The 57,671-nt window shown below is 42.5% G+C and carries 53 protein-coding genes, 1 rRNA gene, 1 pseudogene and 1 riboswitch (1 of these 56 running past the window's edge); of the genes and pseudogenes, 28 read left to right on the top strand and 27 right to left on the bottom strand.

The features are described 5' to 3' along the window. From sstT to GVV58_RS00270, 4 genes are all read left to right on the top strand, one after another. Positions 1–269, top strand: the final stretch of a protein-coding gene (gene sstT / locus GVV58_RS00285; RefSeq protein WP_159515738.1) for a serine/threonine transporter SstT. 928 nt of this gene lie to the left of the window's left edge; only the last 269 of its 1,197 coding nucleotides appear in the window; its start codon lies beyond the left edge, outside the window; the stop codon is at positions 267–269. Positions 270–311: 42 nt separating this feature from the next. Further along, positions 312–986, top strand: a complete 675-nt coding sequence (locus GVV58_RS00280; protein ID WP_159515737.1) for a YoaK family protein — start codon at positions 312–314, stop codon at positions 984–986. 15 nt (positions 987–1,001) lie between these two features. Beyond that, complete coding sequence (locus GVV58_RS00275) at positions 1,002–1,538, top strand: DUF2058 domain-containing protein (protein WP_005096992.1); 537 nt, start codon at positions 1,002–1,004, stop codon at positions 1,536–1,538. Positions 1,539–1,725: 187 nt separating this feature from the next. Further along, positions 1,726–2,964 (top strand): mechanosensitive ion channel domain-containing protein, encoded by a 1,239-nt coding sequence (locus tag GVV58_RS00270; RefSeq protein ID WP_074382743.1) that lies wholly within the window; start codon positions 1,726–1,728, stop codon positions 2,962–2,964. A 133-nt stretch (positions 2,965–3,097) separates the two neighbouring features. Here the strand turns inward: GVV58_RS00270 and GVV58_RS00265 are convergent, their stop codons facing one another. Further along, positions 3,098–3,754, bottom strand: a complete 657-nt coding sequence (locus tag GVV58_RS00265; protein ID WP_159515736.1) for a hypothetical protein — start codon at positions 3,752–3,754, stop codon at positions 3,098–3,100. Between the two features lie 205 nt (positions 3,755–3,959). On the opposite strand from GVV58_RS00265, the gene GVV58_RS00260 reads away from it, so the two are divergent. From GVV58_RS00260 to GVV58_RS00240, 5 genes are all read left to right on the top strand, one after another. After that, a complete protein-coding gene (locus GVV58_RS00260) occupies positions 3,960–5,813 on the top strand; it encodes an ABC transporter ATP-binding protein (RefSeq protein WP_005096995.1) in 1,854 nt (617 codons plus the stop codon). Then, entirely contained in the window at positions 5,813–6,262 is a 450-nt protein-coding gene (locus GVV58_RS00255; protein WP_005096996.1) for a MaoC/PaaZ C-terminal domain-containing protein, read from the top strand. The genes GVV58_RS00260 and GVV58_RS00255 overlap by 1 nt, the downstream gene beginning before the upstream one ends. Positions 6,263–6,413: 151 nt before the next feature. Further along, positions 6,414–7,442: an AraC family transcriptional regulator gene (locus GVV58_RS00250; RefSeq protein ID WP_005096998.1), complete on the top strand. Its 1,029-nt coding sequence runs from the start codon at positions 6,414–6,416 to the stop codon at positions 7,440–7,442. Positions 7,443–7,524: 82 nt separating this feature from the next. Then, positions 7,525–7,899 carry a glycine cleavage system protein GcvH gene (gene gcvH, locus GVV58_RS00245; RefSeq protein ID WP_005097000.1) on the top strand — a complete coding sequence of 125 codons (375 nt, stop codon included), beginning with the start codon at positions 7,525–7,527 and terminating at the stop codon, positions 7,897–7,899. Positions 7,900–8,141: 242 nt separating this feature from the next. Next, complete coding sequence (locus GVV58_RS00240; protein ID WP_100328583.1) at positions 8,142–9,326, top strand: MFS transporter; 1,185 nt, start codon at positions 8,142–8,144, stop codon at positions 9,324–9,326. A 55-nt stretch (positions 9,327–9,381) separates the two neighbouring features. On the opposite strand, the gene GVV58_RS00235 is transcribed toward GVV58_RS00240, so the two are convergent. From GVV58_RS00235 to GVV58_RS00220, 4 genes are all read right to left on the bottom strand, one after another. Beyond that, positions 9,382–10,578 (bottom strand): PilT/PilU family type 4a pilus ATPase, encoded by a 1,197-nt coding sequence (locus GVV58_RS00235; RefSeq protein ID WP_074382739.1) that lies wholly within the window; start codon positions 10,576–10,578, stop codon positions 9,382–9,384. 251 nt (positions 10,579–10,829) lie between these two features. Then, entirely contained in the window at positions 10,830–11,879 is a 1,050-nt protein-coding gene (locus tag GVV58_RS00230; RefSeq protein WP_100535139.1) for a 3-deoxy-7-phosphoheptulonate synthase, read from the bottom strand. A gap of 514 nt (positions 11,880–12,393) precedes the next feature. After that, entirely contained in the window at positions 12,394–12,924 is a 531-nt protein-coding gene (locus tag GVV58_RS00225; RefSeq protein ID WP_005097004.1) for a hypothetical protein, read from the bottom strand. 210 nt (positions 12,925–13,134) lie between these two features. Beyond that, complete coding sequence (locus tag GVV58_RS00220; RefSeq protein ID WP_159515735.1) at positions 13,135–14,247, bottom strand: S-(hydroxymethyl)glutathione dehydrogenase/class III alcohol dehydrogenase; 1,113 nt, start codon at positions 14,245–14,247, stop codon at positions 13,135–13,137. 120 nt (positions 14,248–14,367) lie between these two features. Between GVV58_RS00220 and GVV58_RS00215 the strand changes: the two genes are divergently transcribed. Together GVV58_RS00215 and GVV58_RS00210 are read left to right on the top strand one after the other, a co-directional pair. Continuing rightward, positions 14,368–15,924, top strand: coding sequence for a phospholipase D family protein (locus tag GVV58_RS00215; protein WP_159515734.1), 1,557 nt, complete (start codon positions 14,368–14,370; stop codon positions 15,922–15,924). Between the two features lie 168 nt (positions 15,925–16,092). Then, a complete protein-coding gene (locus GVV58_RS00210; protein ID WP_005170745.1) occupies positions 16,093–16,530 on the top strand; it encodes a hypothetical protein in 438 nt (145 codons plus the stop codon). 275 nt (positions 16,531–16,805) lie between these two features. Here the strand turns inward: GVV58_RS00210 and GVV58_RS00205 are convergent, their stop codons facing one another. Together GVV58_RS00205 and GVV58_RS00200 are read right to left on the bottom strand one after the other, a co-directional pair. Further along, positions 16,806–17,390 (bottom strand): uracil-DNA glycosylase family protein, encoded by a 585-nt coding sequence (locus GVV58_RS00205; RefSeq protein WP_005170739.1) that lies wholly within the window; start codon positions 17,388–17,390, stop codon positions 16,806–16,808. Between the two features lie 32 nt (positions 17,391–17,422). Beyond that, a complete protein-coding gene (locus GVV58_RS00200; protein ID WP_005097011.1) occupies positions 17,423–18,133 on the bottom strand; it encodes an SGNH/GDSL hydrolase family protein in 711 nt (236 codons plus the stop codon). Between the two features lie 183 nt (positions 18,134–18,316). Here GVV58_RS00200 and GVV58_RS00195 point away from each other — a divergent pair, with 183 nt between their 5' ends. Next, complete coding sequence (locus tag GVV58_RS00195; RefSeq protein WP_252721243.1) at positions 18,317–19,687, top strand: alpha/beta hydrolase-fold protein; 1,371 nt, start codon at positions 18,317–18,319, stop codon at positions 19,685–19,687. Positions 19,688–19,728: 41 nt separating this feature from the next. Here GVV58_RS00195 and GVV58_RS00190 read toward each other — a convergent pair whose 3' ends face one another. From GVV58_RS00190 to GVV58_RS00170, 5 genes are all read right to left on the bottom strand, one after another. After that, complete coding sequence (locus tag GVV58_RS00190) at positions 19,729–20,790, bottom strand: fatty acid desaturase (protein WP_100354798.1); 1,062 nt, start codon at positions 20,788–20,790, stop codon at positions 19,729–19,731. Between the two features lie 481 nt (positions 20,791–21,271). Then, positions 21,272–22,015, bottom strand: coding sequence for an SDR family oxidoreductase (locus GVV58_RS00185; RefSeq protein WP_005097014.1), 744 nt, complete (start codon positions 22,013–22,015; stop codon positions 21,272–21,274). A 53-nt stretch (positions 22,016–22,068) separates the two neighbouring features. Next, the gene (locus GVV58_RS00180; protein WP_074382732.1) at positions 22,069–22,767 is read right to left on the bottom strand and encodes a histidine phosphatase family protein; all 699 of its coding nucleotides are present in this window, start codon (positions 22,765–22,767) and stop codon (positions 22,069–22,071) included. Further along, entirely contained in the window at positions 22,764–23,885 is a 1,122-nt protein-coding gene (locus tag GVV58_RS00175; RefSeq protein ID WP_159515733.1) for a phosphotransferase family protein, read from the bottom strand. Before GVV58_RS00175 ends, GVV58_RS00180 begins: the two co-directional genes overlap by 4 nt. Positions 23,886–23,940: 55 nt before the next feature. Further along, positions 23,941–25,182 (bottom strand): acyl-CoA dehydrogenase family protein, encoded by a 1,242-nt coding sequence (locus tag GVV58_RS00170; protein ID WP_159515732.1) that lies wholly within the window; start codon positions 25,180–25,182, stop codon positions 23,941–23,943. Positions 25,183–25,274: 92 nt separating this feature from the next. On the opposite strand from GVV58_RS00170, the gene GVV58_RS00165 reads away from it, so the two are divergent. After that, positions 25,275–26,192, top strand: a complete 918-nt coding sequence (locus GVV58_RS00165; RefSeq protein ID WP_074382731.1) for a LysR family transcriptional regulator — start codon at positions 25,275–25,277, stop codon at positions 26,190–26,192. A 221-nt stretch (positions 26,193–26,413) separates the two neighbouring features. Continuing rightward, on the top strand, positions 26,414–26,968 hold the full coding sequence (locus GVV58_RS00160; RefSeq protein ID WP_159515731.1) for a thermonuclease family protein: 555 nt from the start codon (positions 26,414–26,416) through the stop codon (positions 26,966–26,968). A 67-nt stretch (positions 26,969–27,035) separates the two neighbouring features. Here the strand turns inward: GVV58_RS00160 and GVV58_RS15565 are convergent, their stop codons facing one another. The 3 genes from GVV58_RS15565 to GVV58_RS00145 are packed head-to-tail and all read right to left on the bottom strand — an operon-like array spanning position 27,036 to position 29,599. Then, the gene (locus tag GVV58_RS15565) at positions 27,036–27,143 is read right to left on the bottom strand and encodes a DUF2474 domain-containing protein (RefSeq protein WP_100328576.1); all 108 of its coding nucleotides are present in this window, start codon (positions 27,141–27,143) and stop codon (positions 27,036–27,038) included. Between the two features lie 9 nt (positions 27,144–27,152). Further along, positions 27,153–28,157, bottom strand: coding sequence for a cytochrome d ubiquinol oxidase subunit II (gene cydB, locus GVV58_RS00150; protein WP_005097023.1), 1,005 nt, complete (start codon positions 28,155–28,157; stop codon positions 27,153–27,155). Then, the gene (locus tag GVV58_RS00145; RefSeq protein WP_074382730.1) at positions 28,154–29,599 is read right to left on the bottom strand and encodes a cytochrome ubiquinol oxidase subunit I; all 1,446 of its coding nucleotides are present in this window, start codon (positions 29,597–29,599) and stop codon (positions 28,154–28,156) included. The genes cydB and GVV58_RS00145 overlap by 4 nt, the downstream gene beginning before the upstream one ends. A gap of 256 nt (positions 29,600–29,855) precedes the next feature. Here GVV58_RS00145 and GVV58_RS00140 point away from each other — a divergent pair, with 256 nt between their 5' ends. Both GVV58_RS00140 and GVV58_RS00135 read left to right on the top strand, forming a co-directional pair. Continuing rightward, positions 29,856–30,296: a winged helix DNA-binding protein gene (locus GVV58_RS00140; RefSeq protein WP_159138084.1), complete on the top strand. Its 441-nt coding sequence runs from the start codon at positions 29,856–29,858 to the stop codon at positions 30,294–30,296. After that, positions 30,296–31,495 (top strand): MFS transporter, encoded by a 1,200-nt coding sequence (locus GVV58_RS00135; protein WP_159515730.1) that lies wholly within the window; start codon positions 30,296–30,298, stop codon positions 31,493–31,495. Before GVV58_RS00140 ends, GVV58_RS00135 begins: the two co-directional genes overlap by 1 nt. Positions 31,496–31,501: 6 nt before the next feature. Here GVV58_RS00135 and GVV58_RS00130 read toward each other — a convergent pair whose 3' ends face one another. After that, on the bottom strand, positions 31,502–32,482 hold the full coding sequence (locus GVV58_RS00130) for a helix-turn-helix domain-containing protein (RefSeq protein ID WP_159515729.1): 981 nt from the start codon (positions 32,480–32,482) through the stop codon (positions 31,502–31,504). A gap of 114 nt (positions 32,483–32,596) precedes the next feature. On the opposite strand from GVV58_RS00130, the gene GVV58_RS00125 reads away from it, so the two are divergent. After that, entirely contained in the window at positions 32,597–34,384 is a 1,788-nt protein-coding gene (locus tag GVV58_RS00125; protein ID WP_159515728.1) for an acyl-CoA dehydrogenase, read from the top strand. A 404-nt stretch (positions 34,385–34,788) separates the two neighbouring features. On the opposite strand, the gene GVV58_RS00120 is transcribed toward GVV58_RS00125, so the two are convergent. Continuing rightward, positions 34,789–36,006, bottom strand: coding sequence for an alkane 1-monooxygenase (locus GVV58_RS00120; RefSeq protein ID WP_005170714.1), 1,218 nt, complete (start codon positions 36,004–36,006; stop codon positions 34,789–34,791). A 187-nt stretch (positions 36,007–36,193) separates the two neighbouring features. Here GVV58_RS00120 and GVV58_RS00115 point away from each other — a divergent pair, with 187 nt between their 5' ends. Beyond that, entirely contained in the window at positions 36,194–37,144 is a 951-nt protein-coding gene (locus GVV58_RS00115) for an AraC family transcriptional regulator (protein ID WP_159515727.1), read from the top strand. On the opposite strand, the gene lpxB is transcribed toward GVV58_RS00115, so the two are convergent. Beyond that, a complete protein-coding gene (gene lpxB, locus GVV58_RS00110; protein WP_159515726.1) occupies positions 37,133–38,305 on the bottom strand; it encodes a lipid-A-disaccharide synthase in 1,173 nt (390 codons plus the stop codon). The two genes, GVV58_RS00115 and lpxB, sit on opposite strands and share 12 nt — an antisense overlap. A 388-nt stretch (positions 38,306–38,693) precedes the next feature. Between lpxB and GVV58_RS00105 the strand changes: the two genes are divergently transcribed. The 3 genes from GVV58_RS00105 to GVV58_RS00095 all read left to right on the top strand — a co-directional run bounded on the left by GVV58_RS00105 (position 38,694) and on the right by GVV58_RS00095 (position 41,391). Beyond that, a complete protein-coding gene (locus GVV58_RS00105) occupies positions 38,694–39,584 on the top strand; it encodes a sulfite exporter TauE/SafE family protein (RefSeq protein ID WP_005097034.1) in 891 nt (296 codons plus the stop codon). Positions 39,585–39,711: 127 nt separating this feature from the next. Continuing rightward, positions 39,712–40,803 carry a 3-deoxy-7-phosphoheptulonate synthase gene (locus GVV58_RS00100; protein ID WP_180001437.1) on the top strand — a complete coding sequence of 364 codons (1,092 nt, stop codon included), beginning with the start codon at positions 39,712–39,714 and terminating at the stop codon, positions 40,801–40,803. Between the two features lie 63 nt (positions 40,804–40,866). Then, entirely contained in the window at positions 40,867–41,391 is a 525-nt protein-coding gene (locus GVV58_RS00095; protein WP_100535153.1) for a protein tyrosine phosphatase family protein, read from the top strand. Positions 41,392–41,393: 2 nt separating this feature from the next. Here GVV58_RS00095 and ispF read toward each other — a convergent pair whose 3' ends face one another. Beyond that, positions 41,394–41,882 carry a 2-C-methyl-D-erythritol 2,4-cyclodiphosphate synthase gene (gene ispF, locus GVV58_RS00090; protein ID WP_005170695.1) on the bottom strand — a complete coding sequence of 163 codons (489 nt, stop codon included), beginning with the start codon at positions 41,880–41,882 and terminating at the stop codon, positions 41,394–41,396. 100 nt (positions 41,883–41,982) lie between these two features. Here ispF and GVV58_RS00085 point away from each other — a divergent pair, with 100 nt between their 5' ends. Continuing rightward, the gene (locus GVV58_RS00085) at positions 41,983–42,636 is read left to right on the top strand and encodes a hypothetical protein (RefSeq protein WP_005097039.1); all 654 of its coding nucleotides are present in this window, start codon (positions 41,983–41,985) and stop codon (positions 42,634–42,636) included. 84 nt (positions 42,637–42,720) lie between these two features. On the opposite strand, the gene GVV58_RS00080 is transcribed toward GVV58_RS00085, so the two are convergent. The 6 genes from GVV58_RS00080 to GVV58_RS00055 form a co-directional block, all read right to left on the bottom strand. Then, a complete protein-coding gene (locus tag GVV58_RS00080; protein WP_159515725.1) occupies positions 42,721–43,965 on the bottom strand; it encodes a D-amino acid dehydrogenase in 1,245 nt (414 codons plus the stop codon). Positions 43,966–44,100: 135 nt separating this feature from the next. Beyond that, positions 44,101–44,188: riboswitch (glycine riboswitch) on the bottom strand. A gap of 330 nt (positions 44,189–44,518) precedes the next feature. After that, a complete protein-coding gene (locus tag GVV58_RS00075; protein ID WP_159515724.1) occupies positions 44,519–45,427 on the bottom strand; it encodes an AEC family transporter in 909 nt (302 codons plus the stop codon). A 127-nt stretch (positions 45,428–45,554) separates the two neighbouring features. Next, positions 45,555–46,073, bottom strand: a complete 519-nt coding sequence (locus tag GVV58_RS00070; protein ID WP_074382719.1) for a GNAT family N-acetyltransferase — start codon at positions 46,071–46,073, stop codon at positions 45,555–45,557. A 68-nt stretch (positions 46,074–46,141) separates the two neighbouring features. Further along, positions 46,142–47,236: a chorismate synthase gene (aroC, locus tag GVV58_RS00065; RefSeq protein ID WP_074382718.1), complete on the bottom strand. Its 1,095-nt coding sequence runs from the start codon at positions 47,234–47,236 to the stop codon at positions 46,142–46,144. Positions 47,237–47,249: 13 nt separating this feature from the next. Beyond that, complete coding sequence (prmB, locus tag GVV58_RS00060) at positions 47,250–48,260, bottom strand: 50S ribosomal protein L3 N(5)-glutamine methyltransferase (RefSeq protein WP_034609000.1); 1,011 nt, start codon at positions 48,258–48,260, stop codon at positions 47,250–47,252. A 204-nt stretch (positions 48,261–48,464) separates the two neighbouring features. Continuing rightward, positions 48,465–48,851 carry a hypothetical protein gene (locus GVV58_RS00055; RefSeq protein ID WP_005097047.1) on the bottom strand — a complete coding sequence of 129 codons (387 nt, stop codon included), beginning with the start codon at positions 48,849–48,851 and terminating at the stop codon, positions 48,465–48,467. A 199-nt stretch (positions 48,852–49,050) separates the two neighbouring features. Between GVV58_RS00055 and GVV58_RS00050 the strand changes: the two genes are divergently transcribed. The 6 genes from GVV58_RS00050 (at position 49,051) to GVV58_RS00025 (ending at position 55,018) form a co-directional block, all read left to right on the top strand. Next, positions 49,051–49,359 (top strand): hypothetical protein, encoded by a 309-nt coding sequence (locus GVV58_RS00050; RefSeq protein ID WP_005097049.1) that lies wholly within the window; start codon positions 49,051–49,053, stop codon positions 49,357–49,359. A gap of 160 nt (positions 49,360–49,519) precedes the next feature. Further along, positions 49,520–50,893: an AarF/ABC1/UbiB kinase family protein gene (locus GVV58_RS00045; RefSeq protein ID WP_005097050.1), complete on the top strand. Its 1,374-nt coding sequence runs from the start codon at positions 49,520–49,522 to the stop codon at positions 50,891–50,893. Between the two features lie 239 nt (positions 50,894–51,132). Next, positions 51,133–52,428 carry an acyl-CoA dehydrogenase family protein gene (locus GVV58_RS00040; protein WP_100535156.1) on the top strand — a complete coding sequence of 432 codons (1,296 nt, stop codon included), beginning with the start codon at positions 51,133–51,135 and terminating at the stop codon, positions 52,426–52,428. A 22-nt stretch (positions 52,429–52,450) separates the two neighbouring features. Continuing rightward, positions 52,451–53,650, top strand: coding sequence for an acyl-CoA dehydrogenase family protein (locus GVV58_RS00035; protein ID WP_159515723.1), 1,200 nt, complete (start codon positions 52,451–52,453; stop codon positions 53,648–53,650). Between the two features lie 89 nt (positions 53,651–53,739). Further along, positions 53,740–54,228 carry a GNAT family N-acetyltransferase gene (locus GVV58_RS00030; protein WP_100535157.1) on the top strand — a complete coding sequence of 163 codons (489 nt, stop codon included), beginning with the start codon at positions 53,740–53,742 and terminating at the stop codon, positions 54,226–54,228. 268 nt (positions 54,229–54,496) lie between these two features. After that, positions 54,497–55,018 (top strand): transglycosylase SLT domain-containing protein, encoded by a 522-nt coding sequence (locus GVV58_RS00025; protein WP_225554207.1) that lies wholly within the window; start codon positions 54,497–54,499, stop codon positions 55,016–55,018. Positions 55,019–55,259: 241 nt separating this feature from the next. Here GVV58_RS00025 and GVV58_RS00020 read toward each other — a convergent pair. Together GVV58_RS00020 and rrf are read right to left on the bottom strand one after the other, a co-directional pair. Next, a pseudogene (locus tag GVV58_RS00020) lies at positions 55,260–56,200 on the bottom strand (IS5 family transposase). 1,102 nt (positions 56,201–57,302) lie between these two features. Further along, positions 57,303–57,417, bottom strand: a 5S ribosomal RNA gene (gene rrf, locus GVV58_RS00010). Positions 57,418–57,671 lie beyond the last annotated feature (254 nt).

Here is a 57,671-nt window from a genome sequence, read left to right as displayed (position 1 = left end):
ATACCTTGGGCATTAGCGTAGATTTCACCACCATGCTGATTCTTTCCGTAGTAGCAAGCATCTCGGCATGTGGTGCTTCAGGTGTGGCCGGTGGTTCATTATTGTTAATTCCTGTGGCCTGTGGTCTGTTCGGTATTTCTTCGGATATCGCTATGCAAGTGGTCGCGATTGGTATGGTAATCAGTGTATTGCAGGATTCTACTGAAACTGCTTTAAACTCGTCTACGGATGTTTTATTTACCACAGCAGTAGACCGCGCATCAAATTGATTTTATATTGAATAATCAATATTTTTTGCCAATGATGTTGTTATGCCATTACAGCGCTTACCTACCTGGATACAATTAGGAGCGTTCTTTCTTGCGGTGAATGCCGGCATGATTAACGTCCTGGGTCTGGTGACGGTATTACACCAGTCTGTTTCACATATGACCGGTAATGTCAGTATGCTGGCCATGGCGCTGCTGGACTGGCAGCCAGACATGATGCTATATCTGCTTCTGGTCACAATCTGCTATGTCATTGGTTCTCTGTATAGCGGGCTGATTCTAGGAAATAGTCACTTTCGCTTGGGGCGACTTTATGGTTACCCTTTAAGCCTGGTGGCTTTTTTTATTCTGATCTGCTGGTTATTATTGCCCTATTTCCCGCGTTATGCCCTGTTATGGGCCTGTGTCGCGATGGGTCTGCAGAATGCCATGGTCAGCCATTATAAAGGTGCCATTATTCGCACCACGCATTTATCTGGTGTACTGACCGACCTTGGCTTGGCCATGGGTTACCGTTTACGCGGCTTAGATGTAGAACCACGCCGAGTCGTTTTACATATACTTATTTTGCTCGGTTTTTTAAGCGGTGGTATTCTTGCCAGCTGGCTTTATCCTTATTTAAAATTAAATGCATTCCTGATCCCGGCAGGGCTGAGCCTGATGCTCAGTCTGATTTACTGGGTGATTTATTTACGTTATCGACATCAACACGATTAATTTCTGGACATTCTCATGGTTAAAAATGCATTGCAGGCACAATTGTTAAAGGCAGGTTTGGTCGATAATAAAAAAGCCAAAAAACTGTCTAAACAGGCTGTGCATGAAAAACGCACCGGTGATAGCACCGAGGCTGAAATCAAGGCGAAGATTGAGCAAGACAAGCAGCAGAAACTGGCCAAAGACCAAGCCATCGAGTTAGAGAAAAAAGCGGCCTTACAGGAAAAAGAACTGAAAGCCGCGATCATCCAGATGATTAACCAGCACAAAATCCGCGATACGGATGGTGATGCGGTGTATCAGTTTATTGATGACAGCAAGATCAAGAAGGTTTACCTGAACCAGCAGATCTATAATGCACTGGTGGCAGGCAGTCTGGTGATTGCACGTGAAAATGACAGTTATGTGTTCTTGCCTAAGGCTTTGGGAGATCGTATTAATGCCAAGATGCAAGGCTTTATCATTGTGAATAATTCAGAGAAAAATGAACAAATTACCGATGAAGAAGATCCGTATGCAGCCTATGTCATTCCGGATGACCTGATGTGGTAAGTTATTATTAGTATTTGATATCATACTAAACCGGCTTAGGCCGGTTTTTTTATATCAGATCACAGTCTAAAAGCTATTTCAGGTAAACACTTTCCAAAGATATGTATTAAAAGTTTAATTAAAATTAAAAAACTCAGCTTAAAGCTATAAACTCTTTCACAATTTTAACAGTGTGAGAAAAGATAAGTTGGAACAGTTTAAGCTTGTCCAGAATATACAAGTGTGGGCAGATCAATATCCCTGGCTAGAAATGCTCTCTTCATTGAGCATTGTGATTTTACTGGCAATTATTGCAAATTTATTTGCCAAACAAGTCGTTGTTCGCGGAATTCGTAAACTGATTTCCAAAATGCCTTTTGCACATAATGAAATCATTGCTGAGCATAGCGTGATCCGCCGTATTGCCAATATTGTGCCGGCCATTGTGATTATGAACGGAATTACTACCGTTCCGCATTTATCAGACAAGGTCGAGACCTTTATCCAGATGGGTGCGCAGGCCTTTATCTTCCTGACCATTGCCCTGGCGATTGGCGAATTGCTGAATATCTTTAATCTGATTTATCAGCGCAATCCGAAATCGCGTAACAAGCCGATTAAGGGCTATTTGCAACTGGTCAAGCTGATCATCTTCATCGTTTGTGGTTTGATGATTCTGGGGACTTTCCTCAAGAAAGATGTCTTTACCTTGCTGGCCGGTTTTGGTGCCATGGCTGCGGTACTGATGCTGGTGTTCCAAAATACCATCCTATCGCTGGTGGCTTCGGTACAGATTTCCTCTTATGACATGGTGCGTATTGGTGACTGGATTGAAATGCCATCTTTAAATGCGGACGGCGATGTCATTGATATGTCATTACACACCATTACCGTGCAGAACTTTGATAAAACAGTCACCACCATTCCGACCAATAAACTGGTGACGGATACCTTTAAAAACTGGCGTGGCATGCAGGAAGCCGGTGCGCGCCGGATTAAACGTTCCATTCATATCGATCAGAGTAGCGTGCATTTCATGTCAGCTGAGGAACAGAACAAGCTGAAAGAATTTATTCTGCTGGATCAATATCTAAATACCAAAACTGAAGAACTGCAGCAATTTAACTTGCAGCTCAGCCATCATTCGCAATATAACCAGCGCCGTCTGACCAATCTGGGGACTTTCCGTGCCTATGTGGAATTTTATCTGCAACAGCATCCGGGAATTAGTAAAAATCACTCCCTGATGGTTCGTCAGTTACAACCGACCAGTGAAGGTTTGCCTCTGGAAATTTATGCATTTACCAATACCACGGTCTGGGTCGAGTATGAAAATATCCAGTCGGATATTCTGGATCACCTGTTGGCGATTATTCCTGAATTTGGCCTAAAAGTGTATCAGGCACCTTCAGGTTTCGACCTCAAGGAATCTTTTAGCGTTTCCTGAAGAGCTGCGACAATCTTCAAATAAAATAAAATCCTGAAACTGGCTACAGTTTCAGGATTTTTAATTGGTCTAATTAAATAAAAATATAAAAAAACGACAACTTAAACAAATATTAGATTGGATATTGAGATGCTCAGGCTGAGATTGCAGACGCTTGCGGCTGTATCAGTTCTTGTAGCATTTTATAAAAATCATGTTCTGAGTCGAACTGCTCTTCACAGATCCTTTCGCCGTTTAATAATAAATGATGATAGCTTTGATGCTCATAAATCACCGTGTTCAGAAACTGTGTACCGAGCATATTCTTGAGCAGGTGCTGTGTCTGTTTCATTTCTGCAAGTTGCTGCTGTTCAGGAATCTTATTCAATACCGTATAAATTTTTAATTGAGTATTATATTGTGCGATCCCAATCGCCAATTGCACCAGTTCGGTTTCAAGTTGAATATCTTCTGGATTGATGGAACTGGGAATAATCAGCTTATCTGCATGTTTCAGGACTGAACGCAAGGCAGATGTATCCTGCCCGTCAATATCAACAATAATATAGGCGAACTGCTGTTTCAGTCTTTCCAGACGATGATCCAGACTACGACCATCTTGTTTTAAGATATCCAGATGCTCGAAAGAAAATTGTTTATTTTTCAGATTTGCCCATTCATAACCATAGGGTTCCAGATTGGCATCAATGAGCAAGGTCGCGCCTTGCCCACGTAATAACTCAGTGATATACATCGCAATTGTGGTTTTTCCTGAGCCTCGTTTACGGCTGGCCACTACCCAAATACTCATCTTTAAGCTCTCTCGTTTTTGATTCTTTTCATGAGGAAAAATGGTTTAAACCTTAATATAATTATGGATTTAGAATTACGTATCTGGCATGAAAAGTAAAGTCTGATTTGGATAATAATTTTGTGGCTATTTCATCTAATCCTAGGCTTAAAAAAATTCAATCCTTTATAATCACCAAAGCAAAATACATGATAAGAGTACGATAATGTTTCGATGGCTTGAAAGACTGGTTGATCCCTATCCCACCAAAAACCTGAATCAACCTTTACCGACCAAGTTTTTTCCATTTGTCTGGCAGGCAGCCTACGGTGTGCGTCGTTATTTGCTGATTCTGGTGCTGTGTACGGCCGGTGCTGCCAGCTTTGAAGCCTTACTCTACTCAAAAATTGGCGATTTGGTAAATTGGCTCAGCAAAAGCCAGCCAGATACTTTTCTGGAGCAACATGCCAGCAACCTAACCTTGCTGAGCATTATCCTGCTGGCCAATATTTTCTTTGCCAGTGCCCAATCCCTGATCAAGCACCAGATCTTGTATAGCAACTTTCCGATGCGGTTACGCTGGCGCTTTCATAATTTACTGATGAAACAAAGTCTGGATTTTTTCCATAATGATTTTGCCGGACGTCTATCTGCCAAAGTCATGCAAACGGCGCTGGCCATCCGGGAATTCTGGGTCATTTTGGGAGATATGCTGGCCTATGTGCTGATTTATTTCGTCACCATCAATATCGTTTTAGGCAATATTTCTCCCTATTTAGTTATCCCTTTGATGGTGTGGCTACTACTATTTATCTGTGCGGCCTGGTACTTTATTCCGCGTTTAAGCAAGATTTCCAAGTCACAGGCCGATGCGCGTGCCGTCATGACCGGCCGTGTCACCGATGCCTATACCAATATCCAGACTGTCAAGCTGTTTGCCCATGCTGGCCGGGAAAGCCAGTATGCTAAAACCTCCATGCAGGAATTTATGGTCACGGTTTACAAACAGATGCGTCTGGGGGCTCAGTATGAAATCAGTATTTTATTTCTGAGCATTATTCTCTATGGCGGTGTGTTGGGTACGGCTATCTGGCTATGGATGGAAGGACAGGCCGAATTGGGCATTATTGCAGCCACCACGGCCATGATACTCAAACTGAACAGTATTGCCGAGTTTATGATGTGGCAGACCTCTGCCCTGTTTGAAAATGTCGGGACCATTCAGGATGGTATGAAAACTTTAGGCCGCAAGATTGCCATTGAAGATAAACCCAATGCCAAAGAGCTACAGCTTCAGCATGGTGAAATTAAATTCGACAATGTCAGCTTTGCCTATAATGATAAAAATGTCATTGACCAGTTTAACCTGACCATTCGCCCGGGTGAAAAAATCGGGATTGTGGGACGTTCAGGTGCAGGTAAATCGACCCTGATTCAGTTATTGCTGCATTTTTATCATCTTGACCAAGGTCGTATTTTAATCGATGGGCAGAACATTGAAGATGTGACGCAGGACAGTTTGCGTAAAAATATTGCTTTAGTGACTCAAGACACTTCGTTGCTGCATCGTACCGTTGCAGAGAACATCAAATATGGTCGTCCTGATGCAACCGATCAAGAGATGTATGAAGCGGTACGTAAAGCCAAAGCAGAAGAGTTTATTCCTCATCTGACCGACTTACGCGGCAAAAGAGGCTATGAGGCTTATGTCGGTGAGCGTGGTGTAAAACTTTCTGGTGGTCAACGTCAACGTGTTGCAATCGCACGGGTATTTCTAAAAGATGCACCCATTCTGATTCTGGATGAAGCCACCAGTGCGCTGGATTCTGAAGTCGAAGCGGCCATTCAAAACAGCCTCGATGATCTGATGCAAGGCAAAACCGTAATTGCCATTGCGCATCGTTTATCGACAATTGCCCAGATGGATCGCCTGATTGTAATGGATCAAGGTAAAATTGCCGAGCAAGGTACCCATGATGAACTGGTAGCATTAAATGGAATCTACGCCCAGCTCTGGCAGCGTCAAACGGGCGGATTACTGATACAACAACAGATTAAAGCAACGAAGGATCGTGAATAATGCTGTATTTGGAAGATTTGAACATCGCTGACCGCTTTAGCAGCCGTAAATATCATATGGGACTGGAAGAAATTCAAAATTTTGCCCGGGCTTATGACCCACAAGTCTTTCATACTGATGAACAGCAAGCTGCAGCCCATCCGGTATTTCAGGGAATTGCCGCCAGTGGTTGGCATACTGCGGCAGTGGTTATGCGCTTGTGGACTGAATGTTTTCCTGTGGCTTATGGGCTCATTGGTTCAGAGTCGCATCTGCGTTGGCCTTGTCCGACCCGCCCCGGGGATGAGATTCACGTCGAAGTCGAAATCATGGATATTCAGCCCTCCAGAAGCAAAACTGACCGTGGGATCGTTAGCTACCAGACGCAGGCATTTGACCAGCATCATAAAATGATTTTTAGTTCAACCACTAAAATTGTGGTATTTAAACGAGGATTTTCTCCGGTTTAAATTGATTTTTAGGCAAAATTCAGGCTAATCTGCCACAATGATTGTGGCAATAGCCAAAACTTTGTCCAACAATTTTAATGAAAAAAATGGCAGTTTCATGCCAATATCAGACCATAAATAAAAAAATTTAAGTGAGTGCAACGGATCGCGCATGAAAACAATTGCTCCACGCCAAGATCAGGGAATTCCAGGTGTATACGCTCTTTTGCTGCTCGATGTCATTTCCCGCTGGGGATATAATGACGAATCGTTGTTCAAGTCCTTTGGCCTGAGTACGGAGCAGCTGGCGGATCCTGATTTTCGCATCCCGACACCTGTGGCCAATGAACTGGTCAAACATGCCCTCAAGCTGAGCGGTGAACCGACACTTGGTTATCATCTGGGTACCCAGATGCGGATTTCTATTCATGGTTTTATTGGCTATGCAATCATGACGGCCAAGGATATTACCGATGCATTAGTACTGGCCAACCGTTTCATCCAGCTGCGTATGCCCTTTTTACAGCTATTCTTTTCGACCTTTGGTGCCAAGGCTACAGTCCAGTTGCAAACCGATATTCAGCTGGAACCCTTACGCACCGAAATCTCGATTGCACTGATTTTTGGCATGATCAGTATGGCCAAGGCCATTACCGGAATTGATTATGCCGCTGGAGAAATCGATTTTGATTTCAAAAAACCGGAAGGCTTTGAACGCTTTATGGCCAAATTTCCACATCATCAGTTTCGCTTTGAACAGCCGCATTTGATCTTGAGTTTTGATAAGAGCTACCTGATGAACAAGCTGGTGCATGCCGATCCGATTGCCAGCCAGATTGCAATTAACCAGTGTGAAACTGAACTCTCGGCCTTGGGCGAGCGACACCGGATTGCGATGCGGGTTCGTGATATTCTAACCCATTCCGAGCAGCATTATCTGAGTATTGAAAGTGTGGCAGATCGTCTGCATATGTCCGACCGCACCCTAAAACGCCAGCTGGCGGCTGAAGGTACCTCTTTTTCTACGCTGGTCGATGAAGTACGCTACCGGCATGCGACGTCGTTATTGTCCCGGACCGACTTTAGCTTGGAACAGATTGCTGATGAACTTGGTTATAGTGATGTCGCCAATTTTAGCCGGGCATTTAAACGCTGGAGTGGTCGCAGCCCGAGCAACTGGCGCAAAGATCCTTATTTATAAAGGGTCATAAGCCTTTTGTTTTGGCCAAAAAGAATGTATAAAACATGTCAAAAATGATCTAAAGATTTTTAAGGAGTTATCAATGAATCATCCTTCAGAATTAAAGTACGCAAGTACGCATGAATGGGTACGCATTGAGGGTGATCTTGTTGTGACCGGTATTTCCGACCATGCACAGGATGCATTAGGTGATTTGGTCTATGTAGAGGCACCAGATCTTGATTCACACATCACTGCGGGTCAGCAAGCCGGTGTAGTTGAATCGGTCAAAACTGCGTCTGATATTCATGCACCTGTTTCTGGTATTGTCGTTGAAATCAATCCTGATCTTGAAGATGATCCTGATTTTATTAATGATGATCCCTATGGCAAAGGCTGGATCTATAAAATCAAACCAGACAATATGTCAGATGTTGAACACCTGCTCTCCAATACAGCATATGAAGCTGGCCTATAAACCCGCTTATATTTAGAAAATCAGCCTGCGGGCTGATTTTTTTTATGCCATAGATATTGTTCAGCTTTCCCAATCGGCTTCAATTACATATATTCATATTAAAATATTATTGTATTTTTCACGTATATTTCCTAAAGTACTGAACAGGACGCGCTGCACTCCTGAATATGCCACACTTATTTATAACAATAATTCCCCCATTCTAAGACCAGCGTCTCATCACCCATCATTTTAGGATAATCATGAATGCCATTGTAGCGCCGTTATGGACCAAGTCATTTGTACTGTGTCTGGCCAACAACCTGTTTTTATTTATTTTCTATTTTGCGCAAACCACAATTTTGCCGATTTATATCTTAAAAGAATTAGGTGGTAATCTGACCCAAGCTGGTCTGGCCATGACCTTATTTATGGTCTCTGCCATTGCAGTACGTCCTTTTAGTGGCTTAATTATCGAAAAATTTGGCATACGCAAAACTTTAATTGTCTCAGAAATATTTTTCAGTCTTTTTTCCTTAGCTTACCTGCTCGCTGATCAGCTCACGATTCTGTTTATCATCCGTTTCTTGCATGGCATCTGGTTTAGTATTCTGACCACAGCCTGTGTGCCGGTGGTCAACCAGTTTATTCCAGAACAGCGTAAAGGCGAAGGCATGGGTTATTTTGTCATGTCTGTCAATCTGGGAATTGTCCTGGGGCCTTTAATTGGTCTGAGTTTAATTGAATACTGGTCTTATTTTCAGGTCAGCACCTTGTTGATCGCTTTGGTTTTTATCGGCTTTATCTTCTGTTTACTGATTCCGGTCAAAGAGCCTGAAAAAATGATCGACAACACCGACAAGAAAACATCACTAGGGCTGACTGATTTTGTCGAAAAGAAAGCACTGCCTGTGGCAGGACTTGCCATGCTGATTTCCTTTTCTTATGCCAGCATCATGTCTTTTATCGCGCCATTTGCAGCCAGTAAGGATTTAATGGCCTATGCCGGTTTATTCTTTGTGATATTTGCAATTTCCATGATGAGCCTGCGTCCGATCACTGGAAAAATTTATGACCGCAAAGGTCCACAATACGTGATTTATCCGGCACTGCTGGCTTTTAGTCTGGGTCTGTTTTTACTGAGCCAGATTCAGACTTTATGGGGATTTATGCTGGCTGCGGTTCTGGTCGGAGTCGGTTTTGGTAGTGTGCAACCGTGCATTCAAACCTTAGCCATTCAACGTGCACCAAAACACCGGATTGGCTACGCAACTTCGACTTTTTATACCTGCTATGATCTGGGTATTGCCATTGGCTCAGTCCTGATCGGTGCTATCATTGCCGCTTATAGTTATCAAACTGCTTTTGTGATTTGTGCTGTCTTGACCCTAAGTAGTATGGGATATTTTCATCTGGTGGTTCAGGCTAAAGCAGTCAAAAATAGCTAACCCAAAACAGGCAGAATTCAAATCTACCTGTTTTGATTGTTTCCCAAGACAGTCTTTATTCAGCTACAGCTTGATTTTCTGCTGATTTTTCTTCAGGTTTTGGTTTTTGTAGCATAGAAAACTGCGTACTTTCTCCGACTGCTGCATTATCCTGACGATTACTTTTTAGCTTGATCTGTAAGCGTAATTCATTGGTGGAGTCGGCATTGCGTAACGCTTCCTCATAAGAAATTTCGCCCTGGTTATACAATTCAAATAAGGCCTGGTCAAAGGTCTGCATGCCCAATTCACGGGATTTTGCCATAATCGCTTTCAGCTCATGAAACTCACCTTTCAAAATCAGGTCGGAAATCAATGGCGTATTTAACATGATTTCAATCGCTGCACGACGGCCTTTACCATCCTGCGTCCGAATCAGACGCTGGGAAATAATCGCCTTCATATTCGAGGATAAATCCATCAATAACTGATTGCGGCGCTCTTCCGGGAAGAAGTTAATAATCCGGTCTAAAGTCTGATTGGCATTATTGGAGTGCAAAGTTCCAAGACAAAGATGCCCGGTTTCGGCAAAAGCAATCGCATGTTCCATGGTTTCAGTATCACGAATTTCCCCGATCAGAATCACATCGGGTGCCTGACGCAAGGTATTTTTCAGCGCATTGTGCCAGGAATGACAGTCCACGCCGACTTCACGATGCGTAATCATGGATTTTTTATGTTTATGTACATACTCCACCGGATCTTCCACGGTAATAATATGCCCGGCTGAATTTTCATTGCGGTAGTCAATCATCGCAGCGAGCGAGGTTGACTTTCCTGAGCCGGTTCCCCCGACCACCAGCACCAGACCACGTTTCTCCATAATCACATGTTTAAGTGAATCAGGAAGTTTGAGCTTCTGGAAATTTGGAATTTCTGCGGTAATAGTACGAATCACCATGCCAACATTGAGTTGTTGCTGGAACACGTTGACCCGAAAACGCGAAACACCCGGCACAGTGATAGCAAAGTTGCACTCCAGTTCCGTTTCAAATTCCTTGCGCTGCTTTTCATTCATCAGGCTATAGGCAAACAGCTTGGTTTTTTCAGCCGTCAGTTCTTGCTGTCCAAAAGGCTTCATTAAACCCTGATGTTTAATACTCGGTGGAAAGTCGGCGGTAATAAATAAATCTGAACCACCATATTCGACCACTTTGGTCAGCATGTGGTGCATGAATTTTCGTGCTTCTTCTAAGAGCTCTGTTGCAAACATCAAGATCCCCAAACAACCTGCCATGACATTAAATTATTGAAAAAAAGGTTATATATTCAAATGGATATATTGTCTTTTAATTGTGTAGGGATTTATAAGAGGACACAAACAGATTTTATTTATTTTATAAAATTTATCATCTTATTTGTGTGATGTATTTCATGTTAAGTCAATTTACTGGGAAGCACTTTAAGCTTCTAAAATAAAATGCACTTTCACCAAACCTATTCAGAGAAAGTGCTTTTAAAGCTTTATGCACTGCGTTTTAGACAGCGAAGCGATAAATGCTGAGCAATGCCAAGCAACAACTGTTCAGTTTTTGCCCAGCCCAGACATCCATCAGTAACTGACTGACCATACACCATCTCTGCAGAAATTTTCTGGTTGCCATCCACCAGATGACTTTCCAGCATCACGCCGCGAACATTGGTCTGCAGGCGTTCTGCGACGATTTGCTCCAGCACTTTAGCTTGCAGCATTGGATTTTTCGCACTGTTGCCATGACTACAGTCAATCACCAGTGCTGGCAATTCTGCTGAGTATTTCGCTTTGATTTTCTCGATTTCTGAGCACTGGTAATTCGGCCCACTGTTTGAGCCACGTAAAATCAAATGTGCTTTAGGATTGCCCTGAGAGTTTAAAATACAGGGTAAACCGGACTGACTCATGCCCAGGAATTGATGCGGATGAGAGGCAGACTGGATTGCATCCAGAGCAATCTGGATTGAACCGTCAGTGCCGTTTTTGAAACCGATGCTGTAGGGCATGTGACTTGAGATTTCACGGTGAATTTGCGATTCACTGGTGCGTGCACCAATGGCACCCCACGCCAGTAGATCATCAAAATAAGCAGTTGCCATCGGGCTTAAAATTTCAGATGCAATTGGCAAGCCCATTTCAATAATTTTAAGGTATAAAGCACGGGATTTTTCCAGGCCCAATTGCATATTGGAAGAACCATCGAGGTTCGGATCGTAAAGAAAACCTTTCCAGCCCACGGTCGTGCGTGGTTTTTCGATATAAGCACGCATGACCAGAAAAATTTGATCAGACACCTGAGCTTGTAGCTGTTTTAATTTTTCTGCATATTCTAAAGCCGAGGCTTCGTCATGAATGGAACACGGGCCTGTAACCACCATTAATCGATGATCCTTGCCTTCTAATATATTTTGAATGGTTTGACGTTGTTCAGCGACTTGATGAGCCAATTGCGCAGACAGGGGCAATTGCTGTTTCAGTTGCTGAGGTAAAGTTAAAATGGTTTCAGCGTGATGTTGTTGTGATGTATTTAAGGTATTCATGACTTTAATCCTGGGACTGGCAATCAGTCCAAACTTTTATTTGAGCGTTATGGGTCTAATTAACGAGGTCGAGAGTGTCATGAGCTGACTAAAGTAAGACCAATAAAAGTTGTTAAAATATGAATAGTTAAAGTTTGTCATGGCTGTCTCCAAAGTTTTGTAAAAATGATAAGCATAAAAAAACCTGATCAGGGTTGCCGATCAGGTATAAACTGGTGGGCAACCTGTTCATTGCCCAAACGCATTCAGGCAATTATCTAAACTGCCAGAAATAAAAATATGCGTTTGAAATGATAGGTTGCTTTAACATGTTATGTCTTTCATAAAATGTGAATCTAAAATTAAAATACGCGGTCTCTGCGCATTTGACAAGCATTAAATATAAAAAAATATTTATTAACTTTTCTACTTTTATTTATCAATTTACTGAATAGTGTTGAATATCGATAAAATTGGCAAAACCTGTAAATTTAATATAGGTCTTGCCAATCAAATTCAATACACAGATTAAAAATTAGTGTGTAACGCGATTCCAGGCATCACGTACCGCATATTTCGCCTGTTCCCAGTTTAAACGCGATTGGCCCTTCATCTGTTCCCATTTTACTCTAAGCTCAGGTTCAACATCTTCAAAACGGGTATTGGCATCATAGCTGCCGCGGTTTTCATAACCGACCCGATACGCCGTATCATAATCACGGTCATAATCCAGATCGCTATAGGTGGTACGAGCCTCTGAATAGTATGGTGTATTAATGGAATTATCACGCCAATAAGCTTGTTCTTCTGTTGGGTTCATCGCTTCGCCGACACCCTTACCTGCCAGACCGCCGACCACTGCACCAACAACCCCACCCACAGCTGCACCTACAGGGCCACCTGCTGCACCAATGGCTACACCTGCTGCTGCGCCACCTGCAGCGCCTACACCTGTACCAACAGGGTGTGCGCCCGGTTCACCGGTAATTGGATCGGCATTTAAATCATCACGCACATCTTTAGGAGAGTTTTTTATTACGTCACGATCAAAATTATCATTCGACATAGCGCTTATCCTTATTTTTTAAAATGGTTTAATCACGTATTTTGATACGCTCTATTTAATATAAGCATCTCGAATGTAATGACATTAGCAGGCTTGTGTTGTTTAAGTGATTCTCTGTGACGCTTTCATGCACTAATGTATCCTGAATTAAGTGAAACGCGCATAAAAAAGACCGGTATTAAACCAGTCTTTTCAAAATCAAACGCTCACTTATTCAAAATGAATAACGGTACGAATTGATTTGCCTTCATGCATCAGGTCAAAAGCATCATTGATCTGTTCAAGCGGCATGGTATGCGTCACAAAAGGTTCAAGTTGAATTTCACCTTTCATGGATTGTTCTACCATGCCTGGTAATTGTGAACGACCCTTCACTCCACCAAATGCAGTCCCCATCCATTTACGGCCTGTGACTAACTGGAATGGACGGGTGGAAATTTCTTTACCTGCTCCAGCGACTCCAATAATCACCGACTGACCCCAGCCACGGTGCGCACATTCAAGCGCTGAACGCATTACATCAACATTACCGATACATTCAAATGAATGGTCTACGCCCCAACCCGTCATTTCTACAATTACCTGCTGGATTGGCTGATCAAATTCTTTTGGATTTAAGAAATCTGTGGCACCAAACTGTTTTGCCAGTTCAAATTTATCCGGATTGGTATCTACCACAATAATACGACCTGCTTTGGCCTGACGTGCACCTTGTACCACAGCCAGACCGATACCGCCTAAACCGAATACTGCAACACTATCGCCTTCTTGGACTTTAGCCGTATTATGCACCGCACCAATACCGGTAGTCACACCACAGCCCAGCAGGCAAACATGCTCATGATTGGCTTCAGGATTGATTTTTGCCAGGGAAACTTCAGCAACCACGGTATATTCAGAAAAGGTTGAGCAGCCCATATAATGATAAATCGGCTCACCATTATAAGAAAAACGTGTGGTTCCATCCGGCATGACACCCTTACCTTGAGTTGCACGCACAGCCACACACAAGTTGGTTTTGCCAGATTGACAGAACAAGCATTCGCCACATTCAGCAGTATAAAGCGGAATTACGTGATCGCCCGGTTTCAGACTGGTGACACCTTCACCAACTTCGACCACCACACCTGCGCCTTCATGGCCTAAAATCGCCGGAAATACGCCTTCAGGATCTTCACCAGACAACGTGAATGCATCGGTATGACACACTCCGGTATGGCTAATTTTTACCAATACTTCACCTGCTTTGGGTGGAGCAACATCTACTTCCACGATCTTTAAGGGCTGACCTGGACCAAACGCAACCGCTGCACGTGATTTCATGTAAAACTATCCTTTTTTGCTGATTTACAGATGACTAACAGTAACCTCTTTCTATTCGGAGATTCAACTATTAACATCAGAAGATAAGGAATAAAAAATCCTATAATCAATGGAACATCAATGACTAACCCTTCACCTTTTGTTTGTTTGAACATTTTAACTTTGAGCATGATTCTTTCTGGCTGCGAACTGGCTGCAAATACTGCTGAACAAGCAGAAATCACGCCGGTTCGACCTGCGCACTGGATTGATAATCAAATTTCAAAACAGCAGATGAATGAAGGAAAAACTGCTTTTTTACCACTCTATGATGGTTTTATGAGTATGGCCGCACGTTTGCACCTGATCAATAAAGCCCAATATCATCTGGATCTGCAATATTACATCTGGAAGGATGATTATATTGGCAATATGATCTTATCCCAGCTCTTAAAAGCCGCCGATCGCGGTGTCAAAGTGCGGGTTCAGATTGACGATCAAAATGGCACCCAGCTTGATGACAAGCTTCTTGCTCTAAGCCAACATCCAAATTTTGAAGTCCGGATTTTTAATCCCTATAAATTTCGTCATTTACGTGCGCTGGATTATGGCTTCCGGATGAAAAAGGTCAATCATCGTATGCACAATAAACTGATCATTGCAGACGGAACTGCAGCCGTGACCGGCGGCCGCAATATCAGCAGTGAATACTTTGATGCCAGTGAAGATTTTCAATTCACCGATGTGGATATATTCTTCGCGGGTCAAAGCGTAACAGATGCCAATCAAACTTTTATTAACTTCTGGAATGATGATCTGAGTTATGACGTTCGACAGGTGCTGAATGATTCAGGTCATCCGGAAATGTTAAAAATGCTAAGAGCTGATTTTGCGCGCGAAGAAGTGGATGAAACTGAATTAAAACGCCGAGTAGGCATTGCCGAAAAACAAGTTGCAGAGCACTTAAAGAAACAACCCATTTACTGGGCACAGGCTTATTTTGTCGCGGATACACCCGCAAAAGCACGTCCTCATGCAAAAAATGGCGATTATATTTACACCCATATGCTTGAACTGATGGGCGAGCCGAAAAATCATCTGGAACTGGTCTCCTCGTATTTTATTCCCACACAAAAAGGCACAGATTATTTAAGTATGCGTGCACAACAGGGTGTCAAAATTAGAATCCTGACCAATTCTTTTCAGGCCAATGATGTAGCTGTGGTACATGCTTATTATCAGCAATATCGTCAGCAGCTCTTGAAAAATGGCATCGAACTCTGGGAGTTTAAACCGTATATAGTCCGGCCAGAACGGACTTGGTATGAAATTATGACTGGTGACATCATCCCGGCCAAAAATAAAAACAGTTCGAGTCTACATGCCAAATTTTTTGATCTGGATGGTATGGTGTTTGTGGGTTCATTTAATTTTGATCCGCGTTCAGCTTATCTGAACACCGAAGTCGGTTTGGTGGTTAAATCGGAAGATTTTCAAAAGGAAATCTCTAATGCGATGAATCAATTTTTAACGCGCGTGGCCTATCAGCTCAAACTAAATGAAAAAGATGAAATAATCTGGTTAGAACATCAAAAAGATGGCCGTACTATTCAGCATGTACATGACCCTGAAACCACAAAATTTCAGCGTTTTATGATGAATCTGGTGACAAAATTCCCCGGGGAATGGCTAATGTAATGACATTGTAATGACCTTGGTATTACACAACGTACAGAATCTATTTTCCGGGCATGGTAGCGTCAAGTCATCTGGTGCTATCATCGCTTAAAGGGTTTTACAGGCGATTAGCCTTGCTTTAAAATTCAACTTTTCCAATATTTTGCGATTTTTTCGCCCTCTACTCCCATGCAATTTTTTGATTTAAGCCGTCAGTTTAAATTCAGTGATATTCTGACGCCTGTAAAAACTCTCCATGATTTATCTCAGCAAGAATGGTATTTGGCCAAAATTCGGGTAGAACATGATTGTCTGTCTGAATCCGATATTATTCAGGGTCAAGTTGTTCTAAAATCCAGTGAAAATATACAGCTCGAGTTAGAGTGGTTGATTCACGATAGCGGTCATGATTTACAGGTATTATTCAAAGGTGTCGAAACTGAAGCGCTTGAAGAAACCTGCGTGATCTTAAAAGGCGCACAACTAGTCGATGAACAACAGCAATTGCTCTCTGCACAGGCGCTCAGTTTATGGATTGATGGGACGTTATTGCCGATGTTGCCAGAGATCCGTCAGGAAATTAAAACCCGTTTAAACCTGTGGGACTATGTGGAATATCAGGATTGAGCAGTGATTTAGCATTGAAATAAATATAGGGTGACCACATTCACCCTTTTTTATGTGTGAATGTTCTTAAACCAATGAATGCCGAGTATAGCATCCAGCAATAAGACTCTGCTTAAATCATGTCAGCCTGTTCATTATAAAAATAATGAGAAAATAGCAATATAATCACCAAAATTCAGAACAACCTCTTGTTTTAAAAATTCTTACATATTCTAAGTTTAACTAAGAAAAAATCAGAGTGAGCTTCGATTTCATTAATTTTCTCCTGTCATCCGCTAGACCAGTCCAACATCTAAAAAGAGTTGTCGATAAGCTTCAGCTTTTCTATCTAAAGCCAGAGGATAAGCTCGAGATGAAGATGGCATTCGATATAAATGCAGTTCGCGTCCTTCCAGGTTGGTTTGCGTCGGCTCTCCAATTTTGGGCTTTTCTGCATCTTCAGGCATAGACAGCATCATGGTATCGGTGGCTTTATCACCGGTGGTCATAATGTAGGTACATTCTGGGATCTGTAGCAATAAATCCTTTAAATTGGTCGGTACCACAATTTCCAGAAACTTATCTGAAGCATTGCCCGTCAGCCGTCTGATCTGAGAGGCACTATCAAAAATCGCAATTCCAGTCTCCAATAGAAATTCACGGATCAATGATTCCTGAAATTTTTTATTCTCAATATCCAGAAAGTAATCTTTATTTTGAAAGAAAATTAAACCAAAAATCCGCCACATATCGTTTTGATAATTTGGATAATAAAAATTCATTTTCCAGCGAGTTGCTGGTGGTGGAAAACTACCCAACATCAGTAATTTGGCATTTGGCGGTAAAAAAGGCGGTAATGGATGCGTTTCAATATCAGACATAGAATTCCTTAAATTGAGAACTTTCAACTATTTTAGAGTGTCTGCCGAATCTTGCTAGCCACTTCTTGTCCCCAAAGTGTATAAACTTCCTTACTCGGATGAAAACCATCTGCAGCCATTTCTAAATTCATGGCACGATATTTTTCAATATCATATTCAATCCATTGCATGCTGTCTTGGCTTGCTACGAATTTCGCCAGTTGCTGATTCATTTTTTTGGCATATTGTCCAAATAACCAGGCCAAAGGATTTGGTAATGCCGGGAACATATTCATGGGTGGCACACCTGCTGCAATGACCAATTCAGGACTGAATTTTTGCTGAATCATAGCATATAGTTTTTTCTGTTTTTGAATCCAGATATCAGCCGGCATGAGCTTGGTTACATCATTTACACCAACTGAGCTAATGACCACATCAAAATGTTCTGTCTCCAGTTGTTCTATGGCACGAATCACTTTAGCTGTGCTATCCCCTGTTTTTGCATGCAATTTCCATTGAATTTTAAAGTTATGCTGCAAATCTTTTAAAATGGCGCCCAGCAATGCATCATCCTGATGCTCTACCCCAACGCCGGCAGCCGCAGAATCGCCGACAATCAGTATAGAAAGCGGCTGGCCTTGACCGCACGTTCCTTCACGTTCACCCTCCGGTTCTGGGAGTTGCACAGTGTTTTTTTTGACGCGATTGCCCTGAATTACCAATGCTGGAATTAATGCAAGAGTCGATATTTTCAGCCACATAAATCTATACTTTAAATATAAAACAATGAATTAGAACTTTATTGTAACCTGTCATGCTATGAATTTTGATAAAACATCATGTAAATAATTGAATAAATATATAAAAATAATTGAAAGACAAATCTGTGTTTATAATTGATAATAATTATCATTACTATTTTTTAAAATTAATTGGGGGATGATTTGAAATACTTATACTTAAGCACACTCTTACTAAGCGCACTATCATTACATAGTTTGGCAGATTCACCTTCCTCAATGGAGCAAGCACCTTATGCTGCAGCGTGTGAAGCAGTTCAACCCGAAAGCGACCTGTTAAAAAGTTTACAGCAGCAATTAAAGCAGTCTCCTGAAAACCGAGCCGGATTAATCCAACAATTCTGGGATAAAGTGCAAAATCAAACTACACCGATTATTGAGCCACTTGATCAGGATCATGTTCGACTGATTTTTTTATGGAAAGCAGCCAAACATAATGTGCGTCTGGTCGGTGGCCCGAGTAATGATCATGAATGGTTGACTCGCCTGCCCGATACCGAGATCTGGTTTAAGGAAAATATTGTGAACCGTCGCTATATCGGCAGTTATAGTTTTGCAGTGGATTTACCAAATCTGGAGGGTTATCTATCGAATTACTGTGCACATTTAAACCCAGAACTCAAAGAACCCCGGGCGCAGCGCCGTGCTGTATTGCAGGTATTACAACTTGATCCATTGAATCCAAAACGCTGGCTTAAAGAAAATACTGCCTCTAAACTGAGGAATGAAAATATTATCGCCCTGGATCAAGCCCCTCCCTTTATCGATCCTAAACGCTATCCAGATCATCCGCAGCCTGAACTAAAACGTTATCAGCTATCCAGCCAGTTTTTAAAAAATCAACGTCGCGTTGAAATCTATCAATCTAAAAAAACTGCACAACAATCTTATATCACGGCTATTTTCTTTGATGGAAATGAATATGCCCATTTGGTTGATGTGCCAAAAGTGCTGGATATTCTGGTGGAACAAGGCAAACTTCCACCGATTCAAGCGGTTTTTTTACATGCACCGAATAGTGAACTTCGTCCTAAAGAGCTGACACCAAACCCGAAATTTTCAGGTTTTTTTAATCAGGAATTTTTGCCTTGGCTCGATCAGAAAATTGTACGTGATAAGCAAAAAACAGTTCTTCTCGGTTCCAGTTTGGGAGGGCTGAGTGCAGCTTATCTTGCCTTGGAAAATCCGCAGCACATTAGTCATGCTGTGCCTTTATCCGGCTCGTTCTGGTGGTCACCTGAACCACACTCAAAAATCAATGGGATGAATCAATTGATTCATAACTTAAAGAATCAGCCTCAACAGTATTTTCATATTTCAGCGAATCGTTATGAATCTTCGCGTACCAACAATGACTTAAGTATTCTGGAAACGTCACCCATCGTGGCACAAGCTTTAAAATCCAAAGGGCATGAGGTCAGATATCAGGTTTATGAAGGCGCACATTCCTATGCAATTTGGCAGGTGATATTGCAAGATGCTTTGCTGCACTTCTTTGCAAATTCCAAAGAGTAGATAAAAAAATCCTGCATTTGCAGGATTTTTTTAATTTAGTTTTATTTTGTTTGAATATCATTCCAGCGGTTTAAACGTTTAAATGTGCCCAGGTCATTAAAACGTACGCCCACTTCTTTCATCACTTTATGCGCCGTTTTCGAGGTCATTTGACGAATATAAAAAGGCTCTTTAACGACAAAGTGATGAATCGCATGCGTGGCCCCAAAATTGCAGCAAAACAACTGAAATGGCATCATCCACCAAGGCGTCAGTACTTGTGTTTGCTTGATGACATCCCTCGGATCAATATCGCCATAATAATGCATATTCGAGCTGACAAATTGCAGGCTAAATGAACGGATAAAATTGGGAATCAGCCAGATGACTGCAATAAAATTAATGATTGGCATTGCTTCGATTACGACTTGCGACCAGCGCATCTCATAGCCAAATAAAGGCACGATTGCATTTGAAACATGGAACACGACAAATAAATAAAATAAGCCATAATAAAGAATGCTTAATGGCACAAAGCCCAATAGCTGGGAAATCATGGCAATTTTACGTTCTTTTTCAGGCTGTTTTTCCAGAAAAAGATGGATCATTTTAAACATCTGGAAAGGACGCAGATAAACCGACATCAATTGATCACTGATGATCAAAATCCGGCGAATTCCCCACGGCATACCATTACTGATTCCACGTTCTTCCAGATCATGTTCAGTTCCAGAATATTTATGATGATGCAGGTGTAAACGACGACGTGCCCACGGACTAATGGTATTTGGACGCGCCAACCACACCAAAGCCAGCATCAAGTGATGTGCCCAGGGCGTTTTTTTGAAATACATATAATGAATTAAGTCATGCTCTAATTCATGCGTTAATGAAGCAAAAATTGCAATTAAAGGAATCGTCAGCCATACAGAAAGATAGCCATAGGCATAGGCCAATGCGCATAAAATCATACCGATCCAGGCAAAACCGAGAATACTGGTACCAATAAAATTTTGATGTTTCAATATTGGATAACGGTTACGTAAATCTTCACCTGCCTGTGTCACCACAGTTCTAACTTTGGAGATACGCTGCTGGTCTGTCATCTCTGAAGATGTAGACATATAGAGAACCTTTAATTTCTGGACAGTTGCACATTAAAGGAAATTAAAAAAAAGAGAAGTGATCTTTTGACTGTCCGAGCGAGTATGTCCAAGTTTTGGACAATTTTGGCACTTTTTCTAAGATGAATAAAAATACAGGGAGGTCATGCGTAATTTTTTATGAGATTCAGTCTCTAAAAAATCTGCTTTTTAACAGCAATTTATCTCTATATTAATTAAACTTGGTTTGCCTTGAAATAATAAATATTTCATTATTAAAAGCTTATCAAACTACCTGATCCTGATTAATCGAATTAACGAGCTTTGTTTTCTTTACACAGGATAGTGCATGTATTTGGCACATTTTTATCTGTAACTTTGATAACGCCAGCATTAGCGTTGACTTTGCAAAGCAATTTTTTCAAGTGAAATTACCAGCAAAAAAAGTTCTGAAGTTCTAGAAAAGTAAAAAGCCCCTTATGGAGCTTTTAGATTTTAAACCTTAGCCTAATTTATTCACCAATTTCAGCGGCAATATTTTCATCGCCAGACCCAATGGCAGCCATGGCCATTTTGGCACATAAGCCTTTACTGGCGCTTTTTCAATTTCAGCAGCAAGTAAACGCGATCCGGTTTTTTCATCCACTTCAAATGGCAGTTTCTTGGCGCCTTCATTAAGTTCGGTACGAATATAGCCCGGGAAAATTGTGGTGACTTTGATTGGTGTATCAATCAGTTCGGCACGAATCCCTTCGGCCAGATGTGCAACACCTGCCTTACTTGCACCATAAGCGGTTAAATGTTTAGGCATACCGCGCATGGCACTCATTGAAGAAATCATGACCAGATGGCCTGAATTTTGCGCCCGGAAAATCTCTACTGCTGCTTCACATTGCGCCAAGGCCGAAATAAAATTGGTTTCAACTGTGGCCTTATTAATGGCAAAGTTTCCCTTGCCAATACGACGGCCTTCACCAACTCCGGCATTGACAATCACCCGGTCAATCGTGCCAAAATCTTGTTTAAAAGCACGAAATACGTCAAAGACCTGATCATAATTAGTGACATCTAAAGTTTTAGCAATTACTTGAATGCCGTATTGACTCTCCAACTCTTGTTTAAGTATTTCCAAACGATCCAGGCGACGCGCGCAGATGGCCAGGTTATAGCCTTTCTGAGCAAATTCGCGTGCCATACCTGCACCAATTCCTGAACTTGCACCAGTAATTAAAATTGTTTTTGCCATGTGTTTTACCTTATTCCTTTATTTTTCTAAGCGATCAGATTTGCGGTACAGATTTAAATCCAGGTCAATAAATCCGGACGTTGCGCTTTAATATAATGATGTTCATTTAGGCTTAATAGCTGGGGTTGGTTGCCTACCAGACGTAGCGTGGTCATGCTGGTATTGGTAATTGCCCAGTTTAGAGCAAAGGTTTTATTCGGAGACAAACCGAGAATTTTGCCCGCAGCAACCGAAATGACCCCGCCCGACGTAAACACTACAGCATAGCGCGGTTTCTTTTCAGCCAGATCATCACACAAATGCTGCAATGCCGTTTCCACCCGCTGTTTGAAATCCGGCCAGGATTCTTCATATTCATGGTGATAGTCACCGCCAGTCCAGCGCTCAATTGCACCTTCAAAAATTTTACTTAAATAGGCGCGTGGATTGGCATGCTGCGATACATCTTCTTTCAACAGTTCAGGTTGATTAAAGCGTGGCTCATATTGAGCAAAGACTTGTTGATGATTAAATTCGTTCCAGGCTGAATCTGTAACTGGCTCACTTTCAGGAAAACATTCAGCCAAGGCCAATTGCGCCGTTTGTTGATGACGCTGCATGGAGCCTGCCACCACATAAGGTGCTTCTTTTAAAATTTCATCAAAATAGCGACCCAATAATTTGGCTTGTAATTCACCATTTGGAGAAAGTTTGTCATAGCTTTCTGCACCGAAAGACGCCTGTCCATGGCGGATTAAATAAATCGTCGTCATTTCGGCATCAACTCCTTAAATTTGGTCATATATTTCTGTGCAATATCATTGGCCTCAATTTTCTGGCGGCCAATCAGTTTTAAGGCACGAATATGCAAGGCATGAATCACAATCCAGAAATCTTTAAATGCTGGATTATTGGTCTGTTTATGATAATAGCGATAATAAATTTGCTGCGCGATCACCGCTAAACGGAAAACTCCAAAGACTTCATAGAAGGTCCAGTTTTCAGGGGTTAATCCGGTTTTTTCCAGATAATAATCCACCACTTCTTTACGGCTAAACATGCCTTTTAAGTTGGTGGGTTGACGACGTGTGGCTTTAAAAATTGCATTATCCGTATCTTCAACCCAGTAAGCCAAAGCTGAACCCAGATCCATCAATGGATCACCGAGTGTCGCCATTTCCCAATCCAGAACGCCAATGACTTGAGTCGGATCGTTTGGATCTAAAATGACATTATCAAAACGCCAGTCATTGTGAATCAGACAGGTTTTAGCATCCGCTGGGGTATTGTCTTTAAGCCACTGACGGACATATCTGAAAGATGGCACATTCAAGGTCTTGACTTTGGTATAACGTGCATCCCAACCGTCTACCTGACGATGACAATAGCCCTCGCCTTTGCCTAATTTCTCCAGTTCAGTACCCACATAAGGCACCTGATGCAACTCAATCAGCTTATCAATGACGTTAATACACAGTTCACGTACCTGAGCTTCATTAAAATTCAGCTCTCTGGGTAAATTGGCGCGTGGAATAATGCCTTCAATGCGTTTCATCACATAGAAGTCGCAGCCAATCACGGATTCATCCTGACAAAGTGCCACCATCTCTGGTAATACCGGATAAAACTCGGAAAGTGCATACTGAACCTTAAATTCACGGGCCATGTCGTGGGCAGATTTGGCTTTGGTACCTTTGGGTGGACGACGCAGGATTAAATCGGCATTGTCATATTTCAGACGATAAGTCCAGTTCGATGCGCCACCCGAATATTGAGTAACTTCGACCGGGCCTTCAAGTTGAACTCCCTGCCCAATCAGCCAGTTTCCTACAGCCTGAACATCCAGTTCCTCACCTGCACGAACCGATCCACCGACATCAATAACTGCCATAATTTTTCCTTCAATTCTTTTTCAAATGTCTTCAAACTTTATATCGTGTTTAAGCTTATTTTTTATGGCGTGTACTGTAACCACGTTTAGTCAGTTCCAGTTTTGCGATCATACCTTTATGCACTTCATCTGGTCCATCCGCCAAACGTAGGGCACGTGCCTGAGCAAAGAATCCGGTGAGTGGCGTATCACGGGAGACACCAGCACCACCGTGAATTTGTATGGCCATGTCTACTACTTTTTCTAATACACTTGGCGCAACCACTTTAATGGCCGAGATTTCAGTCAAAGCCGCCATATTCCCTAAAGTATCCATTTTATAGGCTGCATACAAGGTTAAAAGACGTGCTTGATCAATCGCGACCCGTGCTTCAGCAACACGTTCCAGATTGCCTCCCAGTTTTAAAATTTCTTTACCAAAGGCAGTCCGGCTCATACCGCGGTCAATCATCAGCTCCAAAGATTTTTCCGCAGCGCCGATACAACGCATACAGTGGTGAATACGGCCTGGCCCGAGACGACCTTGAGCAATTTCAAAGCCTTGACCGGCACCACCAATAAAACTGGCAACTGGAACGCGGACATTTTCAAAACTGACTTCACCATGACCATGCGGTGCATCATAGTCGCCAAATACCGGTAACATTCTTTCGATTTTCACACCCGCCGTATCGACAGGAACCAGAACCATGGAATGCTGATGATGACGGTCTTTGCTTTCATCTGGCGTATGCGCCATAAAAATAATGACTTTGGCATTAGGATCGCCCAGACCTGATGACCACCATTTACGGCCATTCAGAACAATTTCATCGCCTTCGATGACCGCCGTTGCTTGCATATTGGTCGCGTCACTAGAAGCCACCGCCGGTTCAGTCATACAAAATACAGAACGGATTTTGCCTTCAAGTAATGGCAAAAGCCATTGCTGTTTCTGTTCTTCAGAGCCATAACGCCAGAGGACTTCCATATTGCCGCTGTCTGGCGCATTACAGTTAAATACGGTCGGTGCAATCAGGCTACGGCCCGAAAGCTCGGCAATATGAGCATATTCATTGACTGATAAACCTTGGCCCAGTTCAGGACATGGCAGAAACATATTCCACAGCCCTGCTGCTTTGGCTTTGGCTTTTAAAGTTTCCAGTTCAGTCGGCCATTGCCATTTGGTCCAGTCACTGCCTTGATTTAACTCATGCACTTGCTGCCAAAAATCGGCTTCAACAGCTTCGATTTCATCTTTAATAAATTTTTTAGTTCGTTCAACATAGTCTTGCGCGCGTGCGGATAACTCAAACATGGCTATTTCCCTCTGGATATTTTGTATTCTGCTTTACAAGACCTTAACTTAAAAACTATTATGAATAAAATGATTTTAATCCATAGCTCATCATGCATAGCATTCATAATAAAACACTGATGGATATGAGTGTTTTCCATCGTATAGATATCAATTTATATCCACTTTTTGTCGCTATTTTTGAACAGAACAGTATTTCTAAAGCAGCACAGCGATTATGTATCACCCAATCTGCTGCTAGTCACGCTTTGCAGCGGCTCAGAAATCAGTTGCAGGATGATCTGTTCGTACGTTTTGGTGCAAAAATGCAACCCACGCCGTTTGCTGAACAGATTTATCCCGCCATTAAAAATGCCCTGATGACGATTCAAAGTATTTCTATTCAGCATCAACAATTTCAACCAAATATGGTGCAAAGTTTAAAAATTGCCGTACATGATGAAATTGAACCAATGATTTTTCCAAAGTTGGTGGCACATTTTCAGAAAATGAATCTGGATATTCAGTTTAGTAGCATCAAACTGGATCGTAAAAATATCAGTGCTGACCTGGCAGCGCAGCAGGTCGATTTTGTCATGGATCTTGAGCAAAAACTGGGAGATAAAATTCAGTTTGAACCCTTAGTACAAGATGAATTTGTCGTCTGTACGCAGCAAAATAAAATTTCAGAACAATCCTATCTTTCCTCCCCACATATAGGCGTATCATCTCGCCGTACAGGTATCCTAATTGAAGATCTGTATTTGAGCCGTAAGCAGCTTTCAAGACAAATTTTTTTACGCTGTCAGCATTATTCAACTGCGTTGCAAATTTTGGAGCAATATCCCCAAGCGATGTTGACTATGCCACGCAATATCTTAGAACATTTACAGATAGCCAAAATTCTTAATTTTTTTGAAGTGCCTGTGCAACTGCCTAAGATTAATATGGGAATGTATTGGCACAAAGATTTACAGGAAAATAAGAGACATCAATTTTTGCGAAGCGAAATTAATAACATTTTTACTTAGGCTATTTTAAGTAGATATGAATTTTGCTTAGGCTATTCTAATGGTTGGTATTGTAGCCTGAAATGTCAGGCTCAACCTAAATTGCTTAGGCTATTTATAAATACAAAATGAAACACTGACTGTTTAGCTTTTGAACTCTAGTGCTTGGGGCTTTCCTCTACAATCATGCATCTGCTTGCTGTTGTTCTTCTACAGCTTCTTTTGATGATCTGGATTTTAGCTTGTTGCCTCTTTCTCCCACCTGGCAAATTGTGCTGGGTTTATTTGCCTTATGCTTTTCCTATTATTTGCTGCACAAACTCACCATTTACCTCAAGGATATATTTCGTCCCTTTAAAAAAGGACAGAAATACTGGTGTCGTGTTAAGGCGGTTAGAGATGGGGATACCCTCACCTGCTACCGTTTCAATATTAGACGTTCTGAAACCAGACTACGTTTTGCCTATGTGGATGCGCCAGAATCCAGCCAAAGCTATGGCAAAGAGTCACAGCGTCTAGTTAAAAGCATGGTGAAAAACAAAATAGTTCGCGTGAAAATTACAGATATTGACCGTTATGGTCGCTGCGTCGGCGTCGTTTACCGCTATCGTAAAAATATCAATGAAGAAATCGTGAAACGCGGCGCAGCATGGGTCTACGAAGATTATATTAAAGATAAAAACCATTTACGCTATATGCTGGACTTGCAAAACAAAGCCAAAAAACAGAAAAAAGGACTCTGGAAAAGTAGCCGACCTGTACGCCCAAGTGCGTATCGAAAACAGGTAAAATCCTAATCTTTGCTGATTTCTCTTCGCTATTAAAAAGTGATCCGGCTCGCCAGATCACTTTTTAATTTTTAAATTAATACGCCAGATGGACAAAAAACCTGAATGCGCCTGCAATTAAAGCCAGAGTAACGAAGCCTAAAATCCATAGGCCCACAAACCATAATATCTGCTTCCCTTTCATTGTTGCTCCTTAATGATAGCCATCATCCCCGACCCGCACTTTATGGCGGAATACCCAGTACGACACGCCGGTATAAATCAGAATGATTGGAATAAGTAATAAAGCACCAATTAAGGTAAATAATTGACTACTTTCTGGCGCTGCCGCCTCCCAGATGGTCACTGACGGTGGAATGATATAAGGCCAGAGACTGATCAGAAATCCGGTATAGGCCAGAAAAACCAGCACCAGCATGTACATGAATGGGCTAAGTTCCTTACGTTGTTTGCAGGCACGTAAAGCCAGCCAGGTAAATAACAGGACTAAGATCGGCACGGGCATGAGATACATAAATTGTGGCTGACTAAACCAGCGTTCCGCAATCTGCGGATGAGTCAGCGGCGTATAAATACTGACAGCGCCCAGGATAATCAATAAGGCGATAATCATTTTTGGCATCAGCTGATACATACGGTCTTGTAACTGATCGGCCGTTCTAAAAATCAGCCAGCCACAGCCTAAGGCAGCATACAGCACCATGACACTCAGACCGGTAAACAGGCTAAATGGTGTCAACCAGTCCAGCCCGCCGCCCGCATAAATGCCATTTCGGGTTTCAATTCCCTGAATATAAGCGCCTAAAATCACCCCTTGCAGGAAGCTGGTCAGCGCAGAACCACCAATAAAGGCTTTGTCCCACCAATGTTTACTGCGATTGGCCTTAAAACGGAATTCAAAAGCAACACCACGGAAGATCAGCGCAATCACCATCAGGATGATCGGCATATACAGTGCAGATAATACGGTGGAATAGACCAGCGGAAATGCTGCAAATAAACCTGCGCCACCCAATACCATCCAGGTTTCATTGCCATCCCAGACAGGCGCAACAGTATTCATCATCACATCACGGTCATCCTGATGCGGAAAAAACGGAAATAGAATGCCAATGCCCAGATCAAAACCATCCAGAATGACATAGATCAGGACACCAACGGCGATGATCACCACCCAAATCAATGACAAATCAATCATTTTTTATTCTCCTGATCTGCATTATCGGCCCCATCCTCAATACTCTCGCGAATACTGCTCAATGGCCGGCGAGATGCCTGAATCACATCACTATCAATTTCATGTGGGGGTGTAGAATGAATAAATTCCGGGCCTTTGTGCATGAGTCGTAACATATAATAAATACCGGCGCCAAAGACCACACAGTAGACCACGACAAAGATAATCAGGGTCAAGCCTACCTGCTCTGCCGATACCGGCGATAGGGCGTCTTTGGTACGCATGATGCCATACACCACCCAGGGTTGACGGCCAACCTCCGTCGTAAACCACCCCGCCAGCATGGCAATAAAACCGGAAGGCCCCATAATCAGGGCAAACCGATGTAATCCTCGGGATTCATAAAAGCGGCCTTTTTTACGTGACCATGCTCCCCAGATTGCCAGCAGTAGCATCAACATTCCTAGCCCGACCATGATCCGAAAACTCCAGAACACGATTGCCGAATTAGGACGGTCTTCAGGTGCAAAATCCTTTAAGCCGGTGACAGTACCGTCCATGGAATGTGTCAGGATCAAGCTGCCCAGATTAGGAATGGCGATGGCATATTTGGTTTCCTCAGCCTGCATATCTGGCAGTCCAAACAGATATAAAGGCATGCCGCCATCATGATTGGTTTCCCAATGACCTTCCATTGCCGCCAGTTTGGCGGGTTGATGTTCAAGCGTATTTAGACCATGTACATCACCCACCAAAACCTGTAGCGGCGCAAGTGCCAGAATCAGCCACATTGCCATGGAAAATGAAGTTTTGACCAAGGCATCACGACGGCCCTGAATAAGATGCCAGGCTGCTGTGGCTGCCACCAGCAATGCAGAAACCAAAAAGGCAGCAATCGCCATATGCGCCAAACGGTAGGGAAATGACGGGTTAAATACGATGGCGATCCAGTCTTTGGGGACAAACAGACCATTTTCGATGGCAAAGCCTTGCGGCGTTTGCATCCAGCTATTGGAGGATAAAATCCAGAACATCGAGATACAGGTGCCTACCGCGACCATCAAGGTCGAGAAAAAGTGTGCACGTGGCCCCACCCGTCCCCAGCCGAAGAGCATAATTCCCAAAAAGCCCGCTTCCAGAAAAAAGGCGGTAAGAACTTCATAGGCCAGTAATGGGCCAGTCACGCCACCTGCAATCCGGGAGAATTCACTCCAGTTGGTGCCGAACTGATAGCTCATGACCACGCCAGAGACCACGCCCATCCCAAATGCTACAGCGAAGATTTTCACCCAAAACTTAAACAGATCCCGATAAATCGGGTCTTGGGTTTTGAGCCAGCGCCATTCCAGAATCGCCAAAAAGCTAGCCAATCCGATTGAGATTGCAGGAAAAATAATATGAAAAGAGACAGTAAAGGCGAATTGTATTCGCGCTAACTCTAATGCGGTTAAACCCAGGGTCATACATTTCACCTATATATAATTATTTGTAGGAGCCTTGCTTAGATTTATTAGTGAAGTGTTTTTTCTTGGTCTTAGCTTAGGCTTAATTTGGCTTGGCAATATGTAGACTTTTGTCGGTTATTTTTTACTCAAGTTAACAATGTGTAAGCGCTATTTAATTAAATATGCAAGTGAATATTTAATTGAACGGTGACCACTTGTGTAATCCCCCAAATAGGCGTAAATTGGCTCTAAATTAGTTAGCCAGGTTAACTATATGCCTTCTGCCTCTCTTCCATTTCGCGCCTTGTTATTACGTTGTGCACGGTTACTCAGTGATGAAATCAATACGATTTTATTATCTTCACAGTTAAATTATTCCTTATGGCAAGTGCTGTATGTGATTCAGACGCATCAGCAATGTACCCTGATGAATATTTCTCATTATTTGAACGTATCTAAACCCAGCATCAGTAAACGTATCCAGAATTTAGTGGAACTCGGTCTAATTAGCCAACTCGAAACTGCAGACAAGCGTCAGAAGCTATTCACACTGAGTGAGCAAGGAGTCGAGACTTTTGCCCTGGGTTCCACACAGATTGAGGCATTTGAAAAGCAGTTGCTTGAGCAAATTGCCTCAGATGATATTGAAAGTAGTAAAAATATCTTGATGCAGCTCATTCAGCAGTTACAACCCGCTTCGCAGGATCGACTTTAATGAGCCAAGAACAAACGCCTTTATGGACTCCCAATTTTATTTTGATCAGTCTGGTGAATTTCCAGTTGGTGCTGGTGTTTTATTTGCTGGTGATTGTGATTGTCGGCTACTCGGTAGCAGAATTAGGTGCAACCACGGCACAGGCAGGGCTGGTTTCTGGCTTGTTTATTGTCGGTACCTTATTCGGCCGTCTTATTATCGGGAAACTGCTAAACCGTTTGGGCCTAAAAATTACGCTTGTGGCCGGTCTGACAGGTTTTCTGCTTTTTTCTGGCCTCTATCTGATTCCGGCCAAGCTGGAAATTTTACTGGGCATCCGTCTGATGCACGGTTTTATGATGGGTGTGGCCTCAACGGTATTAGGCACCGTGATTGCCCAGACCATTCCTGCGACTCGACGTGGTGAAGGCATTGGTTATTTTAGTATGAGCAGCACACTTGGCACAGCGATTGGCCCCTTCTTAGGCATCTGGCTAATGTCAAATTTTAACTATCAGGTGATTTTTGTTTTTACCAGTGTAGTCGCACTCAGCTGCCTGATTTGCAGCCTGTTTATTCAGCCGCCACAGATTAAAATAACGAATCCAGTCAATCATATAGAAAATCAATCATCTAGCAGACTGGCGCAATATATTGAACCCAAGGCTTTGCCGATTTCGATGATTGTTCTGATTGTGGCAACCTGCTATTCCGGCGTCTTATCTTTTATTCATTTCTATGCCAAAGAGATTAATTTAGTCGAAACGGCTTCTTTTTTCTTTCTGATGTATGCCATTGCGATTTTGCTTTCACGTCCATTTACCGGCCCGCTAATGGATCGTAAAGGTGAAAACATCATCATCTATCCGGCCATTGTGATTATGGCCTTAGGAATTTTATTACTCAGTCAGGCCCATAATGCTATGATGTTATTGGCCAGCGCCGCACTGCTTGGTTTTGGCTTTGGTAATCTCCAGTCCGTCTGTCAGACCATTGCGGTAAAAAGTACCAGTTTGCAGCGTATGGGGCTGGCGACTTCAACCTTCTTTATTGCGCTAGATGCAGGTTTGGGTTTTGGACCTTATTTCCTCGGCATGCTTCTGGATCAGATCGGTTATCGTCAACTTTACCTGTACTCTGCTGTACTGACCATCAGCTGTCTGATCTGGTATTACCTGTTGCATGGCCGTAAAGCGGGGGAAATACAACCTTCTTATTAAACACTTCTAAAAGCGACGGCTAAAGCGGCGCCGATATTCCAACGGCGTCAAGCCAGTTTTTCTATGAAATAAACGGCGAAATGAACTTGGGTCCTGATAACCAATATTTTGCATGATCACATCCACCGCCTGATCGGTTTCTTCCAGACGTTTGCGTGCAGCTTCAATTCGGATCGCTTGCAGATACTGATTTGGCGGCAAGTCCAGTGCCTGTTTAAAATGGCGAATCAAGGTACGCGTGGTGACATTAAAACGTGTTGCAATATCATCCAAGCTAAAAGACTCATGAAAATGCTGCTCCAGCCAGTTCTGGACATTTTGCACCAGTTCATCATGATGCGGTTGTCCAATCTTGAGTAAGGAATAAGACAGCTGGCTATCGCGTCGATAATCAATCACAAAAGATTTGGCCGATTGCATGGCCACCTCAAAGCCATAAAAACGTTCAATCAGATGCAAACCTAAGTCGAACCAGGCCAGGCCACCACCCGCGCAATAGATATTCTGGTCGCGGCTAATCATCAGATCGGCATTCAATTTGACCTGCGGATAATGCGTCCGGAAAATATCTTGAAAGCCCCAATGCGTCGTTGCCACGCGATTATCTAAAATACCGGCTTCTGCCAGAAAGAAATTTCCGGTGCAATTTCCAGCAATTAAGGTCGAATCTGCATGAGCAGATTTTAGAAACTGGATCAGCTCAGGGTTTTGTTGCAATACATCCTGAATCGGTGCAGCTATGGTTGGCACCACCACAATATCTGCAGTTTGGATCTCTTGATAGGAACAATGTGCCTGTAATTCCAGACCATTAATACAACGAATCGGTTGTCCGTCCTGACTGGCAATACTGACTTTAAACAGGCGCTGTACATCCTGCTGCTGAATGCGGTTCCAGCTCACACCGGCCATGGCAAATAAATCGACGACACCGGTAATGGCAGAAGCCAGAGCGCCATCAAAACCCAAAACTACAACTCGCTGCATCTTGATCTCATTGTCACTTTTTACCTGTTTGATGTCATTATTGACAATCCTGCTGAATAAAAGCAACTGTTAGTCTTGGCGCTATCTCAAGGATTTTACATTCAGGACAGTACCGTGACCGAGCTAATAAATGATAAAGATCTTAATTTTCTACTTTATGATGTCTTCAAACTTGAAGCTCTGACAAAACTGGAACGTTATCAGGAGCATGATAAAAATACCTTTGACAGTATTTTAGATACAGCCAAGGGTATCGCGACCGATTACTTTGCCCCGCATAATGCCAAAGCCGATCAGCATGAACCGAGCTTTGATGGGAAGCAGGTCAAAACCATTGCTGAAGTCAAAACGGCGTGGCAGCAGTTTGCCGAGGCCGGCCTGCTCTGTGCCCAGCATGATTATGAACATGGCGGTATGCAACTCCCGACTTTATTAAATATGGCCTGCAATGCCTATTTTATGTCAGCCAATCCTTCAACTGTTGCCTATTCTTTTCTGACTGCGGCGGCGGCAAATCTGATTCAAGCCTTTGCTTCACCAGAACAAAAACAGCTATTTTTACCGCATATGTTGAGCGGCCGCTTTGCCGGCACTATGGCCATGACCGAGCCGAATGTCGGTTCTTCTCTGGGTGATCTAACGACCAAAGCTATTCCTCTGGCAGATGGAACTTATAACATTAAAGGCCAGAAAATGTTTATTTCTGGTGGTGATCAGGATATTACCGAAAATATTATTCATCTGGTTCTGGCGCGGATTCAGGATGCACCGCAAGGGGTCAAAGGTATTTCCCTGTTCATTGTGCCGAAATTTAAAACCAATCCAGATGGCTCTATAGGTGAATCCAATGATGTACAGCTGGCTGGTTTACTGCACAAAATGGGTTATAGAGGAACGACTTCAACGGTTTTAAGCTTTGGCGAAAATGATGCTTGCTTAGGCTATTTGATTGGTGAAGCAGGTCATGGCTTAAAATATATGTTTAAAATGATGAATGAGGCGCGTGTCGGCGTAGGCTTGGGCGCAGCCATGATTGGCTATCGCGGTTATCTGGAATCCTTAAACTATGCCAAAAACCGTCCGCAAGGTCGTCTTGCACATGAAAAATCGCCTGATTCCAAACCGGTCAATATTATTGAGCATAGTGATGTCAAACGTATGCTGCTGGCACAAAAAGCTTATGTCGAAGGATCACTGGCCCTGTGTTTATTTGCGGCGCGTCTGATTGATGAACATCAGGCAGCACATGATGAGGACAGTGCCCTCTTGCTTGATCTGATCACTCCAGTGGTCAAATCCTTCCCTTCAGCCTATGGCCCAAAAGCCAATGATCTGGCGATTCAGGTTTTGGGCGGCGCGGGTTATACCCGTGATTATCCGGTCGAACAATGCTACCGCGATAACCGCCTCAATCCGATTCATGAAGGCACGTATGGTATTCAGTCCCTGGATTTGCTTGGGCGTAAACTCTGGCAGCACAATGGCAAGGGACTCAGCCTGTTGATGCAACGCATCCAGCATACGTTGTCTGAGATTCAGAATCCCAAGTTAGTCGCACTGGCAGAAAGCTTTCAACAACATCTGGCTACCGTGCAAAAAACCACCCAGGTTTTAGGTCAGGCTCTGCATCAAGGCCAAATCAATGAAGCATTAGCCAACTCTGGGCTTTATTTAGACATGATGGGAAAAACCATGATTGCCTGGCTCTGCTTAGACATGGCGCAGCAGGCACAACTTAAATTTGGCAATTCCGATCAAAAAGAAGATCAGGACTTTTTGGCGGGCAAGTTTCAGGCAGCCCAATATTTTATCCGTTGGGAATTGCCTGAAATTGAACATCAGGCCAAGTTACTGATGAACTTTGATGATAGCTGCAGGAATATGCAAGCTGACTGGTTTTAAGGTTCATAGCTAAATAAAAATGCGCTGTAAGAAGTAATGCTGATCAGTTAAGGAGTTTAGAAACAGACTCTTTAATTTTTAGTCATTCAATGCGGAGTATTAATGTTATAAATCAAATTCTTGTAAATTATTTGTTACTTTGGTTTCGCCCAAATGAGAAGCGAAGCTTCGCAAGGAGGGCATCTTGCGGAGCAACACTCCTCACCGCAAAACTCGTCAGCCACCATCGACTAGTAAATTTGTCGCAGAAACAATCATTTTTAAATGTAGTCCTGCCTCAAACAGTTGCGGATGACTTTTTTATCTATCAGATATAATCATGAATTTGAAAAAGAAAATGCCAGTCAATTCCTTAACTGACTGGCATTAGCTGTAAGAAGCGCATTTTTTATTTAAAACTAGGTTTATGCTTCAGTACTTAAAATAAGTCCAAACTTTTTAAAAATTTTCTCACGTTTGCCTGGATGAATATTGGCCTTAGTCAGGTCACCCTGATAATGCTGATAGACCCGTTGGTCCATCATTTTGTACCATAACGGCGGAATTAAAGCCGGAATCAACATGGTGGCATAACCACTGGGTAATTCGGGTGCTTCATCAAAATGTCGCAGTGCCTGAAATGGGCGGCTTGGAAAGGCATGATGGTCTGAATGGCGCTGCAACTGGTACAAAAACAGATTGGTCACAATATTGTTATTATTCCAGCTATGTTCAGGCAAGGTCCGTTCATAACTGCCATCATCTTTTTCTGTGCGTTTCAAACCATAATGTTCAATATAATTGACGATTTCAAACAGAGTTACCCCATAAAAGGCCTGAGTCAGTGTATAAGGAATGAGCTTTTTACCATAAGCACTTAGCATCAAGGCATGGTAGCCTGCACTCATCGCCCAGCCATGAAACAGTTCATTTTCCTTGCTTAAAAATTTCAATCCTTTACGTTCCAGACGTTTCTTTTCAATCTGGATCGCTGACTTTAATCCGCCAAACACAGTGCGTGGCCAGAAACGGTAAAAAGACTCGCCCATTTGTGAAGATGCTGGATCTTCTGGCGTTGCCACCCGTTTATGATGCCCATAAGGATGTTCAATACGGAAATGATTATAGGCCAAAGGCATCAGGCTGGCATGCGACCAGTAATGGTCTTTTTTCTGCGGACGATGACTCAGTTCATGTGCCGTATTGACCGCAATGCCGTTAATCGCACCCATGGAAACTCCCAATAAGAGCTGATCCAGTATCGATACATTTGGACGTGTCACCACATAGCCGGCAAAAGCGTTGGCTGCCATTTGCAAGGGAATAAAGGCTTTTACAATCCGGTCATAATACGGATCTTTGACCAGCGCCTGAATCTGTTCGTCATTCGGATTGTTGGCATCATCGCCAATCAGGGCATCCAGAGTCGGAATAATCACATGCAATAATAAAGGCCCGCCCAAAGCAAAGACTTTTTTAGTCGCTTTGGGGCCAAAATGATAACCGGCCAAAATTCCCATTCCGATCACAGGCAAACCTGGGCTGAGCAACCAGCCAAAACGTTTTTTATCCAGCTTTACACCTTTTAGTGCTGACGCTTCCTGCGTAAACTGCGCTTTCTGGATTTGTGCAGGGGCATTCATTGCGAGCTTCCTTTTTTATGTTACTCTGCACTTATAGTTGAATATTTCAGCAACAGCGAACAGTATTCAACGTCCAGAAAACCTATGTCAGCGTCTTTGGCACATGCAGCCAAATTCTGGCCTAAAATCACAAAGTTAAAAAATTTATAGTCAATTAAGTGAAATAAATAGAAGAATAGAGTTAGGCATGGATGCTTTAAGTAAAATTTTTGATGATATTCATCTGGAAAAATCGGAATACCTTTATCTGAATGTGTTTCATCCGGGCGGCTTTGACTATCAACATGAACCCTTTATGCTGGCCTATATCCTGTTACAGGGACAGGCGCAATTAAGGTTCATGAATGGTGATCGGCTCGAGCTGCAACAAGGTGATCTGGTGCTATTACCCGCAGGTTCCGCCCATCATGTTTCCTGCCCAGACAATGCCGATTTTTCTGCACGCTGTGCGATTAATCCTTATTTCCAAAGCCATGCACAGCAATGTGTCGATCTTAATGGGGAAAATTCGGCGGAGCATAGTTTCATACTGGCCATTCGTTCCAGCCTGGATATGCAGATGGCCAAACCTCTTTTGAGTGCCTTACCTAAATACCTGCATATTCAACATATTCTGGGCGACACCGCACCGGAATGGTTACAGGTCGGTTTGCAGTTTCTGGCGCTGGAAACCCAGCAGATGCGGCCGGGACGTGACAAGATTCTGGATCATCTGGTCAGTATTTTACTGATTGAATGTGTGCGGGATTATATTTTAAATCTGGAAAATGCCTCGAGCTGGCTGAATGCGCTCTCGCATCCGGAACTGTCCAATGCACTGGCTGCAATTCATGGCAAACCTGAGCAGTTCTGGACCGTAGAAAGTCTGGCTGAGCAATGTCATATGTCACGTTCCAAATTTGCCCAGCTCTTTACCCAGATTGTTGGTGAGCCGCCACTGGCTTATTTACAACAGCATCGCCTGCGACTGGCGGCACAATATTTGCGAAATAGCGGATTCAGTATTCAGCAGATCGCACATGGCGTTGGTTATTCATCCGAGACGGCCTTCAGTCAAAGTTTTAAAAAACAGTTTGAACAGACGCCCACCCAGTACCGGCTGAATTGTCAGAAGAATAATGTCAAATTACTGGATTAGCGCGAGCACGGCTTTGACCGGGTCTTCGCTATTACCAGACAATAGCTGCTTATGCACGGTGATATGCTGCATCACCTGAATTTGTGCAGTTTCAACATTCATCAGTTTTTCAATTTCAGCCGCCAGCTTTTCAGGCGTAGCATCGGCTTGAATCAACTCCTGAATGACTTTTTTGCCGGCAATGATATTTGGTAGCGAATAATAAGGAATTTTGATGAGAAATTTCACCACATGATAAGTCAACCAATTCAGTTTATAGAAGGTCACCATCGGACGATGTAATAACATCGCTTCCAATGTAGCAGTACCTGACGCCAGCGCAATAATATTGGAAGCATTCATGACCTGACGGCCGATTTTTGACTCGGTACCGCTGTTTTCCATCAAGCGGATTTGAATCTTTAGACTTTCAGGATAAGTCGCCAGCAAGCGTTCTATCTGCTGTTTGCGTGCCTCATTAATTGCCGGAATCAGGAAAGTATAGTCCGGATATTTCTGATGCAGAATCTTGGCTGCATCCAGAACCAAAGGCCCCAAACGTTCAATCTCACCGCGGCGACTTCCCGGTAATAGTGCAATATGCTTCTGATTCGGATCAAGATTCAGTTCTTGTTTAGCATCGATAATCGGATTTTCAAGCGGCAACTGACTGGCCAGAGGATGACCAACAAAAGCGGCTGGCACATCCCATTTTTTAAAGAAGGTTTTTTCGAATGGAAATAAACACAGCACCAGATCAATGTTGGTCTTAATACCATGCACACGTCCCTGACGCCATGCCCAGACCGAAGGACTGACATATTGCACGGTCTTAATCGGCAACTGTTTTTGTTTAATGGTTTTCGACAGGCGCAGGTTAAAATCAGGTGCATCTACACCAATAAAAATATCGACAGGGTTTTTAGTCCAAGTTTCGACCAGCCCATCACGTACAGCAAAGAGTTTTTTAATATCCTTGAGAACTTCAACAATGCCCATCACCGATAAAACATCCATCGGATAATAGCTTTTAAAGCCTTCTGCGATCATTTGTGGACCACCGATGCCTTCAAATTCGGCATCAATCCCTTGCTCACGAAAACGGCGAATCAACTTTGCGCCAAGCGTATCTCCAGAGACCTCACCGACCACGATTCCAATTTTTAGTTTTCGATTTAGCAAGTGAGTTCCCTCTCAGATCCGTATTGAACTGTATTTAATCGTAATTCTAACATAAAGCTGGGTTTATGCCTGAATAAGCAGTGAGCATCTTATATTTTAAGAAAGGTATGCTTTAGAATTACTTAGCCTACTCTTAATCTTCCCTGATGATTTTTTCTATTGAAGTGGTTTTCCTGATTCATCTTCATTTTCAGGCAGATCAAAGTGTCCTTTAAAATAAGTGACCGGTGTTTCACGTTATTTTCTTAGCGAGGATGAACATGAAACTTCATTTAATTTTAAGCCCAGTGCTTTATCTTTTTTATGCATAAGTAAATCAATAATCAAGACAACGACTTATATCCAAAAGTCATAAGATATCCACGTTTTTTGATTTTGGCATATATGCATGTTTGGTCCGATTGAGTTTATTTTAGCAGGTGTGTTGGTAGGTTTTTGTGTTGGAGTAACCGGTGTCGGTGGTGGCTCATTGATGACACCCATTCTGATCAGCCTATTCCGGATTGAACCCCACATTGCAATTGGTACTGATCTGCTCTATGCCGCGATTTCAAAATTCTGCGGTTCTTTTGTGCATGCCAAAAAAATGAATATTGTCTGGCCAATTGTGATCTGGCTGGCAGTGGGCAGTATTCCAGCATCTTTTGCCACGCATTGGGTACTCGACAACTATTTAAGCCAATCGACACATTACAAGGCCGTCCTGACCATGGTATTGGGCTTTATGCTGACCATTACCGGCTTGTCTATTCTGTTTCGCACCCAGATCGAAAATCTTTTCAACAAATACCGAAAACAAGAACTGCCAGATATGACGCAGGATCTGGAAAAAGTAAAACTGCAAGCCAAGGAAAAGCGCATCGCCATCATGATTATGGGCGTTATCTTGGGTATTTTTGTCACCTTATCTTCAGTCGGTGCAGGTGCATTTGGCATCATGGCTTTAGTGGTGATGTTTCCGAATCTGCCGATGATTCGTATCATTGGCTCAGACGTGGTGCATGCGGTGTTACTGACGCTGGTTGCAGGCTTGGGGCATATGTCATCAGGCAATGTCGATTTCATGCTGCTCATGTGGTTATTGGTGGGTTCTATTCCAGCGATTATTGTCGGCACTTTACTCAGTTCACGGATGCCAGAAAAACTAATTCGCAAAATTTTAGGCATTACCTTATTTGGGCTCGGCCTGAATTTCATGCTTAACCCTGTAAAATCAAAACCGGCTCAACCTGCCGAAACAGCGATGGTCGTCATGAGCCAGAATTCCCAGTCCGTTTAATTTAACTATGCGATTCATCACTTTTTTTTCAAAGAAGTATTCATCTTTTTTATAACAAAGTGACGCATCATTCATGTTATATTCGGGCTATTAAACAACCTTTTGTATGATCGAACCAGTGACGGCAATGAATACACAACAGTCAAATCCCATTTCAGCATCAGATATTGATGACGTGAATATCCACAGCATGATTCCTTTGGTAACCCCTGCCGAGCTTAAAGCAGAATTACCTTTGACTGAAACTGCTTATCAAACCGTACTGCATGGTCGTGAAACGATTCGTAAAATCCTGGATGGTGAAGACAAACGCCTGTTCGTTGTCATCGGCCCCTGTTCTATTCATGATCCTGCGGCTGCACACGAATATGCTGAACGCTTAAAAGCGTTAAGCGAAAAAGTTAAAGACAGCTTATACATCGTGATGCGGGTTTATTTTGAAAAACCACGTACCACAGTGGGCTGGAAAGGCCTGATCAACGATCCGGATATGAACGACTCGTTCAATATCGAAAAAGGTCTGCGTATCGGTCGTAAGCTGTTACTTGAACTGAATGAAATAGGTTTACCATGTGCCACTGAAGCACTTGATCCGAACTCACCGCAGTATTATCAAGACCTGATTTCATGGTCTGCAATTGGTGCACGTACGACTGAAAGCCAGACGCATCGTGAAATGTCTTCAGGTCTGTCTTCACCAGTCGGCTTTAAAAACGGGACGGACGGCGGTTTAACCGTGGCAACCAATGCGATGCAATCGGTCAAACATGGCCATAGCTTCCTTGGTTTAAACGATCAAGGTCAGGTGGCTGTGATTCGTACTTCAGGTAACCCTTATGCTCACGTGGTACTGCGTGGCGGTAATGGCAAGCCGAACTACGATGCCGGCTCGGTCGCAGATGCGGAAGCCGCATTAGCCAAGGCCAAAGTCAGCACCAAAATCATGATTGATGCCAGCCATGCCAACTCAAACAAAGACCCGTACCTGCAACCGCTTGTACTCAAAAATATTTCCGAACAAATTCTTGATGGAAACAAGTCAATTGTTGGTATTATGGTAGAAAGTCATCTTAAAGGCGGTCGTCAGGACATTCCTACGAACCTTTGTGATATGGAGTATGGCCAATCAGTCACTGATGGCTGTATCGACTGGGAAACGACTGAAAAAGTCTTACTCGACATGCATGAGGCATTAAAAGATACTTTAGCTAATCGTTAAATGATCTGACAAACGCCATCGCCAAGATGGCGTTTGCATTTCTGAACAAGGAAATTTTATCTGATGAATGATATTGAAACAGCATTAAGCCAGATTGATAATTTTCAGTTTATACATGACCATTTATTTACATCCGGTCAACCGACAACTGAGCAGCTGCAGCTGATTAAAGAATACGGTGTGTCTACGGTCATCAATGTAGCATTAACAGATAACGACCAATATCTGCCACATGAAGATAAAATTTGCCTTGAGCTGGGCCTGAACTATATCCAGTTACCGATTTCATGGGAAACCCCTTCAGACAATCAATGTTTACTGGTACTCGAGCTGATCAATCACCTGATTAAGGAACAGATGGTCTGGGTACACTGTTCACAAAACTATCATGTCAGCTGTCTGATGTATTTATATCGTCAATACTATATGGACGTGGATCTTCCTACGGCGCATGAACATTTGCATCAAATCTGGGAACCGAATGAAACCTGGACAGGTCTCATGCATGCAGTTGCCCTACAGCTGCAAGGCCGTAAAGCAACCCAGGAACTGGAACGATCCCTGATTAATCCAAATTATTTTGTCTGAGCCTATTTATTATGGCTCAACAGCACGGTTGCCATAGATAAAATACCTTCCTGACGACCGGTAAAACCGAGCTGCTCAGTGGTAGTGGCTTTAATACTGATTTGAGTGACATCGACATTGAGCACATCTGCGATACTTTGACGCATGGCCAGATTGTGTTTCGCCAGTTTTGGACGTTCACAGGCGACGGTAATATCAGCATTGTTCAGCTGATAGCCACGATCCAGAATTAACTGATAAACCTGCTTCAACAATACCCGGCTATCCGCACCTTTAAAATCCGGATCGGTATCCGGAAAATGCTGGCCAATATCTCCAAGTGCCAACGCGCCCAACAATGCATCACAGAGTGCATGCAGAATCACATCACCATCCGAATGTGCTTTCAGACCGTGCGTATGCGGAATTTGAATGCCGGCCAAAGTGACAAACTCACCCTCTTCAAATGCGTGCACATCCAGACCCTGACCAATACGAATTTGTGCGATCACCTTATACATCCTTTAGAAATAGCCCATTGAAATCTTGTACACTTGCTTTCTATTTCGCTATAGTTAGACCAAGCGTAACACAGTGAAAGTATAAGCGATCATGCTACTGAAAACTGATATAAATATGTTGAAAATAATTGGCCTGATGCTCGGCCTGGGGATGATATCTGCGGGTAGTTCAGCGAACCCACTCGACTGTAACAACGACAGCAAAAAAACAGCGGCCATGAATAAAGTCTGCTCAGTAGCGCTGTCCGAAGCTCGGGAAAAACTCGCTGACCAATACTTGACCGCTTTTTTAATTACTGATGCCCCCGTTCGCTTATTGCAAGACACCCAACAGTTATGGGCAAATCGGTTACAGCAATGCAAAACGCTGGACTGTTTTAAACAGCAGTTTGAATGGCGCCTCGATGATTTAAATATCTATATTTCACTGAATCAAAGCCTAACTCAGCATTATATTAAGTTCGAGCAGGGACAAATGGCCAAACAGCCTGTGCATATCAAGATTCATCAACTGACTAAAGACCGCATCAAGATTGAAGGTCTGGCCTATCGCAATCCCAATAACCGGGCCGAAACGCAGACTGTTCCATTTTTAGCCTATACCACGCCTGCAGCAAAAGAACAGATCATGGATAATGAAAATGACTGCCGCTATGAGTTTAACTATAGTAAAGCGATTCTAGCCGTCAACACTCAGCAAAAAGGTTGTGAACGTTTTACTGGGGTTTATCGCTTATATGATTGATTCAATTTAAAAAATATTAAAAACTTAACCTTATATAAAATGAGAAATTTGATGTAAAAAATAGCCCGCATGCGGGCCATCAATTTAAGCAGGATAGTATTGAGCAATTTCCTTGCTAATCAGTGCAGCCGTTGCAGCCGACAAGGTCCAGCCCAGATGACCATGGCCGGTATTATAAAATACCCGCTCATGTTTACCACGGCGCACCACAGGCATCATATTTGGCATCATCGGGCGTAAGCCAGCCCAAGGTACGACATGCTCGGTACACAGATCAAAGTTACGATTGCTCCAGTCAATCAGTGGTTGAATCCGGTCTGCACGAATATCCCGGTTATAGCCATTAAACTCGGCGGTTCCTGCGACTCGTAAACGATCCTTACCCAGACGTGACAAGACAATTTTGGCACTTTCATCCAACAAGCTGACCCATGGTGCATTGTTTTGGCTCTGTTCATCATTCAGCTGCACGGTAATTGAATAGCCTTTGACCGGATAAACATTGACTCGTTCCCCTAAAATCTCGGCCAATTGATAACTGCCCACACCCGCACACACCACAATGGCATCTGCATTAATTTCCAGAATGTCATCTGTAGAATGATGTACATTTTCAGTACTGGGTTTGCATTTCACCCGAATATGTTGAGCCTGATGATCGACGGCAAAGACATCTTGGCCAAATTCAAATTTCACGCCTTTTTGCATGCAGGCTTTGGCCAGTCCTGTACTGAATTTATGAATATCTCCGGTCGCATCGCTCTGGCAGTAAAATCCGGCATAGTAATCGCCTGTTAATGCAGGTTCGATCTGCTTGATTTCCGCATTGGAAATGGCATTGCGCTCCAGTCCGCCGCTACACAACAGGTCATTGACCTTGATCGCGACATCGTAATCCGTCTTGTTATGATAAAAATGTAAAATGCCGCGTTTTTCCAGGTCAAAATCAATCTGTTCTGTTTGGGCAATTTCATACAAACGTGCTCTGGCCAATAAAGCCAAACGTACAGTCTCTCGGGTATTGGCTTCATAATGTTTGATATTTCCCAAAAATTCCATGAGCCAACTATATTTATGCACACTAAAAGAAGGATTGAGCAAAAGTGGTGCAGTTTTTTGAGACATCCATTTGATACCTTTGAGTACCGTGGCTTTCTGGTTCCATACTTCGGCATTACAGGCCGAAAGCTGGCCGCCATTGGCAAAAGAAGTTTCCATGGCCGGATAGAGATGTCGATCTACCACAGTCACCTGATAGCCTGCCAAAACAAGCTCATACGCTGTGGTTACCCCAGTAATACCCGCCCCAATCACCACGACATGACGCATAGACACCTCCTTGATTATATTGATGTCTTTTCCCATCTGTCATGTGTACCTGAGAGCTTCGGTCGCTGCATTGCACATCAATGCGAGCACCTTCCCCTTCGGTGAGTGATTGAACACTTCTCTCCAGAGTTTTTATCCATTATCACAGTCCTTTTGCCTGAGAGTTTCCTGGGAACTTGCTCCTTCGGCGAATGCAGAAGCATTTCTCTCCTGCAATAATGTTTTATTATCATGAGCAATTTATATACCATTTTATTCAATAAGACAGTTTTTATTTATGTGAGTTCACGTGAATCAATTTGTAATTACTGTTCCGAATTAAACTGAATTATTGCTGCTGACTGATATTGCCCATCTACCAAATTTTTAGATTTCACTTTTGTTCTATTCAGCGAGATACAACAGATTCTAAACTTTATAAGATTTTAGGATTGATTTGATTTTGGCGCTTAAATAGAACCTTTATTGCTTAGGCTATTTTAATGGTTCAAAGCATAGAGAGTTTAAATTCAGGATTTAGTTCTTATATCATCTATTTGAGAATCAAGGAATTTTAAATAATCCAGGAAAGTACCAATATTAAGCTTCCCGCCGCTAAGACGGTTTGTACACTAATAATGCTCGCCATTAACTGGCTATCGCCGCCATATACCCGGGTTAACACATAAGACGCTGAGGCGGTAGGTAAGGCAAAGAACAATACCAATACTTGCGTGGTGAATGCATCAATCTGGAAAATTTTACAGACTAAAAATGCAATCAGCGGCATTCCAAACAGGCGACCAAAGGTCATCAGACTGAGTGGCAATACATCTCGCTGAAAGCCCTGAAACTTTAAGGCTGCTCCTACACACATCAGACCGAGTGGCAAACTGCATAGTGCAATCTGTTTAAGAAATTGCTCTGCTCCTGCCCAGAGTGCCAAACCGGAAAGATTAAACACACCACCCACCATACAGCCTAAAATTAATGGATTTTTAGATAAATCCAGAATGATTTTTTTCAGCTGCATATCGTGACTGCGGGTAAATGCCAGCACCGACAAGATATTCACCAAAGGAATACACAACACCATGATCACAGCGAAGATGGTCATGCCCTGCTGATGAAATAAGCTACTGACCGCAGCAAGTCCGATATAGGTATTGAAGCGCAACAAGCCCTGAACATAGACGCCAAAACGCGCATAAGATATCTGGTACATATGGCGCAAGATATACAGTGCGATACTGACCACGATCATGATACTAAATACCACCAGTACCACATCCTGAATCACATTCATCTGAATCTTGGCAGTGGCCAGATTTAAAAATAACATCACTGGAAATAGTGCATAATAATTTAACTTTTCTGCACCGCGCCAAAAGTCTTCACTCAACCATTGCCCATGCTTAAGCAAATAGCCAAAGCTGATCAAGCCAATAAGAGGAAATAAAGAAGTTAAAATAATTTGCAGCATGTGCCATCCTGGTCTGTTTCCTGTCTATTTTTCAATACCCTTTAGACGGTGCACAAAAACTAGCATATTTAGTGGCTGTTTCACCAATTAATTTAAGAAGTAAAATGCTTGAATTTTCATCAACTCATTATATTGATCTGATCATTTTTTCTAAAATCAGTAAATGTAACGGAATCAAAGGCTCTCCGACATTTTGATCTAGTGGATATGCTTCAATTTTTTCAGTCAATAGATAGCCACGGCGCTGATAATAAGCAATCAATTCTGTACGGACATTCAATACTGACATTCGAATCACTTTCTTCTGATACGTATCAATAATATAAAACTCGGCAAAATCTAGTAACTGCTTTCCATAACCCGAGTTTTGTTGGTCTGGATCAATGGCAAAACTTCCAATTTCGATAGAGTCATCGAATTCAGTCAGCCCAATACAGCCAATGATCTGATCATGATTCTCTAATACAAAAAGCTTAACATTAGTCTGTGCCAAGAGAATCATTACCTGATCACAATTAATCCGTTGACCAGCAACCATCTTATGTTCATGTGTCCAGCCACGATTGGAACGATAAGCTGTATTGATCAATACAACAATGTTCTGGATATCTGTAGTTTTTGCCAAGCGAATATTGTTATTTTTCATTATATAAATATAAAAAAAGCCAGACCGAAGTCTGACTCTAATCGTATCCGCTTCAGATGAAAAGCGAATTATTTTGGTTCAATCGGCTCAAAAGGCGTAACTACATCGGCATTTTGCGCACGATGACGCATAAAGTGATCCATTAGCACAATCGCCAGCATCGCTTCTGCAATTGGTGTCGCACGCACGCCCACGCAAGGATCATGACGGCCTTTGGTCAACACGTCTGTATCTTCACGATCGATATTAATGGTTTTACCCGGAGTAGTGATTGAAGCCGTTGGTTTCAGTGCAATTGCGACACGAATGTCCTGACCACTAGAAATACCGCCTAAAATACCACCGGCATGGTTTGCCAGAAAACCGTCTGTTGTTAACTCATCACGTGTTTCATGACCAAATTGCTCAGCGACGCTAAAACCATCGCCAATTTCAACGCCTTTGACCGCGTTAATCGACATCATGGCATGCGCAATATCTGCATCTAAACGATCGAAGACCGGTTCACCCCAACCCACAGGTACTTTAGACGCAATAATTTCAAGTTTTGCACCGCAGCTGGTGCCTTGTTCACGTAGTGAAGTCACGAGCGCTTCAAAACGTGGCACGGCATCAGCATCACCACAGAAGAATGGATTATTTGGCACTTCATTCCAGTCCAGTTTTTCTGCTTTTTCAGTACCAATTTGTGTGACATGGCCACGAATTTCAATGCCAAATTTCTCTAACAGGAATTTCTTGGCAATGGCACCCGCTGCCACACGCATCGCTGTTTCACGCGCGCTTGAGCGGCCACCACCACGATAATCACGGAAACCGTACTTCTGGGTATAGGTATAGTCTGCATGACCCGGACGGAAAGTTTGCGCGATATTGCCATAATCTTTCGATTTCTGATCCGTATTACGAATCAAGAGCCCGATCGATGTTCCAGTGGTTTTACCCTCAAACACACCAGAAATAATTTCTACTTCATCCGGCTCTTTACGCTGGGTGGCAAATTTCGATGTACCCGGCTTACGACGGTCCAAATCTTTTTGCAAATCGGCTTCACACAGCTCAATACCCGGTGGAACCCCATCAACGATGGCCATCAGGCCCACACCGTGAGATTCACCACAAGTCGTCACACGGAACAGTTGCCCTATACTATTACCTGCCATGTCACACGACTCCTTATGCTTGAATAGACTGAATGAATAAATCGCGGTAAGTACGGCATTGCTGTGCAGTGAGTGCAAAGATACCTGAACCACCTTTCTGGAATTGTAACCAGTAGAAATCGACTGAATTGAAGTTCTGTTTCATCGCCCATTCCGAGTTACCGACTTCAATGACAATAAGACCGTCTTCAGTCAGGTAATCTGCAGCTTGTGCCAACATTTTACGTACAAGGTCCAAACCATCCTGACCCGCAGCCAATGCCATTTCAGGTTCGTGATGGAACTCATCGGGAAGATCAGCCATATCTTCTGCATCCACATATGGTGGGTTCGATACGATTAAATCATATTGATTTTCAGCAGGAATTTTTTCAAACAGGTCAGACTCAAGCAAGGCCACATTAAACTGTTGGTTATGATGTTCACAGTTAATTTGTGCTACTTCTAAAGCATCCTTAGATAAATCAGTGGCATCGACTTCGGCTTCCGGAAAAGCATAAGCCAGAGCAATCGCGATACAACCTGAACCTGTACACATATCTAAAATACGGCGAGGCATTTTTGGATCTGGATTTTCAGGTAGATTGTTTACCCCTTCACGCGCCTGATAATTTTCATCCAGACAGTAAGGTGCAAAACGATTTTGAATCAGTTCAGCAATCGGTGAACGTGGAATCAGTACACGCTCATCCACGTAATAAGGTTTATCGTCAAAGTAGGCTAAATTCAATAAATATGAAGTTGGCATACGCTCATTGATACGGCGCTCCAACAATCCTAAAAATTCAGCTTTTTCACTTGGGAGTAATTTTGCCTCGAGAATTTCAGCATCCGCTTTCCATTCCAATGACATGCTTTGTAATACCAATGCTGAACTTTCAGCAAAATAATCTTCTGTACCTTGGCCTAAGTGCGCATCATATTGACGTAATGCTGTCACACCAAAGCGGATAAAATCACGAATTGTGCTTAGGTTTTCAGCGGCTTCCTGAATATGTTCAGGGCTAATAGTCGGTCGATCCACGTAGGGCGTCTCCAAGGTCATTTTTTTAAACGCCTTATGATACCTTGTTTTGCCTGCTTTTATAATGCTAAAAGTATGAAAAACACGAATTCTCTAGGCTCATAAAAATGATAAAATTCGTGTTTTTTTACCCAATCCTCAACCTGTCATTCTAGTTTTTTCAGAACAAGTTCAGACGATTCAAGCTATGTCTCATGTGGTGATTTATCGTGAACCTGGTGCATAAGAGCGGGATTGATAAAGATTTGCCTGATCCATAATCAAGGCCAGCATACATTGACCTTGTTGCTGTTTGGCATATTTCCCAGACACTCTTAAATTACATTGCTGCGACAGTTTACGTTCCCAAAGCACATGCTGACTGCGGATGGCCGCGGTCTGATTCGGATTCAGCTTTAGATAATTTTTATAGCTTTTCTTCAGACGTTTGTTGTGTAGTTTCAGCTCTTTCTTTAGGCATTTCTCTGCTTTAGCGGTATTACCATAACTAAAGTTCATACACTGCGAATATTCCTTGGAATATCCTACAGCAGCCTGAGTCTGAACTGCACTACCCGCAAAAACTGCAACCAAAAACCATGCAAGACGCATAAAATCCCCTTTACCTAAACTGGTATAATTCCAATAAATGTTTAACAATCAATATTGTTTAAATTATCCATGAATATTAACGCAGTCCTTGCAAAAATCCTATGTATTTCTCCGGCAGCAAATTAAACAGTTGTGCAATTGAAAACTGGCATATCACCCACATATAATCCGAATTAAATCTTCAAACGAGCCCGGTCCTATGAGCTATAAGCACAATAATCTTATGGCGATGCGCCAAAATTACTGGAATGACCAGGTTTCCGGTCAGGTGCAGCAAGAAAAAGTATTTTTGCAGTCAACTTTAATCCAGCATGGTGTATTTAGCAGTGCCACACTGGACGATGCCAAATATCTGTTTTTTGGTTTGCCAAGTATTGTGATTGTAAAAGGCTATGCTTTGGGCTTTATGCACGACAGTGTCCAGCACCTGATTCATCAACATATTCAAACAAATAAACAACAGTTACAACAACGATCTGAATTAAAAATCCAATTTCAAATGGCATAATGCCCTGTCTAAACTGATACAGGCTGGTGAATAAATGAAAGCTTGCCTAGCTTTTACTATGAATTCAGCGGCTTAAACTTTTTTAATACGTGCAGAAGCGCTAATATCCCCTACAATGATTTATTCTGCTTCATGCTGATGATGAAAGGATTGAGTTTACATGTCAGATCAGAACGATAAGCTTAAACAACTGAAAACCTCCTCTATGGATCGACGCTTATCGATCGCAAAGGCATCCTTGCTGGCAGGCACGCGTTGGGCGGCTTCCAGTGCAGGCTCCATATTTTCGAGTGAAGAAGAAAAAGAAAAGAAACGTAAAAAGGCCATGAAAGAGCAGGCGGATTATCTGGTTGCAGAAATTGGTAAGCTCAAAGGTTCAATCGTTAAAATCGGCCAGATGATGGCGCTGTATGGCGAACACTTTTTGCCAGAAGAAGTCACACAGGCTTTAAATACGCTCAACAACCAGACCGTGGCACTGGCTTGGCCAGCGATCAAGACACAATTACAGCAGCAGCTCGGTGCAAAGCTGAATGATCTCACCATTGATCATGAGCCTTTGGGCACTGCATCTTTAGCCCAAGTCCATCGCGCTACCCGCAAATCTGATGGCATGGAACTGGTCTTAAAAATTCAGTATCCCGGTGTGGCAGAAGCCATTGATTCGGATATGAGCCTGTTTAAAAACATGCTCAAACTGACGCGTCTGGTGCCGCAAACCCGCGAGTTTGACCAGTGGTTCGATGAAGTCCGTGAGATGATGCATCGTGAAGTGGACTATCAGATTGAAGCAGATACCACACGGCGTTTTGCTGCACGTTTAAAAGACGATCCACGCTATATCGTGCCGACGATTATTGATGAGTATTGCTCTGATCGCGTGCTGTGCATGACTTTCGAACGCGGTGTGCCGATCAATAGCCCAGTAATGTTGTCTCTGCCACAAGAACGCCGCAACCAGTTGGGTGAAGCATCGTTAGAAATTGCCGTACGTGAAATTTTTGAATGGGGTGAAATGCAGACCGATCCGAACTTTGGGAATTATCTGGTTCGTCTGGGCAATGGCGAAGATATTCCTGACAAGATTGTCCTGCTCGACTTTGGTGCCATCCGTCAGTTTGACCAGCATCTGCTCAGCGTCGCGCGCAATCTGATTCAGGCCGGTTATCATCACGACTCAGACATGATGGTCAAAGCCATGACCGGTTATGAGTTTTTTGATTCAATTCCGCAAAGCATCAAGCCGGATATGGCCAAGGTCTTTTTACTGGCCACTGAGGCTTTTAGCTCACCGTTGAATAATCAGGAGCTACCAGCTAATGTGATGGATCAACATAATCGTTATGACTGGAAAAAAAGCCAATTGCATAGCCGTGTCATGCAACAGGCTTCAAGATCTATGGCTTCACGTTATTTCAGTGTTCCACCCAAGGAATTTATGTTTATTAGCCGTAAATTCATCGGTGCATATACCTTTATGACCGTGATTGATGCCAAAACCAATGTGCGTGCCATGATCAAAAATCACCTTTGATACCCCAATAGACGCTACATAGAAACCCGGATGATTTTGTCATCCGGGTCAATTTTTATTCAAAAATAATTTTCTCTCTTCTTGTTTTTAATTATATTTTCATAAACTTAGCTTACCATTTGTTAACTTTTAATAACTTAAAAATTGTCAATCATTCATGTCAGCGATGACATGGTTTTTTCTTGGCGTGCATGTCAGCATGAATAAAATAACGTGACAACACCCATAGGATAATCAAAATGAATAATATGGTGAACAAAGCTCAAGGATTTGGCTTGTCCATGCTGACCAAAATTGCGGGTAGTGAAATATTAGATCAATTAAAGCTGCGTAAATTTATAGAAAAATTCCTGTATCAAAGTTCCAAAGCAGGATTTAAAACCCTGAGTCAAACCCAGAAAATCCTGAAATCTGGCCAGAACATTCAAAAACAGCGTCTCCCCCCTCAATCTAAAGCACTGTTTGATCTAAACCTGTCTGCAGAACAGCAACTGACCTGCGATGCGATGCAGAAATTTGCTCAAGAGGTACTTTATCCATTGGCGCATGCTGCCGATCAGCATGAAATATTTCCGCATGAACTGTGGCAATATAGCACCGATCTCGGCCTGAATTTCTATGCCTTGCCTGAAGCGTTAGGGGGTGTCGCCTCCGAACAGAATATTGTCAGTAATATTTTAATTGCGCAACATTTGGCTCGGGGAGATTTCAGTTTGACTGCCGGTTTACTGTCTAGCTTTAGTGTGATCAATGCCATTACCCGCTGGGGTTCAGAGCAGATTCAGGCAAAATATCTTGGTGCTTTCGCAGAAAATCCAGAGCTGAAAGCAAGCTTTGCGGTACAGGAAGAAACCGCCGCATTTAATCCGTATCAACTAAAAACTCAAGCGATTGCTCATCAGGCGCATTATCTGATTAGCGGTGAAAAGACCTTGGTCATGCTCGGAGAAAATGCGGATCTTTATCTGGTCAGTGCCGATCTAGACGGAACACCTGAGGTCTTTGTGGTACAACGTGACCATAGCATTACTGCAAAAAAATCCCCTGCCATGGGTCTAAAAGCAACTGAAAGCGTCACACTTCAATTTAAAAATACACCAGCGCAGCGTTTGGGTGATGATGATTTTGATTATCATACTTTCGTTGATTTAGGCAATTTGATGTGGGGTGCTATGGCCGTCGGTACTTGTGAGGCCATGAAAAAATACTGCATACAATATGCCAATGAACGGACTGCTTTCGGTGAACCTATTTCCCATCGTCAGAGTGTCGCTTTTATGATTGCCGATATGGTGATTGAAATTGATGCCATGCAGATGCTTATTCTTAATGCTGCCAGTCTGGCTGAATCTGGCCAACCTTTTCATCGAGAAGCTTATCTGGCACGTTTACTCTGCGCAGAAAAATCCATGAAAATCGGTACAGATGGCGTGCAGATTTTGGGTGGTCATGGCTTTACCAAAGAACATCCGGTCGAGCGCTGGTATCGAGACCTCAGAGCCACTGCGATTGTTCATTCTGGCCTACATGCCTGATCGGAGAATAAAGAAAACTATCATGAATCTACAAAATCCAAAAAAATTCAGACTCCTGATTGATCAAGCGCACGAAGTTGCACTCAATGTACTCCGCCCTATTTCGCGTAAATATGATAAGGCTGAACACACTTATCCTAAAGAGCTGGATATGCTGGCCTCCATCGTAGATGGTATGAACCAAGGCAGTGAAGGTATGAATGCGGGCGCAGCAGTGAATAAACGGGGCGAGACCGACAGCAGCAATAAAAATGGTATTAATATGTCTACTGCCCTGAGTATTATTGAAATGTGCTATGGCGATACGGGTTTATTGCTGTCTATGCCACGTCAAGGTTTAGGAAATTCAGCCATTGCAGCGGTGGCAAATGAAGAACAGCGACAACGTTTTCATGGGACTTGGGCAGCCATGGCGATTACCGAACCAGGTTTCGGCTCAGATTCCGCTGCAATTCGCACCACTGCGACCAAAGATGGTGATAACTATATTTTAAATGGTGAGAAGATTTTTGTGACCTCTGGGGAACGTGCCGATGCGGTCGTGGTCTGGGCAACATTAGATAAAAAACTGGGACGATCGGCAATTAAATCATTTGTGGTGACCAAAGGTACGCCCGGAATGAAGGTTGAACGACTGGAACATAAGTTAGGAATTAAAGCTTCGGATACTGCCACGATTCGCCTGATCAATTGTCGAGTACCTGCGGCAAACTTGCTCGGTCATGCAGAAACCGATGTTGCCAAGGGCTTTGCCGGTGTAATGGAAACCTTTGATAATACCCGGCCATTGGTCGCTGCCATGGCAATTGGCTGTGCCAAAGCCTCGCTGGAACGTATCAAGGAAATTTTTAAGGATCAACTGGATTCCAGTTATGTCACGCCCTATTTACAAAGCTCCAATATCGCTGCACAAATCTATCGCATGGAAGCAGAATGGGAAGCTGCGCGCTTGCTGATGCTCAAAGCGGCGTGGATGGCAGATAATCATAAACCGAATTCACGTGAAGCATCTATTGCAAAGGCCAAAGCTGGACGTATGGGTAATGAAATCACCTTAAAATGTGTAGAATTGGCAGCTGCGGTAGGCTATAACGAAACTGAACTGTTGGAAAAATGGGCACGTGATTCCAAGATTCTGGATATTTTTGAAGGTACCCAGCAGATTCAACAACTGATTATCGCCCGACGCGAACTGGGTAAATCTTCGAGTGAGCTAAAATAAAACTTTATCGAAGGAAAATTGAACGAAAAAGATGGCTTTTTTAAAGTTTTCGGACTATAAAAATTCCATCTTCTTTTATGTCATGTGCTATGTATTCTATTCGTCCCATTCAGCCTCAAGATAATGCTCAAATTGCCAAGATTATTCGTGACGTTTCCATGGAGTTTGGTCTGGCAGCGGAGTCCGGTTTCGCTGTAGGTGATTCAATCCTGGATCACCTGTATGACGTATATCAACAGCCAAATTCTGCCTATTGGGTCATTGTTGATGAACAGGATCAGGTCTATGGCGGTGGTGGTATTGCTCCACTACAAGGTGACCACAATATTCTAGAAATACAGAAAATGTATTTTCTACCAGCCATTCGTAGATATGGCTTTGCAAAACAGATTTTGAATTTGGCCTTTGATTTTGCCCGACAACATAAATTTGAACGGATTTATATCGAGACTACCAAAAACCTTTGGCAAGCGGTGAAGCTGTACGAGAACTTAGGTTTTGAGCATCTGGATCGGCCTGAAGGCGACACTGGCCATAGTCAAGCCTGTGAAATCTGGATGCTTAAAAACCTAGCCTAATCGATGTCGATCCTCATCTTCTCCATAACACCAAGAAAAGCCTTAAATAAATCTCTATTCCAACCGGCTTTTCTTTGATCATCTCTTCATAAATCATCCATGATTCAAGTAGATCTACTTTGACTTTGTAAACAAATCATATAATTTCTTGACGATTTTTATACATCTTCCTAAGATCAGTTTAATTTTAAAAATACATGGAAGCTGAAAGTTGTTAGGCAAATTTTCTGTTAGAAAAAACTTATTATTACCAGTATTCAATAGCACAATTTTTAAAATTGGGCTGCTTGGTCTAAGTACCGTGTTATTTAGTGCCTGTTCTTCTCTCGGCGGCAATTCTTTAGAAAAACGTTCTGCTCAACTGTCTAAAGGAATTCAGACAGCCTACGGTGTTCCAGCAACCACAGCAACTCGCGTTTCACCTTTGATTATTCAGAATGCAGAAAAAAATCGTCTGGATCCATTACTTGTAGCAGCCGTAATTCGTCAGGAGTCAACTTATCGTAGCCAAGTGGCTTCACATGCTGGAGCTGTTGGCCTCATGCAAATTATGCCAAGATATTGGCAAGCGACTTGTGGTGATGATTTATATAATGAAGCTATAAATATTTCATGTGGTAGCCATATTCTTTCTCGTTATCATGAATCCAGTGGTAGCTTAGAAAAAGCACTGGGCTATTATAATGTAGGTCCGACTGCCTATGAGAAAAACCGTAAAATGCGTAAGCAAGGCAAACGTTATGCACAACAAGTGAAACAGCATAAAAAAGATCTGAAGAATGTGATTTAATTTATCTTTAACATAATGCTTGAATCAGTTTAAAACTCCTAAAATTAAACTGATTCATCTTTTATCGGCTATATTGATTCTGCAAACGTTAAAATAATGCAAAACCCATCACATATTTGTTTTTTCATTTAATTTGGGAAAGATTAATATTTAATCAATCAACTTTATACCTATATAATAAATATCAACGGCTTTGTTGCATAAACATTCAAAAGCTGAGTTTTCCCCAATCCATTCAAATTTAAGTGACAACTTGGGTGTGAGGTCTACCTAATTCCGTAAATCTATTCAGAACTGCCACACGCGCATGAACTTCATTGACCTGACTTTGAAAATGTCTTGCCGTCAGCTTATCTCCTAATAATTTGATGCAATGCATCTTGGTTTCCACCAAACTGCGACGGTGATAGCCCGACCATTTTTTCCATAGGGTTCTGCCTAAATGCTTAACCGTTTGAAGTAACTCATTTCGTTCTATTGAACTGATTTTAGAATCTTTCCAGGGCTTGGCATTCTTCCTGGGTGGAATTACTGCATGTGCTTGACGATCTGAAATCACTTGTCTGCAGCACTTCGTGTCGTACGCCCCATCGGTATAGACAGAATCTATTCGCTCATTTGGTGGGATTTGATCCAGTAAATCACCTAGTACTTGTGAATCACTGACATTATTTGTCGTAAGCTGAACGGCACGTATTTGCAGTGTTTCAGCATCTATACCAATATGCAGTTTACGCCATTGCCGACGGTATTCAGGCTGATGTTTCTTACGCTTCCATTCACCTTCACCTAAAAATTTTAAACCCGTAGAGTCGACGAGTAGGTGTAACCCATCACGACTTTTCTGATAGCTTATCGCAATATCAATATGCTTTTGTCGTCTACAGAGGGTGGAGTACGAATATCACTGATATTCGGGGCTGCTCAGCCACAGAGTTTAATCAGGCTTTGAGCAAAGCCAGTGACCATACGTAAAGAAAGACGGAATAGAGATTTGATCATTAAACAGCATTGAATCGCTGTATCGGAATAAGTTTGATTTCGTCCGTGCTTGCCTTGTGGTTGTGCATACCATTGGGTCTTAGGATCAAACCAGATTGAAATATTTCCTCGCTTGATTAAAGCTTGGTTATACGAGGACCAATTGGTTGTACGGTAAGTTTTAGGTGCAGGCTTCTTCATCTGGAAATTATATTGCTAAAGAAGCCCTCAAGAATAGCTTTGTGCAACAAAGCCAATGCTTATAGTCATTCTTTCTTCCAAAGAAGTTTTACTGGGTCAGCTACTGTACGCAACCAAAAAAGCTAGCACTGATATTGCAGCATATAAAATTAAAATTTAGGTTTTAAATGCTATATCCTATTTATATTTATGAAACTATGATCTGTCATCAATTAAGCCAAATTATTGTTAAGGCAAGATAAATTGCTGACAAAAAGTTTTGAACTAATTTATCATAACGTATGGTAATAATACGATACTGCTTGAGCTTGGCAAAAAAAGTTCCCGATCAAATATCGTGCTTTATAAAGATATCGGTTTATAATCACCTTGACTCATAGCGTTATTTTTAGAGGGTATCACGCCTTAAGCATTAATTTTATGGATTGGAACAATTATTCGATCTTTAGACTTTTAGGGGTTACCTATGGGCTAAGTTTGACTGAATAATAAGTCCAGCAATATATCAGCAACATTTAAATCATGAACTTGCCCAGCAACAGTAAGATAAAATTTTATTGGATTGCCTAAGACATCATTATGAGCACGCATTTTGGTGCTTAAGTTATCTTTCCTCCGTCCGATCGCCTGATTTCTTCCCCAGCGCTGTGTTGATGAGCACAATGGTGGAGTCGAACATGGCTATTCATTGTCACTGTCATGTGACAGCACTTCAAAGACTCTCTGCCACACACCTGCTTTAGGCCAACGACTAAAACGAATATCCACGACGCTGAAATCACCAAATGTTATGAAAAGACTCACTCGCTAATGAATATCTGAACGATACCGAACTGCTCTCAGCAAATAATCAGTTATCTTTATCAATTACTCTAACAATTTCTATTCTAATATCTAAATCATGCCAGTAACACCTAAGAAAGTTGTCACAGGATTTATTAAATAAAGACCTAGCACTTAGTCCTATTCTAACTATCTTAATAGCTAAACTTGAACATATCTCAATCATTTTTTGAAAAGCTTGAGATTTAAATAATAACTTGATTATTTTAAATACACAAAAAAACACCCCCTGCTGATGCAGGGGGTGTTTCGAATAATGAGCTGGCGATGACTTACTCTCACATGGGTAACCCCACACTACCATCAGCGCAAAGAGGTTTCACTTCTGAGTTCGGGAAGGGATCAGGTGGTTCACTCTTGCTATTGTCGCCAGCACAACTGTTTATGGATACTCGCTTTGGTCTTATTTAGTCACTTTTCAGTGTATGCCAATGCTTTCTACCAAATGAGTTATTAACAGAATATTTGTGTTGAATTAAGTTTGTTTAGTTTAACTAGCTTGATCACTAAATCAAGTTATTTTGCTTAATATCGAATCAATCGATGCTTTATACAACAACTGTTTGGGTGTTGTATAGTCAAGCCTCACGAGCAATTAGTATTGGTCAGCTTCATGCATCACTGCACT

Origin of the sequence: Acinetobacter sp. 18QD2AZ41W (assembly GCF_009829025.1) — a bacterium.
Taxonomy (GTDB): Bacteria; Pseudomonadota; Gammaproteobacteria; order Pseudomonadales; family Moraxellaceae; genus Acinetobacter; species Acinetobacter pseudolwoffii.
Note: the sequence above shows the minus strand (reverse complement) of the source record. Positions and strands in the feature narration are given on the sequence as shown.

Coding starts and splice junctions, on each gene's coding strand:
- GVV58_RS00240 (WP_100328583.1), top strand. CDS start 8,142: ATGAATGCCATTGTAGCGCCGTTATGGACCAAGTCATTTGTACTGTGT.
- GVV58_RS00280 (WP_159515737.1), top strand. CDS start 312: ATGCCATTACAGCGCTTACCTACCTGGATACAATTAGGAGCGTTCTTT.
- GVV58_RS00225 (WP_005097004.1), bottom strand. CDS start 12,924: ATGTCGAATGATAATTTTGATCGTGACGTAATAAAAAACTCTCCTAAA.
- GVV58_RS00085 (WP_005097039.1), top strand. CDS start 41,983: ATGCTACTGAAAACTGATATAAATATGTTGAAAATAATTGGCCTGATG.
- GVV58_RS00035 (WP_159515723.1), top strand. CDS start 52,451: ATGAATCTACAAAATCCAAAAAAATTCAGACTCCTGATTGATCAAGCG.
- GVV58_RS00210 (WP_005170745.1), top strand. CDS start 16,093: ATGCAATTTTTTGATTTAAGCCGTCAGTTTAAATTCAGTGATATTCTG.
- GVV58_RS00205 (WP_005170739.1), bottom strand. CDS start 17,390: ATGTCTGATATTGAAACGCATCCATTACCGCCTTTTTTACCGCCAAAT.
- GVV58_RS00265 (WP_159515736.1), bottom strand. CDS start 3,754: ATGAGTATTTGGGTAGTGGCCAGCCGTAAACGAGGCTCAGGAAAAACC.
- GVV58_RS00175 (WP_159515733.1), bottom strand. CDS start 23,885: ATGGCAGTTATTGATGTCGGTGGATCGGTTCGTGCAGGTGAGGAACTG.
- GVV58_RS00045 (WP_005097050.1), top strand. CDS start 49,520: ATGTCAGATCAGAACGATAAGCTTAAACAACTGAAAACCTCCTCTATG.
- GVV58_RS00190 (WP_100354798.1), bottom strand. CDS start 20,790: ATGTCTACATCTTCAGAGATGACAGACCAGCAGCGTATCTCCAAAGTT.
- GVV58_RS00230 (WP_100535139.1), bottom strand. CDS start 11,879: ATGAATACCTTAAATACATCACAACAACATCACGCTGAAACCATTTTA.
- GVV58_RS00070 (WP_074382719.1), bottom strand. CDS start 46,073: ATGAAAAATAACAATATTCGCTTGGCAAAAACTACAGATATCCAGAAC.
- GVV58_RS00135 (WP_159515730.1), top strand. CDS start 30,296: ATGAGCCAAGAACAAACGCCTTTATGGACTCCCAATTTTATTTTGATC.
- GVV58_RS00080 (WP_159515725.1), bottom strand. CDS start 43,965: ATGCGTCATGTCGTGGTGATTGGGGCGGGTATTACTGGGGTAACCACA.
- GVV58_RS00095 (WP_100535153.1), top strand. CDS start 40,867: ATGAATGATATTGAAACAGCATTAAGCCAGATTGATAATTTTCAGTTT.
- GVV58_RS00185 (WP_005097014.1), bottom strand. CDS start 22,015: ATGGCAAAAACAATTTTAATTACTGGTGCAAGTTCAGGAATTGGTGCA.
- GVV58_RS00055 (WP_005097047.1), bottom strand. CDS start 48,851: ATGCGTCTTGCATGGTTTTTGGTTGCAGTTTTTGCGGGTAGTGCAGTT.
- GVV58_RS00030 (WP_100535157.1), top strand. CDS start 53,740: ATGTATTCTATTCGTCCCATTCAGCCTCAAGATAATGCTCAAATTGCC.
- GVV58_RS00130 (WP_159515729.1), bottom strand. CDS start 32,482: ATGCAGCGAGTTGTAGTTTTGGGTTTTGATGGCGCTCTGGCTTCTGCC.
- GVV58_RS15565 (WP_100328576.1), bottom strand. CDS start 27,143: ATGAAAGGGAAGCAGATATTATGGTTTGTGGGCCTATGGATTTTAGGC.
- GVV58_RS00105 (WP_005097034.1), top strand. CDS start 38,694: ATGTTTGGTCCGATTGAGTTTATTTTAGCAGGTGTGTTGGTAGGTTTT.
- GVV58_RS00220 (WP_159515735.1), bottom strand. CDS start 14,247: ATGAAATCACGTGCAGCGGTTGCGTTTGGTCCAGGTCAGCCCTTAAAG.
- GVV58_RS00140 (WP_159138084.1), top strand. CDS start 29,856: ATGCCTTCTGCCTCTCTTCCATTTCGCGCCTTGTTATTACGTTGTGCA.
- GVV58_RS00170 (WP_159515732.1), bottom strand. CDS start 25,182: ATGTTTGAGTTATCCGCACGCGCGCAAGACTATGTTGAACGAACTAAA.
- GVV58_RS00145 (WP_074382730.1), bottom strand. CDS start 29,599: ATGACCCTGGGTTTAACCGCATTAGAGTTAGCGCGAATACAATTCGCC.
- GVV58_RS00250 (WP_005096998.1), top strand. CDS start 6,414: ATGAAAACAATTGCTCCACGCCAAGATCAGGGAATTCCAGGTGTATAC.
- GVV58_RS00120 (WP_005170714.1), bottom strand. CDS start 36,006: ATGAATGCCCCTGCACAAATCCAGAAAGCGCAGTTTACGCAGGAAGCG.
- cydB (WP_005097023.1), bottom strand. CDS start 28,157: ATGATTGATTTGTCATTGATTTGGGTGGTGATCATCGCCGTTGGTGTC.
- GVV58_RS00075 (WP_159515724.1), bottom strand. CDS start 45,427: ATGCTGCAAATTATTTTAACTTCTTTATTTCCTCTTATTGGCTTGATC.
- GVV58_RS00255 (WP_005096996.1), top strand. CDS start 5,813: ATGCTGTATTTGGAAGATTTGAACATCGCTGACCGCTTTAGCAGCCGT.
- GVV58_RS00165 (WP_074382731.1), top strand. CDS start 25,275: ATGCATAGCATTCATAATAAAACACTGATGGATATGAGTGTTTTCCAT.
- GVV58_RS00040 (WP_100535156.1), top strand. CDS start 51,133: ATGAATAATATGGTGAACAAAGCTCAAGGATTTGGCTTGTCCATGCTG.
- GVV58_RS00235 (WP_074382739.1), bottom strand. CDS start 10,578: ATGTTTGCAACAGAGCTCTTAGAAGAAGCACGAAAATTCATGCACCAC.
- GVV58_RS00200 (WP_005097011.1), bottom strand. CDS start 18,133: ATGTGGCTGAAAATATCGACTCTTGCATTAATTCCAGCATTGGTAATT.
- GVV58_RS00050 (WP_005097049.1), top strand. CDS start 49,051: ATGAGCTATAAGCACAATAATCTTATGGCGATGCGCCAAAATTACTGG.
- GVV58_RS00275 (WP_005096992.1), top strand. CDS start 1,002: ATGGTTAAAAATGCATTGCAGGCACAATTGTTAAAGGCAGGTTTGGTC.
- aroC (WP_074382718.1), bottom strand. CDS start 47,236: ATGGCAGGTAATAGTATAGGGCAACTGTTCCGTGTGACGACTTGTGGT.
- GVV58_RS00100 (WP_180001437.1), top strand. CDS start 39,712: ATGAATACACAACAGTCAAATCCCATTTCAGCATCAGATATTGATGAC.
- GVV58_RS00180 (WP_074382732.1), bottom strand. CDS start 22,767: ATGACGACGATTTATTTAATCCGCCATGGACAGGCGTCTTTCGGTGCA.
- GVV58_RS00115 (WP_159515727.1), top strand. CDS start 36,194: ATGGATGCTTTAAGTAAAATTTTTGATGATATTCATCTGGAAAAATCG.
- GVV58_RS00215 (WP_159515734.1), top strand. CDS start 14,368: ATGACTAACCCTTCACCTTTTGTTTGTTTGAACATTTTAACTTTGAGC.
- gcvH (WP_005097000.1), top strand. CDS start 7,525: ATGAATCATCCTTCAGAATTAAAGTACGCAAGTACGCATGAATGGGTA.
- GVV58_RS00260 (WP_005096995.1), top strand. CDS start 3,960: ATGTTTCGATGGCTTGAAAGACTGGTTGATCCCTATCCCACCAAAAAC.